The sequence below is a fragment of the Caulobacter sp. P1_D6 genome (assembly GCF_056406095.1).
In genome coordinates this window covers 54955-109586 of record NZ_JBFUAW010000008.1, presented here as the reverse complement: position 1 = coordinate 109586, position 54632 = coordinate 54955, and the positions used below count along the sequence as shown (strand labels likewise).

At 68.7% G+C, this 54632-nt stretch carries 56 protein-coding genes and 1 pseudogene (2 of these 57 only partly in view); 24 read left to right on the top strand and 33 right to left on the bottom strand.

The window, feature by feature from the left end:
• The 4 genes from AC1DYP_RS05490 to AC1DYP_RS05475 form a co-directional block, all read left to right on the top strand.
• Positions 1 to 541, top strand: partial view of a hypothetical protein gene (locus AC1DYP_RS05490; RefSeq protein WP_477045472.1) — the end only. 677 nt of this gene lie to the left of the window's left edge; the window shows 541 of its 1218 coding nt (coding positions 678-1218); its start codon lies off the left edge, out of view; its stop codon occupies positions 539 to 541.
• A 139-nt stretch (positions 542 to 680) separates the two neighbouring features.
• The gene (locus AC1DYP_RS05485) at positions 681 to 1451 is read left to right on the top strand and encodes a DUF4908 domain-containing protein (RefSeq protein ID WP_477045471.1); all 771 of its coding nucleotides are present in this window, start codon (positions 681 to 683) and stop codon (positions 1449 to 1451) included.
• 132 nt (positions 1452 to 1583) lie between these two features.
• On the top strand, positions 1584 to 3083 hold the full coding sequence (locus tag AC1DYP_RS05480; protein ID WP_477045470.1) for an adenosine deaminase family protein: 1500 nt from the start codon (positions 1584 to 1586) through the stop codon (positions 3081 to 3083).
• A 4-nt stretch (positions 3084 to 3087) separates the two neighbouring features.
• The gene (locus AC1DYP_RS05475) at positions 3088 to 3309 is read left to right on the top strand and encodes a hypothetical protein (protein WP_477045469.1); all 222 of its coding nucleotides are present in this window, start codon (positions 3088 to 3090) and stop codon (positions 3307 to 3309) included.
• Here AC1DYP_RS05475 and AC1DYP_RS05470 read toward each other — a convergent pair.
• The 3 genes from AC1DYP_RS05470 to AC1DYP_RS05460 all read right to left on the bottom strand — a co-directional run bounded on the left by AC1DYP_RS05470 (position 3304) and on the right by AC1DYP_RS05460 (position 7624).
• Positions 3304 to 4167, bottom strand: a complete 864-nt coding sequence (locus AC1DYP_RS05470; protein ID WP_477045468.1) for an NmrA family NAD(P)-binding protein — start codon at positions 4165 to 4167, stop codon at positions 3304 to 3306. The genes AC1DYP_RS05475 and AC1DYP_RS05470 overlap by 6 nt on opposite strands.
• 4 nt (positions 4168 to 4171) lie before the next feature.
• A complete protein-coding gene (locus AC1DYP_RS05465) occupies positions 4172 to 4600 on the bottom strand; it encodes a VOC family protein (protein ID WP_477045467.1) in 429 nt (142 codons plus the stop codon).
• A gap of 126 nt (positions 4601 to 4726) precedes the next feature.
• The gene (locus AC1DYP_RS05460) at positions 4727 to 7624 is read right to left on the bottom strand and encodes a TonB-dependent receptor (protein WP_477045466.1); all 2898 of its coding nucleotides are present in this window, start codon (positions 7622 to 7624) and stop codon (positions 4727 to 4729) included.
• Positions 7625 to 8141: 517 nt separating this feature from the next.
• Here AC1DYP_RS05460 and AC1DYP_RS05455 point away from each other — a divergent pair.
• A complete protein-coding gene (locus AC1DYP_RS05455) occupies positions 8142 to 9308 on the top strand; it encodes a hypothetical protein (RefSeq protein ID WP_477045465.1) in 1167 nt (388 codons plus the stop codon).
• A 115-nt stretch (positions 9309 to 9423) separates the two neighbouring features.
• Here the strand turns inward: AC1DYP_RS05455 and mutL are convergent, their stop codons facing one another.
• Complete coding sequence (mutL, locus tag AC1DYP_RS05450) at positions 9424 to 11355, bottom strand: DNA mismatch repair endonuclease MutL (protein ID WP_477045464.1); 1932 nt, start codon at positions 11353 to 11355, stop codon at positions 9424 to 9426.
• A gap of 309 nt (positions 11356 to 11664) precedes the next feature.
• On the opposite strand from mutL, the gene AC1DYP_RS05445 reads away from it, so the two are divergent.
• Positions 11665 to 12618, top strand: a complete 954-nt coding sequence (locus AC1DYP_RS05445; protein WP_477045463.1) for a TraB/GumN family protein — start codon at positions 11665 to 11667, stop codon at positions 12616 to 12618.
• 118 nt (positions 12619 to 12736) lie between these two features.
• Positions 12737 to 13675: a TraB/GumN family protein gene (locus tag AC1DYP_RS05440; RefSeq protein ID WP_477045462.1), complete on the top strand. Its 939-nt coding sequence runs from the start codon at positions 12737 to 12739 to the stop codon at positions 13673 to 13675.
• A gap of 90 nt (positions 13676 to 13765) precedes the next feature.
• Here AC1DYP_RS05440 and AC1DYP_RS05435 read toward each other — a convergent pair whose 3' ends face one another.
• The 11 genes and pseudogenes from AC1DYP_RS05435 to AC1DYP_RS05385 all read right to left on the bottom strand — a co-directional run bounded on the left by AC1DYP_RS05435 (position 13766) and on the right by AC1DYP_RS05385 (position 23926).
• Positions 13766 to 14332, bottom strand: a complete 567-nt coding sequence (locus AC1DYP_RS05435) for a DUF3035 domain-containing protein (RefSeq protein WP_477031715.1) — start codon at positions 14330 to 14332, stop codon at positions 13766 to 13768.
• 115 nt (positions 14333 to 14447) lie between these two features.
• A complete protein-coding gene (lspA, locus tag AC1DYP_RS05430) occupies positions 14448 to 14954 on the bottom strand; it encodes a signal peptidase II (RefSeq protein ID WP_477045461.1) in 507 nt (168 codons plus the stop codon).
• 15 nt (positions 14955 to 14969) lie between these two features.
• A pseudogene (locus AC1DYP_RS05425) lies at positions 14970 to 15098 on the bottom strand (hypothetical protein); the annotation flags it as partial.
• Between the two features lie 3 nt (positions 15099 to 15101).
• Positions 15102 to 18125 (bottom strand): isoleucine--tRNA ligase, encoded by a 3024-nt coding sequence (gene ileS, locus AC1DYP_RS05420; protein ID WP_477045460.1) that lies wholly within the window; start codon positions 18123 to 18125, stop codon positions 15102 to 15104.
• A gap of 327 nt (positions 18126 to 18452) precedes the next feature.
• Entirely contained in the window at positions 18453 to 18704 is a 252-nt protein-coding gene (locus AC1DYP_RS05415; RefSeq protein WP_477045459.1) for a hypothetical protein, read from the bottom strand.
• Between the two features lie 134 nt (positions 18705 to 18838).
• Complete coding sequence (locus AC1DYP_RS05410) at positions 18839 to 19930, bottom strand: S1C family serine protease (protein ID WP_477045458.1); 1092 nt, start codon at positions 19928 to 19930, stop codon at positions 18839 to 18841.
• A 63-nt stretch (positions 19931 to 19993) separates the two neighbouring features.
• On the bottom strand, positions 19994 to 20194 hold the full coding sequence (locus AC1DYP_RS05405) for a hypothetical protein (protein WP_056443136.1): 201 nt from the start codon (positions 20192 to 20194) through the stop codon (positions 19994 to 19996).
• 43 nt (positions 20195 to 20237) lie between these two features.
• On the bottom strand, positions 20238 to 21179 hold the full coding sequence (locus tag AC1DYP_RS05400; protein ID WP_477045457.1) for a bifunctional riboflavin kinase/FAD synthetase: 942 nt from the start codon (positions 21177 to 21179) through the stop codon (positions 20238 to 20240).
• Positions 21180 to 21189: 10 nt separating this feature from the next.
• Positions 21190 to 21615: a MaoC family dehydratase gene (locus AC1DYP_RS05395; protein WP_477045456.1), complete on the bottom strand. Its 426-nt coding sequence runs from the start codon at positions 21613 to 21615 to the stop codon at positions 21190 to 21192.
• A gap of 56 nt (positions 21616 to 21671) precedes the next feature.
• Entirely contained in the window at positions 21672 to 22535 is an 864-nt protein-coding gene (locus AC1DYP_RS05390) for a TIGR01459 family HAD-type hydrolase (protein ID WP_477045455.1), read from the bottom strand.
• Positions 22536 to 22657: 122 nt separating this feature from the next.
• Positions 22658 to 23926 (bottom strand): hypothetical protein, encoded by a 1269-nt coding sequence (locus AC1DYP_RS05385; RefSeq protein ID WP_477045454.1) that lies wholly within the window; start codon positions 23924 to 23926, stop codon positions 22658 to 22660.
• A gap of 698 nt (positions 23927 to 24624) precedes the next feature.
• Between AC1DYP_RS05385 and AC1DYP_RS05380 the strand changes: the two genes are divergently transcribed.
• Positions 24625 to 24993 carry a hypothetical protein gene (locus AC1DYP_RS05380; protein ID WP_477045453.1) on the top strand — a complete coding sequence of 123 codons (369 nt, stop codon included), beginning with the start codon at positions 24625 to 24627 and terminating at the stop codon, positions 24991 to 24993.
• A 195-nt stretch (positions 24994 to 25188) separates the two neighbouring features.
• Here the strand turns inward: AC1DYP_RS05380 and AC1DYP_RS05375 are convergent, their stop codons facing one another.
• From AC1DYP_RS05375 to AC1DYP_RS05360, 4 genes are all read right to left on the bottom strand, one after another.
• Positions 25189 to 25455, bottom strand: a complete 267-nt coding sequence (locus tag AC1DYP_RS05375; protein WP_477045452.1) for a hypothetical protein — start codon at positions 25453 to 25455, stop codon at positions 25189 to 25191.
• Between the two features lie 93 nt (positions 25456 to 25548).
• Positions 25549 to 25818: a hypothetical protein gene (locus AC1DYP_RS05370; RefSeq protein WP_477045451.1), complete on the bottom strand. Its 270-nt coding sequence runs from the start codon at positions 25816 to 25818 to the stop codon at positions 25549 to 25551.
• Between the two features lie 20 nt (positions 25819 to 25838).
• On the bottom strand, positions 25839 to 27353 hold the full coding sequence (locus tag AC1DYP_RS05365; RefSeq protein ID WP_477045450.1) for a hypothetical protein: 1515 nt from the start codon (positions 27351 to 27353) through the stop codon (positions 25839 to 25841).
• 25 nt (positions 27354 to 27378) lie between these two features.
• Entirely contained in the window at positions 27379 to 28212 is an 834-nt protein-coding gene (locus AC1DYP_RS05360; protein ID WP_477045449.1) for a trypsin-like serine peptidase, read from the bottom strand.
• Positions 28213 to 28423: 211 nt separating this feature from the next.
• Between AC1DYP_RS05360 and AC1DYP_RS05355 the strand changes: the two genes are divergently transcribed.
• Positions 28424 to 28891, top strand: a complete 468-nt coding sequence (locus AC1DYP_RS05355; RefSeq protein WP_477045448.1) for a hypothetical protein — start codon at positions 28424 to 28426, stop codon at positions 28889 to 28891.
• A gap of 119 nt (positions 28892 to 29010) precedes the next feature.
• Here the strand turns inward: AC1DYP_RS05355 and AC1DYP_RS05350 are convergent, their stop codons facing one another.
• From AC1DYP_RS05350 to AC1DYP_RS05340, 3 genes are read right to left on the bottom strand one after another with little or no spacing between them, the layout of a single operon-like run.
• A complete protein-coding gene (locus AC1DYP_RS05350) occupies positions 29011 to 29697 on the bottom strand; it encodes a 2OG-Fe(II) oxygenase (RefSeq protein WP_477045447.1) in 687 nt (228 codons plus the stop codon).
• Positions 29694 to 30419, bottom strand: coding sequence for a methylated-DNA--[protein]-cysteine S-methyltransferase (locus AC1DYP_RS05345; protein WP_477045446.1), 726 nt, complete (start codon positions 30417 to 30419; stop codon positions 29694 to 29696). The genes AC1DYP_RS05350 and AC1DYP_RS05345 overlap by 4 nt, the downstream gene beginning before the upstream one ends.
• Before the next feature lie 50 nt (positions 30420 to 30469).
• Complete coding sequence (locus AC1DYP_RS05340) at positions 30470 to 31126, bottom strand: TetR/AcrR family transcriptional regulator (protein WP_477045445.1); 657 nt, start codon at positions 31124 to 31126, stop codon at positions 30470 to 30472.
• 105 nt (positions 31127 to 31231) lie between these two features.
• Between AC1DYP_RS05340 and AC1DYP_RS05335 the strand changes: the two genes are divergently transcribed.
• A complete protein-coding gene (locus AC1DYP_RS05335) occupies positions 31232 to 31855 on the top strand; it encodes a glutathione S-transferase C-terminal domain-containing protein (RefSeq protein WP_477045444.1) in 624 nt (207 codons plus the stop codon).
• Positions 31856 to 31954: 99 nt separating this feature from the next.
• Positions 31955 to 32299, top strand: coding sequence for a DUF8200 family protein (locus AC1DYP_RS05330; protein ID WP_477045443.1), 345 nt, complete (start codon positions 31955 to 31957; stop codon positions 32297 to 32299).
• Between the two features lie 254 nt (positions 32300 to 32553).
• On the opposite strand, the gene AC1DYP_RS05325 is transcribed toward AC1DYP_RS05330, so the two are convergent.
• From AC1DYP_RS05325 to tipF, 3 genes are all read right to left on the bottom strand, one after another.
• Positions 32554 to 33021: a GNAT family N-acetyltransferase gene (locus AC1DYP_RS05325; protein WP_477045442.1), complete on the bottom strand. Its 468-nt coding sequence runs from the start codon at positions 33019 to 33021 to the stop codon at positions 32554 to 32556.
• Positions 33022 to 33082: 61 nt separating this feature from the next.
• A complete protein-coding gene (locus AC1DYP_RS05320; protein WP_477045441.1) occupies positions 33083 to 33610 on the bottom strand; it encodes a hypothetical protein in 528 nt (175 codons plus the stop codon).
• Positions 33611 to 33899: 289 nt separating this feature from the next.
• Entirely contained in the window at positions 33900 to 35159 is a 1260-nt protein-coding gene (gene tipF / locus AC1DYP_RS05315; protein WP_477045440.1) for a flagella assembly cyclic-di-GMP phosphodiesterase TipF, read from the bottom strand.
• 397 nt (positions 35160 to 35556) lie between these two features.
• On the opposite strand from tipF, the gene AC1DYP_RS05310 reads away from it, so the two are divergent.
• Entirely contained in the window at positions 35557 to 37635 is a 2079-nt protein-coding gene (locus tag AC1DYP_RS05310) for a TonB-dependent siderophore receptor (protein ID WP_477045439.1), read from the top strand.
• A gap of 66 nt (positions 37636 to 37701) precedes the next feature.
• On the opposite strand, the gene AC1DYP_RS05305 is transcribed toward AC1DYP_RS05310, so the two are convergent.
• Entirely contained in the window at positions 37702 to 38394 is a 693-nt protein-coding gene (locus tag AC1DYP_RS05305; protein WP_477045438.1) for a hypothetical protein, read from the bottom strand.
• A 155-nt stretch (positions 38395 to 38549) separates the two neighbouring features.
• Between AC1DYP_RS05305 and AC1DYP_RS05300 the strand changes: the two genes are divergently transcribed.
• Genes AC1DYP_RS05300 through AC1DYP_RS05285 form a run of 4 tightly spaced genes read left to right on the top strand, consistent with a single transcriptional unit; the run spans position 38550 to position 41450 of the window.
• The gene (locus AC1DYP_RS05300) at positions 38550 to 38885 is read left to right on the top strand and encodes a FeoA family protein (RefSeq protein ID WP_477045437.1); all 336 of its coding nucleotides are present in this window, start codon (positions 38550 to 38552) and stop codon (positions 38883 to 38885) included.
• Between the two features lie 4 nt (positions 38886 to 38889).
• Positions 38890 to 40767 (top strand): ferrous iron transport protein B, encoded by a 1878-nt coding sequence (gene feoB, locus AC1DYP_RS05295; protein WP_477045436.1) that lies wholly within the window; start codon positions 38890 to 38892, stop codon positions 40765 to 40767.
• 39 nt (positions 40768 to 40806) lie between these two features.
• Positions 40807 to 41073: a type II toxin-antitoxin system Phd/YefM family antitoxin gene (locus AC1DYP_RS05290; protein ID WP_477031740.1), complete on the top strand. Its 267-nt coding sequence runs from the start codon at positions 40807 to 40809 to the stop codon at positions 41071 to 41073.
• Positions 41070 to 41450, top strand: a complete 381-nt coding sequence (locus tag AC1DYP_RS05285) for a type II toxin-antitoxin system VapC family toxin (protein ID WP_477045435.1) — start codon at positions 41070 to 41072, stop codon at positions 41448 to 41450. Before AC1DYP_RS05290 ends, AC1DYP_RS05285 begins: the two co-directional genes overlap by 4 nt.
• Here the strand turns inward: AC1DYP_RS05285 and AC1DYP_RS05280 are convergent, their stop codons facing one another.
• Complete coding sequence (locus AC1DYP_RS05280) at positions 41451 to 42329, bottom strand: 3-hydroxybutyryl-CoA dehydrogenase (protein ID WP_477031742.1); 879 nt, start codon at positions 42327 to 42329, stop codon at positions 41451 to 41453.
• Positions 42330 to 42513: 184 nt separating this feature from the next.
• Between AC1DYP_RS05280 and AC1DYP_RS05275 the strand changes: the two genes are divergently transcribed.
• The gene (locus AC1DYP_RS05275) at positions 42514 to 43902 is read left to right on the top strand and encodes a glycoside hydrolase family 47 protein (RefSeq protein ID WP_477045434.1); all 1389 of its coding nucleotides are present in this window, start codon (positions 42514 to 42516) and stop codon (positions 43900 to 43902) included.
• Positions 43902 to 44192, top strand: a complete 291-nt coding sequence (locus AC1DYP_RS05270; protein ID WP_477045433.1) for a DUF1330 domain-containing protein — start codon at positions 43902 to 43904, stop codon at positions 44190 to 44192. The genes AC1DYP_RS05275 and AC1DYP_RS05270 overlap by 1 nt, the downstream gene beginning before the upstream one ends.
• Before the next feature lie 10 nt (positions 44193 to 44202).
• Here the strand turns inward: AC1DYP_RS05270 and AC1DYP_RS05265 are convergent, their stop codons facing one another.
• The gene (locus tag AC1DYP_RS05265; RefSeq protein ID WP_477045432.1) at positions 44203 to 45354 is read right to left on the bottom strand and encodes a serine hydrolase domain-containing protein; all 1152 of its coding nucleotides are present in this window, start codon (positions 45352 to 45354) and stop codon (positions 44203 to 44205) included.
• Positions 45355 to 45443: 89 nt separating this feature from the next.
• Here AC1DYP_RS05265 and AC1DYP_RS05260 point away from each other — a divergent pair, with 89 nt between their 5' ends.
• On the top strand, positions 45444 to 47168 hold the full coding sequence (locus AC1DYP_RS05260; protein ID WP_477045431.1) for a glycoside hydrolase family 9 protein: 1725 nt from the start codon (positions 45444 to 45446) through the stop codon (positions 47166 to 47168).
• 18 nt (positions 47169 to 47186) lie between these two features.
• Here the strand turns inward: AC1DYP_RS05260 and AC1DYP_RS05255 are convergent, their stop codons facing one another.
• Positions 47187 to 48728 (bottom strand): FAD-dependent oxidoreductase, encoded by a 1542-nt coding sequence (locus tag AC1DYP_RS05255; protein WP_477045430.1) that lies wholly within the window; start codon positions 48726 to 48728, stop codon positions 47187 to 47189.
• An 84-nt stretch (positions 48729 to 48812) separates the two neighbouring features.
• Here AC1DYP_RS05255 and AC1DYP_RS05250 point away from each other — a divergent pair, with 84 nt between their 5' ends.
• Positions 48813 to 49265, top strand: coding sequence for a MarR family winged helix-turn-helix transcriptional regulator (locus AC1DYP_RS05250; RefSeq protein WP_477045429.1), 453 nt, complete (start codon positions 48813 to 48815; stop codon positions 49263 to 49265).
• A 36-nt stretch (positions 49266 to 49301) separates the two neighbouring features.
• Here the strand turns inward: AC1DYP_RS05250 and AC1DYP_RS05245 are convergent, their stop codons facing one another.
• Positions 49302 to 50180 carry a LysR substrate-binding domain-containing protein gene (locus AC1DYP_RS05245; RefSeq protein ID WP_477031749.1) on the bottom strand — a complete coding sequence of 293 codons (879 nt, stop codon included), beginning with the start codon at positions 50178 to 50180 and terminating at the stop codon, positions 49302 to 49304.
• 128 nt (positions 50181 to 50308) lie between these two features.
• Here AC1DYP_RS05245 and AC1DYP_RS05240 point away from each other — a divergent pair, with 128 nt between their 5' ends.
• The gene (locus tag AC1DYP_RS05240; protein WP_477031750.1) at positions 50309 to 50440 is read left to right on the top strand and encodes a hypothetical protein; all 132 of its coding nucleotides are present in this window, start codon (positions 50309 to 50311) and stop codon (positions 50438 to 50440) included.
• 110 nt (positions 50441 to 50550) lie between these two features.
• A complete protein-coding gene (locus AC1DYP_RS05235) occupies positions 50551 to 50766 on the top strand; it encodes a hypothetical protein (RefSeq protein ID WP_477045428.1) in 216 nt (71 codons plus the stop codon).
• Between the two features lie 71 nt (positions 50767 to 50837).
• On the opposite strand, the gene AC1DYP_RS05230 is transcribed toward AC1DYP_RS05235, so the two are convergent.
• From AC1DYP_RS05230 to AC1DYP_RS05220, 3 genes are all read right to left on the bottom strand, one after another.
• Positions 50838 to 51779, bottom strand: a complete 942-nt coding sequence (locus AC1DYP_RS05230; protein ID WP_477045427.1) for an electron transfer flavoprotein subunit alpha/FixB family protein — start codon at positions 51777 to 51779, stop codon at positions 50838 to 50840.
• Positions 51779 to 52525 (bottom strand): electron transfer flavoprotein subunit beta/FixA family protein, encoded by a 747-nt coding sequence (locus AC1DYP_RS05225; protein WP_477045426.1) that lies wholly within the window; start codon positions 52523 to 52525, stop codon positions 51779 to 51781. The genes AC1DYP_RS05230 and AC1DYP_RS05225 overlap by 1 nt, the downstream gene beginning before the upstream one ends.
• A gap of 206 nt (positions 52526 to 52731) precedes the next feature.
• Entirely contained in the window at positions 52732 to 53274 is a 543-nt protein-coding gene (locus tag AC1DYP_RS05220) for a SecDF P1 head subdomain-containing protein (protein ID WP_477045425.1), read from the bottom strand.
• 176 nt (positions 53275 to 53450) lie between these two features.
• Here AC1DYP_RS05220 and AC1DYP_RS05215 point away from each other — a divergent pair, with 176 nt between their 5' ends.
• Together AC1DYP_RS05215 and AC1DYP_RS05210 are read left to right on the top strand one after the other, a co-directional pair.
• Positions 53451 to 53726, top strand: coding sequence for a hypothetical protein (locus AC1DYP_RS05215; RefSeq protein WP_477045424.1), 276 nt, complete (start codon positions 53451 to 53453; stop codon positions 53724 to 53726).
• A gap of 74 nt (positions 53727 to 53800) precedes the next feature.
• Positions 53801 to 54632 carry the 5' end (the start) of a VIT domain-containing protein gene (locus tag AC1DYP_RS05210; RefSeq protein WP_477045423.1) on the top strand. 2126 nt of this gene lie beyond the right edge of the window, so 832 of the gene's 2958 nt are visible here — the first part of the coding sequence; it begins with the start codon at positions 53801 to 53803; its stop codon lies off the right edge, out of view.

Sequence of the window (54632 nt, the reverse complement as noted above, 5' to 3'; positions counted from 1 at the left end):
GATCAGCTTCTCGACCATCGTCAAGCCCGGGGCCCGGGCCGCGCTGCTGCCGCATCTGGAGGCCCTGCCCCGAGGCTCGCGCGCCCGCCTGGCCGCCGCCATCTACGACACGCCGCGCGCCCCGTCCTTCTCGGCCCTGTCTCAGGTCAAGCGGGCGCTCGATCCGTTCTTCTCCCGCCTGGACCTGCGCGTCACCGATCCGGCCTTCCAGGTCGAGGAGCTGCCCGGCGACCTGGCCAGCAGCGTCACCCTGGTCTTGCCCCAGGGGGACGAGCCGACCCGGCTGGCGGCGGTGAACCGCTTCATGCGCGACGCGCCGATCTATCGCCGCAAGCAGGTCTGGCAGGGGATCACCGACGTGCGCACGCGCCGCGAGCTGAACCACTGCATCGAGCAGCAAGCGCCGTTCGTCACCGGCCAGGCGGTCACCGACCTGCTGGAAAAGCCGGTCGGCGCCACCCAGCTGCCCTGGCTGAACCTGCCGCTGCACGACTGGTCGGTGGCCCCCGAGACCGGCGCGGCGGTGTCGTCCGTGGCCTGAGCGGAGCTCCGGCCACACCCGATCTAAGCGTGACATTCTTTCGCCGCGAGGAAGCGCCAAGCTTGGCCCTTCGAGGTTGACGGGCAATCTCATGACGCCTTGGGCTTTCCGGGGCGCGGTTCGTGGGACAGCGTTCACGATGACGTCTCGGCGCTCAGGCCGCCACCAGGCTTGGTGGATCGCGGCGTCGATGCTGCTGCTGGCGTCGGGGTCGGCGTCGCCGAGCGCGGCCGAGACCCTGAAAGAGCGGCTGGAGGCCCAGGTCGGCCTGCGCGCCAAGCCGATGTTCGCGCCCAGCGGACGCTTCCGGACCGAGGGCGGCGACAGCTTCGTCCTGGACCGCACGGGTCCCAAGGCCCTGCTCAGGTTCCAGAACCGTGACGAGGTCTGGCTGCTGGAAGGCCATCCCGCGCCGCGCGGCGACACGGTGTTCAAGAACGACGTTGGCGACACCGTGCTGAGGGCCAGCAAGCTGGGCGGCCTCACCCTGTTCACCCGCCAGGCGCCGGACGGCCAGGCCGTGATGCTGGCCGGACCGGGCGAGCCGCTTTCGGGCCGGCGCACCCTGTCGTTCGTGGCGCTGTTCCGGGCGCTGGTCGTGTCGGGCCACCGCGCCACCCGGGCCGCCCAGCATCCGATGAACGTGACCCTGGTCGACACCGCGACCGCCGAGACGGCCGGGCCGATCGCCGACGCGGCCGCCGTCGTGGCCGAGGCGTTCGAGGACATGGACCGATCGGGCCGGCGCGACCTGCTGGCCCGCTGGAAGCGCGTGAACCTGACGCTGGGCGACAAGGCTGACGTCAAGGTCGACGGCGAAATCCTGGTGATCGTCCTGAACCCCAAGAAGGGCGTCGCGGGCCGGCCGTCGTCGGCCAGGATCGGGCGGGCGCTGAAGCGCGGACGGTGAGCCCGGCGGACAATCCGCGCCATGACCATCTTGAGGGCTGGATTTGCAGGGCGATGCCGATCACCCTGGGGTAGTGGAATACATGGGCGGGGCGAGACGATGATCGGCGTGAAACGACTGGCGGGCGCTGCCTTGGGCGCTCTGCTTATGACCGCGGGCGCGGCGTCCGCCCAACCGGCCCAGAAGGCCGCGCCGTCGCCCGAGGCGCGCACGGCCGCCCGCTTCGACGCCATCGTCAAGGACCGCGCCCAGCTGCGGCTGTTCCTGCGGGGCATGCCCAAGGGGGGCGACCTGCACAACCATTTGTCCGGCGCGGCCTATGCCGAGGACTTCCTGGCCTGGGCGGGCGAGGGCGGGCTGTGCGTCACCACCGGCCCGCTGCCGGCCATCGCCCCCGGCCCCTGCGACGCCCCGGGCAAGGTCCCGGCCCAGGGCCTGGGCAAGACCAATCCGGCGCTCTACGGCCGGGCGATCAACTCGCTGTCGATGCGGAACTACAATCCCGGCGCCGACGGAGCCCTGCCGTCCGGCCACGACCAGTTCTTCTCGACCTTCGGCCGGTTCGGAACGGCGACCGACGGCAACCTGCCGGCCCTGCTGGCGGTGGCCCGCGACTACGCGGCCGGCGACAACGTCAGCTATGTCGAGACCTCGGTGAACCCGTCGGCGATGTACGACCTGGTCAACCTGGCGCGGAACACGCCCTGGGACGGCGACATGGCCAAGGCCTATGCCGTTCTGGAGCCCGCCATCCCGGCCATGACCGCCAAGGCCGGCCAGGAGTTCGACGCCGCCGAAGCCGAGGCCGACCGCCGCCAGGGCTGCCTGCATCAGAAGCCGCGCACCGGCCCCTGCGCCGTGGTGCTGGGCTACCAGGCGTTCGGCACGCGCATCCAGTCGCCGTCGGTGGTGTTCGCCCAGCTGGTGGCCGCCTTCGCCCTGGCCAAGGCCGACCCGCGCTTCGTCGGCGTCAACATCGTCGCGCCCGAGGACGATCCGACCTCGCTGGCCGACTACGCCCTGCACATGCGGATGTTCCAGTTCCTGAAGGCCAGGTATCCGGACGTGAAGCTGTCGCTGCACGCCGGCGAGCTGACCCTGGGCCTGGTCACGCCGCGCGACCTGCGCTTCCACGTCCGCGAGGCGGTCGAGGTCGCCGGCGCCAGCCGCATCGGCCACGGCGTCGACATCGCCTACGAGGACGGCGCCCAGGCGCTGCTGGCCCGCATGGCCCGCGAGCGGATCGCGGTCGAGATCAACCTGACCAGCAACGACGTCATCCTGGGCGTGAAGGGCGCGGACCACCCGCTGGCCCTCTACCGCAAGGCCGGGGTGCCGTTCGTGCTGTCCACCGACGACGAGGGCGTCTCGCGCATCGACCTGACCAACGAGTACCTGCGCGCCGTCACCGAGCAGGGGCTGGGCTATGCCGACCTCAAGGCCGCCGCCCGCGCCAGCCTGGAATACGCCTTCCTGTCCGGCGCCAGCCTGTGGGCCTCGCCGCGCACGCCGGTGGCCGCCTGCGCCAAGGCCGGCCCGGCCTGCGACAGGTTCCTGGCGGCCAGCCGCAAGGCCACGGCCCAGTGGCGGCTGGAGCGCGAGTTCGAGGCGTTCGAGGCGGCGGGACGCTAGGGCCGTGACGGAGTCGGGCCTGATCGCCGCGTGTCTGTTTCTGATGATCGGCGGCCTTGGCCGGCTGGTGTTCGCCATGGCCATGAACAAGGCCCTGGTCGGCCTCTGGGAGCGCGCCGATCGTCGGGACGATCCGCTGTTCTTCTGGCTGTCGTGCCTGTGCGACATCATGCTGATCGTCGCCGGCGCGGCGGTCCTCCTGGGATGGCGCCCCTTCGGCCTATGAGCCGCCGGCGCCGTTGACCAGGTCGTGGATGTACCGCTCCAGCGTCACCTCGCCGCGACGCGCATCTTCAGGTTCGAAGACGCTGTCGGTGGTCACCTGGGTCATGCGGGCGTAGGACGCGGCGGCCGGTTGCGAGAAGCCCAGCGCGCCATAGGCCGCCTCCCACTGGTCGCGCGGCGTGACCTTGGGTTCGACCGGCCGCCCCACCGCCCTGGCGAAGGCGGCGGCCACGTCGGCGGGGGAATAGCGCGCCGGTCCCTCCACGTAGCGGACGCCCTCCCGGCCGACCGGTTCGCGCAGGAAATCGGCCGCCGCGCGGCCCAAGTCGATCGGGGCGACCATCGGCAAGGCCAGATCGGCCGGCAACATCGTCGGCAGCACGCCCTGCCGGGCCTGGTCGAGCACCGCGTCCCAGTTGCTCATGTAATAGGCCGCGCGCTGCACGGTGACCGGGATGGGCTGGGCCGCGAGCGCCTGCTCGAAGTCGTAGAGGACGTTCAGGTCGCCGCATCGCTGGCCGGGCTGGGCGCCGTAGGTCGACTCGACCACCACCTTCTCCAGGCCCGAGCCGTCCAGCGCCTTCACGATCCCGGCGAGGGTGCGATGCTCCTCGACGTCGGTGTCGGTCGACGGGGCGGCGGGCGGGTTCAGCAGGAAGGCGCGGGTCCCCCGGCGGAAGACCGCGCGCAGGCCGTCCGGATCGAGGACGTCGGCGACCGCGGCCTCGGCGCCCTTGCCGCGCCAGGCGGCGGCCTTGTCTTCATGGTGGACGACGACGGTGACCGGCTCGCCGGCGTCGAGCAGGGCGTCCGCCACGGCCGAGCCGACGTGGCCGCCGGCGCCCAGGATGACGAACATGGCGCTATTCCTCCGGCCCGTCGTCCCAGGTGATCACCACGCTGTCGGCCGACTTGTCGGCCGGGCCGTGGAACACCGCCTCGATGTTGTTGCCGTCCGGGTCGTAGGCGAAGGCGGCGTAATAGCCGGGGTGGTATTCGCGAAAGCCCGGCGCGCCGTTGTCGCGCCCGCCGTTGGCCAGGGCCGCCGCATGGAAGCGGTCGACGGTCTGCTGGTCCCAGGCCTGGAAGGCCAGGTGCACGTGGGTGGCCGGTTCGCCGACATCGACCCACAGCTCGTCGGCGAAGAAGTAGTCGCCGCCGGCGGGGTGGCTGCCCTCGACGACGGGCACGCCGACCGCCTCGAGCACGGCCTTGTAGAACCGCTTCATGGCCGGAAGGTCTTGGGTGCGCAGGTGGATGTGGTCGACCAAGCGACCGCGATGAAGTTGCATGGGGACGGCTCCGGGACGATTGTTCCGGGATCAACGTAGCGGCGTCCGGCCCAGTTTCCGGCAGCAGCGCGCGCGGCCGAACGTGGACGGACCCGGAGCGCGGTCGTGCGCTCCGGGTCTCCCAGCCTAGAACTTGTACTGCAGGCCCAGATTCCACTGCCGCCCGGTGTGGGTGTAGACGAACGTGCTGTCGCGGTCGGAGTCGATGAACTGCCGATTGAAGCGATCCAGGATGTTCAGCCCCTCCAGCGACAGCTTGAACTTCTCGTTGATCTGGTAGGAGGCCGCCAGGTCGAACGTCAGGTTCTCGTCATAGCCTTCCAGGTCCTGCAGCGGGTTGTTGGCCGGCAGGGCGACGATCGACTTGTCGCGGTACGAGGCCGAGACCCGGGCGCTGAACTTTTCGTCTTCGTAGAAGAGCGTGGCGTTGTAGGCGTTCTTGGACAGGCCCACGAGGTCGTTGGTGGTGACCCCGCCCGCCGCCAGGAAGTAGTCGATCTGGGAATCGACGTAGGTGTAGTTGATCAGCGCGCCGGTGTGGCGCAGCAGGCCGGGCAGGAACGTGAAGTTCTGCTGGTAGTTGATCTCGAAGCCCTTGAGCGGGCCGCCCGGGGTGTTCAGCGGCCGGGTCACGGTGATCGGCGTGTTGTCCGGATCCACGCCCGACGAACCCAGCAGCGACAGCGGCAGGCCCGTCTGGCGGAAGCTCATCTGCTGGGACTGGTTCTGAACGTAGGTCTCGATGTCCTTGTAGAAGACGCCGACGCCCAGCAGCGCACCCGGGGCGAAGTACCACTCCGCGCCCAGGTCGACCGTCGTCGCCCGGATGGGTTCCAGGTCCGGATTGCCCGAGGTGATCGACGGCGTCCCGGTCAGGTTCAGGCTGCCGCCGGGGGTCAGGAAGCCGAGGTCCGGCCGCGAGACGACCTTGGCCGCCGAGAAGCGCAGGATCAGGTTTTCCGTGGCGTCGACCGCGACGTTAAACGACGGCAGGACGTCGTGGTACTTGTTGGAGGCGGTCACCTGGGCCGGCGTCGCGCCGATCTGGTAGCCGCGCGAGTCCAGCTCGGTCTGGGCGATGCGGAAGCCGATGTCGCCGCGCACCGGCAGGCCGCCGATCACGGTCTTCAGGTCGGCCTGCAGATAGGCCGAGGCCACCTTCTCGTCGACGCGCCGGATGCCGCCGTAGTTGGGGACCAGGGCGTACATCCCGGTCTCGCTGTAGAGGTTCTGGCTGGCGACGAACTTGTCGTAGTCGATGGTCGACCAGGCGGTCGGGAAGACGCCGTCGTCGATGCCGTGGCCGCCGAAGCCGGACGCCACCTTGGTGACCGCCTTCAGTTCGGCGGCGCTCAGGGTCGGGACCAGGAAGTTGTTCGCCCGCTGCTTGGCCGAGGTGTCGAACGAGAACTCGTCATAGTGCCCGCCGACCTTGATCGTCAGGGCGTCGTCATAGGCCCAGGCCAGGTTCAGCTCGGCGGTCTTGTAGATGTTGGTGGTGTAGATCTGGCTCAGCCGGACCTCGGCGTTCGGCGCGGCGAAGCTGTAGAGCGACGAGTCGGTGACGTCGAAGTCGTGCTTGATGATCGGCTGGTCGCGGTTCTGGCGGAAGTCGATGGTCATGCCGGCGTTCGGGCGCTGGTACATGATCGTGGTGGTCATCGGCTGGTCGTAGTCGGACTTGGAATAGCCCAGCAGCCCCGTGACCTTCAGGCGGTCGGTCAGCTCGTGCGTGCCCGCCAGGGTGTACTGCTGGAAGACGTTCTCGAACTCGTCGTGCTGGGTGTCGGAGCGGATGTCGACGCCGTCGAAGCGGGCGTAGTCGACGTCGTAGACCGTCTGGCCCATGTTGACGCCGGCGGTGTGGCTGGTCCCGGCGTTGCGCAGGACCAGCTCGCGCACGGCGGTTTGCGGCTTGCCGTTCTGGCWGATGGCGCGGGCGAACGAGAAGCCCTCCAGCCAGTTCTCCTCGCGCTTGACGTCGTAGTCCGAATACAGCGCGTCGAAGCTGAACGAGGTGCGCTCGCTGGGCTTCCACTGCAGGGCCAGGGTGGCGCCGGTGCGCTCCTGGTCGTGGTGGAAGCGGCCGTAGCGCGGCAGGCGCGGGAAGAACACGGTCGAGCGGTTGGCCTGGGCGTAGACGGGGTCGCCCGCCGCCGGCCGGGGCACGCCGGTGGCGCAGTTGGCGGCGTCGGTGCCGTTGGCGGGGGTGGTGGCCGGATTCTGCGGGGCGACGCCGACGGGCGTGCAGAAGCCGCCGTCGACCGTGGCCGGGTTCCAGCCGCCCGAGCCCCACTGGTCCTCGATGAACTTGCGCTTGCTGTAGGCCAGCGAGGCCTGGGCCCCGAACTCGCCCCAGGCGGTGTCCCAGCTGTTGCCGACCACGGCCGTGAACTTGGGATCGACGTTCTTGGACAGGTCGTTGTAGCCGGCCGAGGCGCCCAGCACCAAGGTCAGGCCCTTGTGGTCCAAGGGCTTGGCGGTCTCCAGGTCGACGGTGGCGCCCAGCGAGCCCTCGATGACCTCGGCCTGGGCGGTCTTGCGCACCGTGATGCCGCTGAACAGCTCCGAGGCGAAGGTGTTGAAGTCGAAGCCCCGGCCCAGGTTCGCGCCGCGGTCGCTGGTGGTGGCGCCGCTGGTCGACTGGGCCTCCATGCCGTTGATGCGCACGCGGGTGAAGGTGGGCGGCAGGCCGCGCACGGTGATCGTGCGCCCTTCGCCGGCCACCCGGGTGATCGACACGCCGGGCACCCGCTGGATCGATTCCGCCAGGTTGGCGTCGGGGAAGTCGGCGATGTCCTCGGCCTTGATGGCGTCGACGACGCCGGACGACTGGCGCTTGACGTTCAGCGCGCTGCGCAGGCTTTCGCGGAAGCCGGTGACGATGACCTCCTCGACGGTGTTGTCGGGCGCGGGCGGCGGCGACGCGGTCTGGGCGTGGACGGCGGTCGCGCTCAGGGCGCCCGCGAGGGTCAACGCCGCGATCGAGCAGCCCGAACGCAAGCCGTGCTTGGATGACGACATGAGACCCTCCTGACGGGCGGCCGCGCCGCCCTATGTTTCCAACCCGAGGCGCCGGATTTTCCGGTCTGCCCTAGCTATAGATTCCCACATAATGGGAAGCTATATTACTATATAGAAACAATATGTCGTACAAATCAAAACTCGCAAGCCTCAACTTGCGAGGGGGTTGGGTCGGCGGACCGTCTCCCGAACACAAACCGCTCGACACCCTCTCCCAGAGGGAGAGGTCGGGCCCCTCCCTCTCTCTAAGAGTCAAGGACGGCGCGCCGCGCCGCCGCGACGCGGCCGCCGGAGGCGGTCCTTGACTCGGTCAGTCCCCAGAGCTCCGATCCACCAAGGCTTTAAGGCGTGGCCGCATCCGGCTAGGCGGATGGGGGCGATGAGTCACACAACTCGCCCGTCCAGCAGGAAAGCGTACCAAGAGAAGTGCTCCGGACATTGACAGCCTAGCCTGTTCACCGCCCCCTGACGGTTCGCCCTACGGCGGTCACCTCGATGCTCCAGCTGGGCACGCCCGATGATCCTTGAACAATACGTCGCCCATCTCAACAGTCTGGCTTTCTGGAAGGAATTTACTTTCGCACAGAATACGTTCGCGCCCCGGCCGGGCGCAGAACTTGAACTGGCTGACAACCTAGTTTGGCTTGAGGACCACGCGTTTGTGCTCCAACTCAAGGAGCGCAAAAACGAAACGGCGGATCCAAACATTGAGCGGGCTTGGTTCGCCAATAAGGTTCTGAAGAAGGCGGTCCGGCAGGTTCGCGACAGCCTCAGCTTTTTGGAGCAACATCAGGAAATCCGGGTAACCAACGAGCGAGGCCACTCGTTCGACATCAAGCCGGGTCAGATCGCCGATATCACCAAAATTATCGTCTATCTTGGTGGGAGGTCCCTACCAGAGGATTGTTGGGCGACACGACACTATGTCAGCCAAACGGCTGGATTTATTCATGTGGTCGCGTCGCATGATTATCTCGGAATTTTGGAAAAGCTGCGAGTTCCCGAGGATATTCGGCGCTACTTCGCCTATCGCCAAGAGGTTCTTCCCAAGCTCCACGAGGCCGGCATCGTCGTCGAAGAAGCCGACGTCATGGGCGGCTTCTTAAATGAGGAAGATCTTCCATTTCCGGGGTCTCAGGAAGTCCTGCGGCGCTTCGTGCAGGACCATGAGGCCTATGATCTTTCGGGCCTTATCGGCAGTCTACATGACCATATCGAACGGACCGATCAGCCATATGACTACTACGCGATCATGCTGGAGTTTGCCCGTGTTCCACGGTCGGTTTGGCGCGAAATCAAGCTGCGATTTATGAAATCCTTGGAGGCCGTAGAAAATAAGGCCTTCACCCGCCCGTTTCGCCTGACGTTTCCTGAAACGGGATGCACCTTCATGATCATGCCAATGGATCCGGACGTCCCAGCGACGGGGCAGGACGGCGAACAAAACCGAATCCGAGGTTTGACGAACTTGACGTACGCAGCGATGTACGACGCCAAAATGTCAAAGGGTGTGGGAGTCCTGATCTCCAAGACTGGAGATTATTTTCAGATAGACTGGAGCAAAATGGACGTGCCGTGGGCTCAGGATTTAGAGGTGGAAGCTTGGCTCGCGGAATCTAATCCCTTTCGTGTAGCTAAAGAGAAAATGATTGACGCCTTCTTCTTCTGCGCGCCTGAGAAGTAAATTACCATTCTATTGTTGTATTATTAATTTTGTAGGTGCAGCCATCCGGAATTCGAGATGTAGCAGAGTCATGTTTTAAGAGTTGCTTCATTACACCACTTCAGTGGGCTCCCCCCTACCGCCTCCCAAACAACCGCTCGATATCCGCCAACTTCAGCTCCACATACGTCGGCCGGCCATGGTTGCACTGGCCCGAGTGCGGCGTCGCCTCCATCTCGCGCAGCAGGGCGTTCATCTCCGCCCCGTTGAGCCGGCGCCCGGCCCGCACGCTGCCGTGGCAGGCCATGGTGGAGCAGACCTCTTCCAGGCGCTCCTTCAGGGCCAGGGCCTGGCCGTTCTCGGCCAGGTCGTCGGCGATGTCGCGGACCAGGCCGGCGGCGTCGGTCTTGCCCAGCAGGGCGGGGGTCTCGCGGACCAGCACCGCGCCGGGGCCGAAGCTTTCGAGGACCAGGCCCAGGGCCGCCAGCTCGTCGGCGCGGGCGACGACGCGCTCGGCCTCGGCGGGGTCCAGCTCGACCACCTCGGGCAGCAGCAGGGCCTGGCGGGCGACGCCGCCGGCCGCCATCTCGCCCTTCATCCGCTCGTAGACCAGGCGCTCGTGGGCGGCGTGCTGGTCGACGATGACCACGCCGTCGCGGGTCTGGGCGACGATGTAGGTCTCGTGCACCTGGGCCCGGGCCGCGCCCAGCGGGAAGTCGACCGGGTCGAACACCGGGGCGGGGCTTTCGCTCACGCCGCCGGGATAGGCGATGCTGGGCGGGGCGTCGTAGTCGCCATAGGCCGCCTCGCGCACCGCCTCGGCCACGCCGTAGTCGCCGTATCCGCCCGAGCCCGGCTCGACCCGGGCCGAGACGTCCGACAGGCCCGGCAGCACCTGGGGCGAGGGCCGCGTCCAGCCGCCCGACTGCCAGGCGGAGAAGCCGGCGGGCGAGGGGCCGGGCTGATAGCCGCTGTAGGAACCCGGCGCGGCCATGTTCTGTGCCCGGATGGCGTCCAGCGCCGACGCCGCCGTGGTGGTCGAGGCCCGGTGGCCGGCCCCGGCCAGGGCGTGGCGCAGGGCTCCGACGATCAGGCCGCGCACCAGGGCCGGGTCGCGGAACCGCACCTCGGCCTTGGCCGGGTGGACGTTGACGTCGACCTCGGCGGTGTCGAGGCTGATGTAGAGGGCCGCCGTCGGGTGGCGGTCGCGCGCCAGGAAGTCGGCATAGGCCGCGCGCAAGGCCCCCTGCAGCAGCCGGTCACGCACCGGGCGGCCGTTGACGAACAGGTACTGGTGGGCGGCGTTGCCCCGGTTGTAGGTCGGCAGGCCCGCGAATCCGGTCAGGCGCACGCCGTCGCGGGTCTGGTCGATCTCGATGGCGTTGTCCTGGAAATCGCGGCCCAGCACGGCCGACAGGCGGGCCAGACGCCCCTGCGGTCCCGGATGCTCGGGCGGCAGGCGGATGACGCGGCGGCCGTCGATGTCCAGCGAGAAGCCGACGCTCTCGTTGGCCATGGCCTGGCGCTTGATCTCCTCCGTGATCGCCAGGGCCTCGGCGCGCTCGGACTTCATGAACTTGAGGCGCGCGGGGGTGGCGTAGAACAGGTCGCGCACCTCGATCCGCGCCCCGTGGTCGCCGGCGAAGGCGGCGGGGGCCACGTCGCCGACGCTGCCGCCCTCGACCAGGATCGCGAAGGCGTCCTTGGAGCCCTTGGCGCGCGAGGAGATGGACAGCCGCGCCACCGAGCCGATCGACGGCAGGGCCTCGCCCCGGAAGCCCATGGTGTGGATGCGCAGCAGGTCCCACAGGCCGTCGGCGTCGGGGGCCAGCTTGGAGGTGGCGTGGCGCTCGATGGCCACCGGCAGCTCGTCGGCGGAGAGGCCGCAGCCGTCGTCGGCCACCAGGATGCGGGTCAGGCCGCCGCCGTGGGCCTCGACCTCGATCCGCGTGGCGCCGGCGTCGATGGCGTTGTCGACCAGCTCCTTGATGGCGCTGGCGGGACGTTCCACCACCTCGCCGGCGGCGATGCGGTTGACGGTCTCGGGCGGCAGGCGGCGGATCGGCATCGGGGCGGGCTTTCGGGCGCGCGGCCTCTGAGCGGGAGCCGCCCAGGGGCTGCATTGCAGCATGGTAATTTGACCGGCCCAGCTTGGGCCCTTCCAACTATGGAAGACCGATCATCCTAGATCGATTCCGCTTGGTCTGGAGGATCACAGATAGTGACGCGCGTTCGTTTCGCAGGAGTTCGCCTCCCTTCCGTTGTCATCCCGGACGAAGCGCGCAGCGCGAAGATCCGGGACCGACGCCTGAGCGCCGCGCTTCCGGCGGTCCCGGCTCTCCGCTTCGCTGCGGCCGGGATGACAGCCTTGGGGTTGATGCTGCTTGGGTCCTCCGCCCTGGCCCAGCAGGCCGTCGACGCCTCCGGTCCCATCAGCCTGCGCGTGGTCGACCCCGAGGCCAACCTGGTCGAGGAACTGGTGGTCAACGCCCGGCTGCCGGGTCCGGCCTGGTGGAAGGTCAGCGACGCCGACACCACCGTCTACGTGCTGGGCGTGCCGGCCGTGGTCCCCAAGGACCTGGAGGTCGACGATTCGGTGCTCAAGCGCCGGCTGGACGGGGCCAATGTGCTGATCATGGGCCAGGAGGCCACGATCAATCCGCTGCGCGTCGTCGGCCTGGTGATGGGAGGCAAGCGCTACTTCCTCAGCGAGCAGCCGATGCGCCAGACCCTGCCGCCGGCGCTGCGCGCCCGGTACGAGGCCCGGCTGGCGCTGATGAAGAAGAAGCCCGACGACATGGACGAGGTGAAGCCCGCCTTCGCCGGGTTCATCGTCGCCAACTCCCAGCAGGACGGCAACCTCACGATCACCCTGGGCGACCTGACCGGCAAGATCCGCGACATGGCCAAGGACAAGGACCTGGCCAAGCGCCCCCATATCCAGGACCTGTCCGACTACAGCCTGATCGACGCCGTCAAGAGCCTGGGCTCGGCCCCGCAGCCGCTGCAGGAGCTGTGCCTGGACGCCGGCCTGCGCCAGGCCGAGAACGGCCAGGGCGGGGTGAGGGTCACGGCCGAGCGCTGGGCGCGCGGCGAGGTGCGCCAGGTGGTCTCGGCCGACCGCGGCTTCTCGCGCTGCCTGGCGTCGACCCCGTCGATCGCCCGCGAGCTGCGCGACGGCCAGACCGACGCGGTCAAGGCCATCGCCTCGGCCCTGAAGACCCCCGGCAAGGCGGTGGCGGTGATCGAGCTGCGCTCGCTGCTGGCCGAGGGCGGGGTGCTGGAGCAGCTGCGCGCCAAGGGGTTCACGGTGACGACGCCGGGGGAGTAGGGAACGCCGCTACGTCCCAACTTGGCAATCGTCATCCCGGGCCTCGKGCCCGGGATGACGGTTGAACTAAAGCGGCCGGAGGGTGCTCATGGAGGGTATCGTTTTTCGGAGACCTCACATGCGGCGATCAATGCTGGGCTTCATCGCCGCCCTCGCCCTGGCCGGTCCCACCGCCCACGCCCAGGTGATCGACGATCCCGAGGCCAATGTCGTCGACGAGCTGGTGGTCGCCGCCAAGCTGCCCGGGCCGGCCTGGTGGAAGATCACGGACGGCGACACCACGATCTACCTGCTGGGCACGCTGCACTCGCTGCCCGAGAACCAGCCGTGGGATCGGTCGGTGCTGGAGCGGCGCATGAACGGCGCCTTCGCCCTGATCCTGCCGCCGGAGGGCAAGGCGGGGATCGGCGACATCCCGGCGCTGCTGGCCCTGCGCGGCAAGCTGAAGGCCAGCCAGCCGCTGGACGCCGCCGTGCCCGACCTGGCGCCCAAGCTGGAGAAGGTCCGCGTGCAGCTGGGCAAGAAGCCCGACGCCTATCGGGAATGGAACCCGCTGGGCGCGGGGATCATGATCGCCAACGACTACCGCAAGCGCGCCAAGCTGGACCCGGCCGAGCCCGAGCGGACGGTCGCGCGGCTGGCGCGCAAGCATCGGGTGAAGGCGCGGCCGGTGGCCAGCTACAAGCTGATGCCGCTGGCCAAGGCGGCGGTGCGCGGCCATTCGCAAGACGCCGGCCGGGTCTGCCTGGAGGGCGTGTTGGACGAGGCCGCCGGCGGGGCCGGCCCGGCGCGGGTCGCGGCCCAGGCCTGGGCGCGCGGCGACGTGCGCGGAGCGATCAGCGGTCCGCGCAACTTCCAGCGTTGCATGCTCTCCCTGCCGGGCGTCGCCGACCTGGAGCGGCGCGGCGCCCAGGCCGAGATCGACGCCCTGGCCGCGGCGATGAACACGCCGGGGCACGCGGTGGCGCTGTTCCCGATCCGCGGGCTGGTGGCCCGGGGCGGGGTGCTGGACCAGATGCAGGCGCGAGGGTTCGAGGTGTCGACGCCGGACGAGTAGAAGTCCCTCCCCCACGGGGGAGGGACTAAAGAAAAAGGCCCGGAAGTTTCCCTCCGGGCCTTTCGAAACTTCAGCGGATCAAATCCTGCCCTACAGCCCCGGAAGCTTGATCTTGCTTTCCTTCTCGCGGGTGATGACGATCGTGCCGTTGCCGGTCAGTTCCTTGAGGCGGGCCTCTTCCGTCGCGGCGTCGACCGGGGCGGCGACGTTGGCGCCGGTCTCGGACGCGGTCGGGGCGGCGTTCTTGTCGCCCTTCTTCCAGAACATGACCTTCTGCGAGAAGCTCTCGTCCTTGTGGGCCAGGTCGCCGTTCTCGTCGTCGACGACGAAGCGGATCAGCGGGTCGGCCTTGTCGACGCCGGCCTTGGCGACCAGCAGCTTTTCGCCTTCCGAGCGGGTGGCGGCGTTGCTCTGGCCGACCAGGGCCATGCGCGCGGCGCTTTCGGGCTGCAGTTCCTGCGGACGCGGCTCGCCGGGGGCCGGCGGGCGCAGGCTGTAGTCGGGCGGCACGACCAGCGGCGCCTTGGTGACGACGCGGAATTCGTCAGGAACGACCTTGCTCATGCCCAACGCCTTCGACGTGGACTGGCATCCGGCGAGGCCCATGGCGGCCACGGAGGCCAAAACGCCCAGGGTCGCGACCCGATAGAAACTCATGAAACCTGCTCCACCGGCCCCCCGGGCCGTAAATTCGGACGCTCTCGATACGACATCCGAGGCCGGGCGCCAATCTTCCTTGAGATCGTGGCTGTGTTGAGGCCGTTCTGTTGCGCTACAGCCCGTGTCCGTCGGGATTGGCCAGCTTTTTTTCCTCCGACAGGAAGCTGTCCAGCAGGAGCAGGCAGACCCCGACGGTGATGGCCGAGTCGGCGACGTTGAACACCCACGGGAAGTGCAGGCGCGAGACGTCGATGAAGTCGACGACATAGCCGAAGCGGATGCGGTCGATCAGGTTGTTGCCGAACGCCCCGCCGATGATGAAGCCGATTCCCGCGCCCATCAGCGGCTTGGCCGCCTTGCGCGCCCAGATCGCCAGGCCCACCACGACGGCGGCCGAGAAGATCGTCAGCATCCAGCGGCTGAACTCCGAGCCGCGGAACAGGCCAAAGCTCATGCCGTAGTTATGGACCAGGGTCAGGTAGAACGGCCCGGCCACCTGTTGGCTGGCGCCGGGCAAGGTGCCCAGGGCGGCCAGGATCCAGGCCTTGCTGATCTGGTCCAGCACGATCGTGACGATCGCGATGGCGTAGGCGGTCCAGCCGAGGCGGGTGATTTTCATTTCAGTCTCTGATCTTCCTTCTCCCCTTGCGGGAGAAGGTGGCCTGCGAAGCAGGTCGGATGAGGGGTTTCACCGGTCGCGCAGTACGACCCCTCATCCGTCGCTGCGCGACACCTTCTCCCGCAAGGGGAGAAGGAAACAAATACTTTAAGCGTGCTGGCTATCCCACCACGCCACCGCTTCGGCGTCGCGCAGGCTAAGCTCGGGATAGCGCGGATCGGTTCCCACCTCCGGCAGGATGCGCCACGAGCGGGCGCACTTCTTGCCCTGAGCTTTTGTAATCACCACACCGACGCTTGGCACGGCGTGCAGGATAGCATCGGAGGGCGGCGCTTCACGCACGAAGGACGCGCTGCTGGTTATGAAAGTCTCTGCAGCAAACTGCTCGGGGGTTACGCCAGCCGTTGTGAAGCGCTCGATGAGCTTGTCCGCACCGTCGGGTGGATTGCTCAGGCCCCATCGAGGATCAATGTAGATGGTTGGGTGAGCCTCGAGCGCAGAGCCGATGAGCTTTTCATTTCGCGCCTTCTCCAGCGCTAGATTGACCAGATCCCGCACATTGATGATCTCCTGCCAGCGCTCGGCCTCGGCGTCGTTGCGCCAGGCGGCCGGGGTTTCCGGCATGACCCGCAGCACGTTGCTGCCGGCGTCGGGGAAGCGCGTCGTCCAGGCCTCTTCCATCGTGAAGCTGGTCAGGGGCGACAGCCACACCGTCAGGCGTTCGAACACATGGTCCAGCACCGTGCGATAGGCCCGGCGGCGGACGGCCGTGGGCGCGTCGCAATAGAGGCTGTCCTTGCGGATGTCGAAGAACAGGCTCGACAGGTCGCCCTGGCAGAAGTCGATCAGCGGCCGGATCACGTCGCTGAAGCGGTAGGCCTCGTAGGCGGCCTTCACCTGGCCATCCAGCTCCCACAGGCGGTGCAGGATGTACTTCTCCAGCGGCGGGAAGTCGGCGTAGTCGGTGACCCGTTCGGCCTCGTCGAAGCCGGCCAGGGCGCCCAGCAGGTAGCGGGTGGTGTTGCGCAGCTTGCGATAGGCGTCGGTGGTGGTGGCCAGGATCGTCTTGCCGATCCGCTGGTCTTCCGAATAGTCGACCATCGCCGCCCACAGCCGCAGGATCTCGGCGCCGCTTTCCTTGGTGATGGTCTGGGGCTCGACGGTGTTGCCCTTGGACTTGGACATCTTCTCGCCGTTCTCGTCCTGGGTGAACCCGTGGGTCAGGACGCCCTTGTACGGCGCGCGGCCGCGCGTGCCGCAGCTCTCCAGCAGCGAGGACTGGAACCAGCCGCGGTGCTGGTCGGAGCCTTCGAGGTAGAGGTCGGCCGGCGAGCGGCTGTCGTTGCGGCCTTCCAGGGTGAAGGCGTGCGTCGAGCCGCTGTCGAACCAGACGTCGAGGATGTCGACGACCTTCTCGTACTGGGCCGGGTCGCGATCGCCCAGGAAGTGGCTGTCGGGCAGCTCGAACCAGGCGTCGCTGCCGCCGTCCTGGATGGCGTCGAGGATGCGGCGGTTGACCGCATCGTCCATCAGCGGGACGCCCGTCTCCTTGTCGACGAACATGGCCAGGGGCGTGCCCCAGGCGCGTTGGCGGCTGATCAGCCAGTCGGGACGCGTCTCGACCATCGAGCCGATGCGGTTGCGGCCGGCGTCGGGGTGGAAGGCGGTCTCGGCGATGGCCTTGACGGCCACTTCGCGCAGGGTCTTGCCGCCCAGGGTCGGGACGGGCTGGTCCATGCGGATGAACCACTGCGGGGTGTTGCGGAAGATCACCGGGGCCTTGGAGCGCCAGCTGTGGGGATAGCTGTGCTCGACGCGGCCGCGCGCCAGCAGGTTTCCGGCCTCGATCAGCTTGTCCATGACCGCGCCGTTGGCGGCCCCGAACTTGCCGGCCTTCTTGCCCTCGGTCTCGATGACCTTCAGGCCCGCGAACAGCGGCACGTGCGGGAAATAGGCGCCGTCGGGGTCGACGGTGTCGGGGATGGAGTCCAGGGCGTAGCCGCTCTTCAGCCAGACCAGATAGTCGTCGGCGCCGTGGCCCGGGGCGGTGTGGACGAAGCCGGTGCCGGCGTCGTCGGTCACGTGGTCGCCGGCCAGAAGGGGGACGTCGAAGCCGTAGCCTTCATCGAAGCTTGCCAGCGGGTGGGCGCAGATCAGGCCCGTCGGATCGACCGGCTCGGCGCGGCGCCACTTCGCGACCTTGGCGGCCTTGCGGACGTCCTCGGCCAGCTTGTCGGCGACGATCAGACGATCGCCGACCTTCGACCACGGGGCGAACTCCAGGTTCTCCTCCATGGCCTCGACCTCGTAGAGGCCATACTCGACCTTGGGGCCGAACGAGATCGCCCGGTTGGCCGGGATGGTCCACGGGGTGGTCGTCCAGATCACGACGCTGGCGTCGTTGGGCGGCAGGCGGAAGACGTTGTCGCCGGCCTCATTGCCCGACAGGGCGTAGCGGTCCTCGTCATAGGCCTTGACCGGGAACTTTACCCAGACGGTCGGCGAGACGTGGTCGTGGTACTCGATCTCCGCATCCGCCAGGGCCGTGCGCTCGACCGGGCTCCACATCACCGGCTTGGAGCCACGATAGAGCTGGCCGCTGGTGGCGAACTTGTGGAACTCGGCGACGATGGTCGCTTCCGAGCTGTAGTCCATGGTGGCGTAGCGGTTCCACCAGTCGCCCAGCACGCCCAGGCGCTGGAACTCGACCTTCTGGGCCTCGATCCAGCCGGCGGCGTATTCGCGGCAGCGCTTGCGGAACTCGGCGGCGGGCACCTCGTCCTTGCGGCGGCCCTTGGCGCGGAACTCTTCCTCGATCTTCCACTCGATGGGCAGGCCGTGGCAGTCCCAGCCGGGCACGTAGTCGACGTCGTAGCCGAGGGCGAAGCGGCTGCGGACCACGAAGTCCTTCAGCGTCTTGTTCAGGGCGTGGCCGATGTGGATCGCGCCGTTGGCGTAGGGCGGGCCGTCGTGCAGCACGAACAGCGGGGCTCCGGCGGCCTGGCGCGCGGCGCGAACGGCGCCGTACAGGCCCTTGTCCGACAGGGCCGCCCAGCCCTCCAGGATCTCGGGCTCCTTCTTGGGCAGGCCGCCGCGCATCGGGAACGGGGTGTCGGGAAGGAAGACGGTTTCGCGGTAGTCGCGGGCGGTCGTCGTGGCGTCGTCGGCCATGGGAGAGCTATCCAGCTTGGAATGTTCGGGAAAAAATCGCGGGGAAACCCGGCGCGCGCTGGATCAGTCGTCCGGCGGCGTCACGCCGGGCGGTTAATTCGCGGAGCTTTCCGAACGAAAGACATGGGCGGGGGATAGCAGAGGCGAGGGAGAGGGGCAAACGAGCTGTCACCATCTGCCTCGCGTCAACAAGTCTGTCATCCCGGACAAGGCCCGTAGGGCCGCCGATCCGGGACCGCCGGAAGCGCCTGCGTTCACGCGTCGGTCCCGGATCTTCGCGCTGCGCGCTCGTCCGGGATGACAACGAAATAATGCTCTGGATCGAACCTACCGCCGCGCCAGCCCGTCCGCCATCCATAGGGCCGCGAGGGTGCCGAACAGGACGGCCAGGGCCGAGAGCAGAAACATCCGCAGGCCTTGAGCCAGGGCGACGCTGAGGGTGGTGATGGCCGCCAGGGCCCAGGCGGAGGCCAGGATCTTGCCTTCCAGCGAGGTCAGGATCGGTTTGGGAGGCAGGAGGAAACGAGCCGCGCGCCAAGTCTTCCGCCACAGACGTCGTACTCGAACCTCGGACCGCACGTGAAATTCCCTCCACTGACGCCAAAAGTGTAGGAGGGGGCGCTGGTTGCGTCCATGGGCAAAAACAACGTTATCCGTGTTTTCTCAAACCTGCGACACGGCCTTGCCCGCGCCTGTCGGGCATCGGGCGACGATCAACCGCGCTTGCGGGCCCGGGGGGTAATCGTCACCGTCATCAATTTCCCTTGCCGGATCAGCTCGAACGGGGCGGGCTTGTCGATGCTGTGGTGGTCCAGGGCGCGCAGAAGGTCGTCCAGGCCGGTCAGCGGCAGACCGCCGGCGCTGATCAGCAGGTCGCCCTCGCGCACCCCGGCCTTGGCGGCGGGACCGCCGGCGTCGACCTGGGCGACGAACACCGCATAGCCCTGCATCACGCCCGTCGCCCGGGCCAGGCCGGGCGGGATCGGAGCCTGCTGGGCGACCAGGCCGATCGAGCCGCGCCGCACATGGCCGTGGGCGACCAGCTCGGCCACCACGAAGCTGGCGGTGTTGGAGGCCACGGCGAAGCACAGGCCCTGGTAGCCGGCGATCACGGCGGTGGCGATGCCCACCACCTCGCCGGACGAGCTGACCAGCGGGCCGCCGCTGTTGCCGGGATTGAGGGCGGCGTCGGTCTGGATCAGGTCCTCGATCAGCCGGCCGCGCTCGCCGCGCAGGGACCGGCCCATGGCCGAGACCACGCCGGTGGTCACCGTCGCCTCGAAGCCCAGCGGAGCGCCGATGGCGATCACCAACTGGCCGCGCCGCAGGGCCTTGGAGTTGCCCAGCTTGGCGACCGGCACGTCCAGCCGCTGGTCCAGCTGCAGCAGGGCCAGGTCGGTGTCGGGATCGTCGCCGACGCAGCGCGCCGTGACGCTGCGGCCCTCGGCGGTGATCACCACGAAGCGGTTGGCGCCCTGGACCACGTGGCTGTTGGTCAGGACCAGGCCGTTGGGGGCGATGGCGAAGCCCGAGCCGACGCCCTGGATGCGCGGGTCCTCCATCATCGGGTGGATGCGCACGACGCTGGGGCCCACCACCTCGACGGCACGGACCACGGCGTTGGAATAGGCGTCCAGCAGGCCGTCGTCGGACGGCGGGATCACGCAGAACGGGGGCGGCTCGCCGGAATCCAGCACGAAAACCGCTTCGGCCTCGTGCTCGGGATAGGCCAGAATCTCGTGGCCCCGCGCCGGCTTGGGCCGCCGGGCCTTGGCGAACATCTCGTACTTGCGCGCTTTCAACATCCGGCCCCCGCCCCGTCGCAAGGCAAAGGTTAACGGCAAGAACGCGGGTTGGCGAGTCGGTGTCTAGGCGTCGTCTCGCGCGTCGACCACGGCCTGCATGTGGGTGCGGAAGCCGGGCTCCTCGCGCGTCATCTGCAGGAAGGCCTCGGCCAGTTCGGCCCGGGCCGTATCGAGATTGTAGACGCCCTCCGAATAGCGCAGGAGCACGCAATCGAAATAGCGGTCCATGAGGAGGCGGTCGTCAGCGTTCAGGTGCGTTGCCATGCGCGACCCTAGACCTCGCCGGGCCGCCGCGCCATGCGCCAGATCAGAACGCCGGCGCGACGATCGCCCGGGCCGCCTGCTCGTCGCGCAGCACCTGCTCGACCAGCAGTTCGATGCTGTCGAACTTCAGCTCCGGGCGCAGGAAGGCGATCAGGTCGGTTTCGATGACCTGGCCGTAGAGGTCCTCGTCGAAGTCGAACAGCCAGGTCTCCAGCCGGGTCTCGACCTCGCCGGTGGTCGGGTTGTTGCCGAGGTTGGCCACGCCGGGCACTTCGCGGCCGTCGGGCAGGCGGGTGCGGGTGGCGTAGACGCCGAGCTTCGGCACCACATAGTCCTCGACCTCGACATTGGCCGTCGGGAAGCCCAGCTGGCGGCCCAGCTGCTGGCCGCGCCGGACCACGCCCTCGATGGCGAACGGCCGGCCCAGGATGCGGGCGGCGCCTTCGGGGTGGCCGTCGCGCAGGGCGTCGCGCACGCCGGTCGACGAGAACTTCTCGCCCTCGCGGTTGGCGACCGGCTCGGCCACCGAGACCGAGAAGCCGTACTCCTGGCCATAGGTCTTCATCAGGTCGGCGCTGCCGGTGCGGCCGCGACCGAACGAGATGTCGAAGCCGACGGCCACGTGCTTCACGGAGAGGCCGCCGACGAGCACCTTCTCGACGAACTCGCGGTCGTTGAAGCTGGCCATCTCGAAGTCGAACGGCAGCAGGTACAGCAGGTCCACGCCCAGGGCCTCCAGGGCGCGGGCCTGCTGGGGATGGGTCATCAGCTTGAAGGCCGGCTCGGTGGGGCGGAACAGCCGGCGCGGGTGCGGATCGAAGGTGACCACGCCCAGCGGCCGCTTGTCGGCCAGCGACGCCTTGGCGGCCTGGGCGATCACCTGCTGGTGGCCGCGATGCACGCCGTCGAAATTGCCCAGGGCCACGCAGGCGCCCCGCTCGCCTTCGGGCAAGTCCTTCCAGCCGTGGATCGTCTTCAGGCGCATGCGGACTTCCTTACGCGGCGGCTTTACGCGGGACCATGACCACGGCTTCGCCGCCGACCACGGCCTTGCCGCCCACCAGGCAGGTGGTGTCCAGGGTGACGCGGCCCTTGACGTCGTCGATCGCCGTCACGGTGACCCGGGCGGTGACCTCCGCGCCGATCTTCACCGGACGCTTGAAGGCCAGGGACTGCGACAGGTAGATCGCGCCGGGACCGGGCAGGGTGGTGCCCAGCACGGCGGAGATGTAGCCGGCCGACAGCATGCCGTGGGCGATGCGCTCGCCGAAGCTGGTGCCGGCGGCGTAGTCGGCGTCCAGGTGCACGGGATTGTTGTCGCCGGTCACCTCGGCGAAGGCGACGATGTCGGCCTCGGCCACGGTGCGGACCAGCTCGGCCGACTGGCCGACGCTCAGATCCTCGAGAAACAATCCCTGCATAGCGCCCCTCATACTCTTTTTGTGCGTTGCACCAATCTTAGCGATCAGCGCCCGCTCTACCAGACCAGATCGGCCATGGCGTGGGTCGCGCCCACCCGCTCGGCGGCCAGCAGGCCTTCGACCTTGGTCGGGTCCAGCCTGCCGTCGGGGCCGACGGCGGCCTCGCCGTGGATGCCCTTGGCGATGAACAGGCAGGCCAGGCCCTCGTCGTGGGCGCCCTTGACGTCGGTGATCACGCCGTCGCCGATGCACAGCACCCGCGAGCGGTCGACGGGACCGCCCTTCAGGGCCTCGGCCTCGGCCAGGGCCAGGTCGTAGATCGGCTTGTAGGGCTTGCCGGCCATCAGCATCTGGCCGCCCAGGGTCTCGTAGAGATCGGCCAGGGCGCCGCCGCAATAGATCAGCCGCGAGCCGCGCTGAACCACCCGGTCGGGGTTGGCGCAGATCAGGGTCAGGCCGCGGTCGGCGGCGACGGCCAGGCGGTCGGTGTAGTCGGCGGGGACCTCGTTCTCGTCGTCGTAGAGGCCGCTGCAGCCGATGAAGTCGGCGTCCGCGTTGGAGCCGGTGAGGTCCAGGTCGAAGCCCTCATAGAGCGGCGCGTCGCGCTCGGGGCCGATCCGCCAGACCTTGGCGGGCGCCCGCTCGCGCAGCAGGGCGCGGGTGGCGTCGCCGGAGGTGACGAAGGCGCTCCAGGCCTCGCGCGGCACGCCCAGGCTGTCCAGTTGCTCGACCACCGCCTCGGACGGGCGCGGGGAGTTGGAGATCAGGATCACCGGCCCGTGGTGGGCCCGCCACTCGACCAGGGCCTGGCAGGCCTCCGGAAAGCTCTCGACCCCGTTGTGGATGACGCCCCAGACGTCGCACAGCAGCACGTCGTAGCGGTCGGCGAGGGCGGATAGGCCAGTGGGCAGATCGGTCATGGACAGGGGCGGTACCGGGCGGCGACGAGTGCGTCAACGCTAGCGCATGTAGGGACGCGGGGACGGAAGGGCCAGGCGGTCCGCGTGGCGGGCGATCCGGCGCCCGCGCGCGCCATCGTGCTCTAAGGGGCGTCACGAGCCCCCAGCACGGAGGACGCGGACAGCTCCGGCGCCACGACGGCGAGGTCGTAGCCGCGGATGAGCGCGCGCCATTCAGGCGTCAGGGCTTCCAGATCTGCGCCGCGCAAAGGGCGCAGATCCACCAGGAACCAGTCGCCCGGCGGCGTGCCCGACGGGCGGGCCAGCATCACGTCCTTGGACCAGTCGCTGTCCTTGCCCATGGTCGCATCGAACTTGTGCACGGCCACCTGGCGGCCGACCCCGTTGTATCCGCCGAGCGCGCCTCTCGCGCCGGCGACGACGATATGGAGGGACTTCACGCCCTCTCCGTCGGCACGTTCAGCGACGAAATTGCCCAGGTCGCGCTGGCCGAGTGGATTGTAGCCCTTGTAGACATGGTAGGCGCCGAACTTCATCAGTAGGCGCGCCCGCGGCGCCTCGGCGAAATGCGTCACCAGCGTCCGCTTCATCAGCCGCGCCCTGCGCCCGTTCGAATCGCCGCTGCGGGACTGCGAGCCCTGATAGATGGCCCGTGTTTCGCGCAAGGCGGCGAACAGCGCCTTGGCCCGGTCGCCGCCGTCCTGGTCGATGGCTGTCCCCGCCTGATCCAGCGCCGCGTCGGTGGCCTTGAGCAGGAACAGGTCCATGGGTGACCCGGATTTGAGCGCGGCCTGCGTCGCCGTCCGCTCCTGCCCGGCCAGCGCTTCGATCTGGGCGCGGGCGAGCGGTCCTGGACCGGCCGCCAGCATCTGTTCGAACAAATAGCCGCTCGCGCCGAGGAACTCCTGGTCCAGCCCCCACAGCTTGAAGTCCGGCCCTGCGGCGCCCGCGCAATCGGCCGCCGTCCGACCCTCGTCGCGGCCGTTGAGGAAGGCCATGGCGTCGGGATGGGAGCGCATGAAGTCAGAAATCTGCTGCTCCCGGTTCGGCGCTCTCAGCCGTGCGTTGACCGCTCCGGCGGCCTCCGGTCCGATCTCGACGACCATGGCCGTCAGGCCGCCGGGCGCCATCAATCGACAGACGTTCGTGGTGAAGGCGGGGATCTCGCGCGAATGATGGCTCTCGCCGATCAGGACGTAGCGGCTGGCGGCTATAGCCTCCGATAGGATCGCGGCTCCCGGACCCGAGAAGCCCTCCGGCCGGACGGTCAGCGGCGACCCTGCCTGCGCCAGCCGGTCCGCGAACGAGAGCGACGCAACGGCCTGGGCGTGGGCGGAAGCCGCGCACAGGGTCGCGAGCGCCAACGCGGCCGCAATCGATTTCAGCTTCATATCAATCACCCCTGCTATGTGAAGCGTCCTTGGGGTGATCTCTGAAAACCACAAAGTTAAATCGTGGTCACAAGTCTCCTCGTGGCCTGAAATCGGGCGTGCCGAATGAAGGCGAGGGGCGGGAAGCTCCCCAGAGGGGAGCATCTGACGTCCGCTCAGGGGCGAAAACAGAATCCGCGCCGACTGCCGACGTTGCGCTCGCCGCTCAGAACCGGACTATCCCGGCGTCTGCAAGGGGTGGAAAACAGACCTACCCCCGCACCTTCACCTAGGGCTGAAGGGCTTGTGACTTTTCCTCAGCCGAGCCGGTCACAACAGCTCGGCGTGTGAAAGTCGGGGGTGGGGCGAGCCCCAGCAAATGGCGACGGATCAGGCGCAGTTCGCGAGCGATGCTGAACAACGCCACGATGGCGGCCAGCGCGAGCAGCTCACCCACTAAATCCATGATCGCAACCCCACTATAGGACATCTCCAATTTGAGCCGATGCGGCCAGGACCGCAATGGGTCGGGTGCGGAAACGAGGTCCGCGCCTAGAACCGGCCCTTTATCGCCATGCCGGACAGCGGACGCGGCAAAGGTCTGTTCGGGGTGGATGGCAGACTTTAGGCGCGGTACGGTCGGGCGGTTTTAGTTACGCGAGACGCGCATGCGATTGGTCTTACTTGGAAAAATCCTAGACGCGGAGCAGGCTAGATTCGTGTTGAAGTGGATCGGCGGAATGTTGATCGCCCTAACGGTGGTCGCCATCGCTATTGGTATTCTAGTATTCCACCAAATATGGCTCTTGAGTTTGGTCGTCTTTGGGCTCCCAGGGCTCGGCCTTTATCAAGGCGAAGTTAGTCGCTCCGGTATCCGAACGATCATTCTCGCGCCTAGTGTTTTGTTGCTGGCGGCTGTTCCCATACTGATCCAGGCATGGACTCCAGGCAGCCGATTTTCGGACAATCGCGTTCCTGCATCGCTAGGACTGTTCTTGGTATTGGCCGTGCTGGCTCTAGGCTTGAGAGCACGTCAGGCAGCTAAGATCATCCAGCCGCCCCCCAATGCCCCTTGGTGGCTGCCGTAGAATAGCAACCGGCAACTATCCTTCCGCGATCGATGTGCGCCGAGCCCTGCGCGCTAGGCTACGGACCTTCCGAACTTCCGCAATGGGTCGGGTCCGGAATCTAGGACCCAGCCCGTAACCGGACATTGCGCGTCATGCCGGAAAGCGGACTAGGTGAAGTCCGGCTAAGGGTGGAAGGTGTGCGTTATGCCGAGACTAGTTGCGTCGATGCTGACGCAGCCAAGATGCATGGCGGGCGACCATACGCACGCCGAACCTCAAAATTTGCAGGCTCAGTCCGATCAGAATGATGCCCTGCACCATCTCCGTCGACGTCATCTCATGCCTCCCTGCGATCACATCCCGCCAATGGGTCGTGAAATGCCATAGCGAGAAGGTCGGGAACGCGGCACCAAGCAACGTAATCATCGTGCCGTTGAGCAATCCGGCCCAAGCGTCTTCTATCGTGTCAGGGTCTTCCATAGCTCAACCATACCGTCGCTCCGATGGTCTGCAATGGGTCGATAGCGGGAATAGGATCCTGCGCCGGCAGCCGACTCTGGACCGCGGCGCCCCCTACGGCCCGAACCCCCCGTACATCCACTGTTGATACAGCCCCACCTGGTCATCGCTCCAGTAGGGGCCGCCCATCGGCATGCGGGGGTCGGCGCCGTCCGGCCGGACGAAGTCGAACACCATCCGGCCGTTGGCGTGGTCGGCGTAGCCTTCGCCGGGCGCGGGGTCGGACATCCAGCCGTAGTCGTCCAGCTTCACCCCCTTGCGGCGCATGCAGCCCACGTCGCGGGCGTCGAACAGCGGCTTGATGTCGGCGGTGTAGGAAACCATCGTGTCCTCCCTTTCCAAATTCACCAGTTGAAGTCCTGGTCTTTTCGAGCCGCCGCGATCTGGTCCTGGAACTCCATGCCGAACGACCAGGCGAACTCGGCCGGGAAGTTGGTCCGCCGCAGGGCGCGGCCGTACTGCGGATATTCGGCGGCCATCGAGGCGGTGTAGGTGTCGTTGAAATAGGTCTCGCGGTTTTTCAGTTCGTTCCAGGTCACCGAGTACTGGTGGCAGCCGATGCAGTTGGTGCGGCCGTTGCCGGTGTGGTGCTCCAGGTTGGGGTTGCTGCACCAGGTGGTGACCTTGTCGTAGGGCGCGGGGTTCCGCTGCTCGGTCGTCCCGTCATACGAAGCCTTGATCGCCGCCGCGAGGGCGGGCTGGCCGGCCTCGTAGGGGCCCCAGGGCTTGGGATCGGTCTCGTTGAAGGCGGTGGTGATGCACATCTTGTAGTGCGACCAGACCCCGCCGTTGAACCTGGCCAGCGAGGCCGGGCGGTCCTGGCCGAAGTCCTCGTCAGGCTTGGGGCTCCACCACAGCGAGATCCAGATCCATTCGCGGGTGTCCTTGGTCGAGATGTGCATCGACTTCAGGCCGAAGATCTTCCCGTCGGTGGTCTGCACCGAATAGATGCCGTTGGTGTCCACCGGCTCCAGGGTCGGCTTGGGCCAGGAGCCGCCCTTCAGCACCGCGGTGATCGCGGCGGCGTCGGTGGCGTGGGCGCTGGCCTTGGGATTGGCGCCGTCGATCTGGTCCCAGCTGGTCTTGACCATCACCGCGCTGCGCGGGAACTCGTCGACGCAGGGCGAGAACTGGGTCGCGCTGGGCGGCGGCTGGTTCCAGGGGATCTTGTTCGAGCAGGTCTCGATGCCCTGGGCCTGGGCCAGGACGTGCTCGACGAACGAGGGGCTGAACACGGTGAAGCCGTGGCCCAGCTCGTCCTCGGGCGCGCCGCGGTCGAAGCCCTCGGACTGCTTGAGCACCTGGGTCAGGTTGGCCGAGACCAGGCTGCGGACCAGGTTCTTGTCGGCGCCGCTCTGGGCCATCACCTCGTGGGCGATCTCGGCGCGGGTCTTCTTGCAGGCGGTGTCGGCCTTGCACGCCGCCAACTGGGCGATGAACAGCTTGATCTTCTGCTCGACCTCGGGATTGGCGCTCATGCCTTCGTACCAGGTGTGCCAGAGGGGCACGTCGTAGGTCTTGCCCTCCAGGGTCAGCTTCTGGGGCTCCAGCATGGCCTCGACGATGGCCCAGCCGGTCTTGCGACGGTCGGCCATCGAGGCTTCCAGCCGGTCGAACAGCGCCTTCGGATCCTCGGCGATGGGGGTGTAGTCCTTGCTGCGTCCGATCAGCAGCCGCCCTTGCGGCGAGGCCTCGCCGGCCTGCGGGTTCAGGCCCTTGGCCGACAGGAACTGCACGGGCGCGCCGGCCGCCGGCGGCGGCGGGGCCTCGGCGCCTTGCGGCTGGCAGGCCCCCAGCACGGCGCCGGTCAAGGCGAAGGCGGTCAGCAGGGGAACGAGGCGTCTGGACGCTTGCAACATGGGGCGTTTCCTCGAATGGGGCGGTTCAGCCGCCTTGCCAGGTTTGGATCAGTCGCAGGTGGTCGGGGGTCAGCAGGGCGCCGGAATTGACGCCCGGGCCGACGGCGGCGGGCGTGGCGTCGGCCTCGTAGCCGTGCACGGCCACCACGGTCGGAGCGGCGACGTCGCCGATCCAGACCGGACCGCCGCTCTGGCCATCGGTGGTGTCGATCTCGTAGTAGAGCCGGCCGTCCAGGCTGGTGCGCACCGGGCCCTTGGCCACCAGCAGGTGCTCGTAGCTGCCGGCGTATTCCGGATAGCCCGAGACCACGGCGGCGGCCCGGACCAGGGCGGCGGGATCGACGGCGTCGTACTTCATCCAGCCCACCCGGTCGCCGACCGGATCGTCCAGGTGGATGCAGCCGATGTCGTGGGCGCGGTCGCGGGTCCGCAGCCACGGATCGGCGCAGGACAGGCGGATGGAGACGACGTCGCCGAACGGCCGCTGGTTCCAGCTCTGGCCGGGGATCACCGTGACCTTGCGGGCCCAGCCGCCGCTCCCACCAGACGCGAACGCGTCGTTATGGAGGCAGTGGCCGGCGGTGATCACGGTCGATGGGCCCGCCAGCCATCCGGTGCCGTTGAACACGCCGTTCCCCGTGTCGATCCGCAGGGCGCAGACCATCCGCCAGGGGGCGATCTTGTTGCGCAGCTCGATCCGGCGATGGTCGATCGGACCCAGGATGCTGAACATCCGGGCCGGGCCGCCAGGCGTCCGCGCGGGCCGTTCAGGCGCCAGCAGCGGCGCCAGGGTCCCCTCCGAACCGGCCGTCCGGTCGTTCAGTGCCGCCGGCGTGGAATTGGAACGCGATCCGTTCATGGCGCCCCGCCGTTTCCTGCGTCGAAGCTCAGTCAAAACAGGTATCGCGAAGCAATTCAACTTCCAAGAGCGGTCTATTTTTCTCCGGCCTTGGGTTGAGCGATGCGGCTGCTACAGGCTTGCCCCCAGCGGATCGAGGGAACGCCCCGAGTGCGTCGCTCGGCTGGACGGCGCAATTTGAGGGCCTTGAAGTCTGGTCGAGGTCCAAGTGATGCAGTCCTCCGTTCGCGCCTTCGCGGCGCCTTTCCTGGCCGCCCTCGCCCTGGCGGCCTCGGCGCCCGCCATGGCCGGCGGGCAAGCCAATCCCAACCTCGCCAAGGCGGCGACCGGAACCATCGAGCTGTCGGGCGGCGGCGTGGCGCTGGGCGTCGGCGTCAGCTGGGGCAAGGGCACGCTCACCTATCGCGGCCAGACCTATAAGCTGAAGACCAGCGGCCTGTCGGCGGTCGACATCGGGGCCAGCGGCTACACCGCCAACGGCACGGTGGAGAACCTCAAGCAGCTCTCCGACATCGAGGGCAACTACACCGCCGGCCAGCTGGGCGCGACGGTGGCCGGCGGCGGCGGGATCACGACGATGAAGAACGACAAGGGCGTGGTCATCAAGATGCACGCCACCAGCCGGGGCCTGCAGTTCACCGCCGCGCCGAAGGGCGTGAAGGTCGAGCTGGCGAAGTAGGGCAACGCAGCGGATCAAGACGGGGACACACACTCACCCCACCGCCTTGCCAAAATTGGTGGAGTGTTTGCCGTGAGTGTGTGTCCCCACCTTCCGCACCGCCGCGTGACCGGCGCAACTCACGTCGCGTCGTGGAAGATCACCCCCAGCACGCGCCGGCGGCCCGAGCGCACGGTGCTGACTCCGTGGCGCAGCACGCGGCGGTGGACGCCGCGCGTGCCCGTCGCCGGGCGTTCGCGGACGGCGAAGATCACGCCTTCGCCCTGGTTCAGCGGCACGACCTGGGGCCGCGACTGTTGGCGCGGCCGCTGCTCGACCAGCACGAACTCGCCGCCCTCGAAGTCGCGGCCGGGCTCGTCCAGCAGGAAGGCGGCCTGCAGCGGGAAGACGTGCTCGCCGTAGAGGTCCTGGTGCAGGCAGTTGTAGTCGCCCGGGCCGTAGGTCAGCAGCAGGGGCGTGGGCCGGACCTGGCCCGCCGCGTGGCAGCGGGCCAGCATTTCGTCCAGGTCCTCGGGGAAGCGCCGCGCCTCGCCCAGGACCTCGGACCAGCGGTTGGCGACGGCGGCCAGCGGGCCGTACAGCCCCTGGCGCAGCCGCTGCACCGGGTCGGGCAGGGGATAGCTGAAATACTTGTACTCGCCCTGGCCGAAGCCGTGGCGGGCCATCACCACCCGGCTGCGAAAGCCGGCCTCCTGGTCGTAGAGGCCGGCGATCCGCTGGCAGGTCTCGGGCTTGAGCAACGGCCCGGTCAGGGCCCAGCCCTGGGCGTCGAGGTCGGTGGCGATGCGGGTCCAGTCCAGGCTCATGCGGCTTCTTTCGCCAGCAGAGCCGCCTTGCGCTCGACGCCCCAGCGGTAGCCCGAGAGGCCGCCGTCGGCCCGCACCACCCGGTGGCAGGGGGTGATCACCGCCAGCGGATTGGCCCCGCAGGCCTGGGCCACGGCCCGGGCGGCGGTGGGCCGGCCGATGCGGCGCGCCACTTCGGCGTAGGACGCGGTGGTCCCGGCCGGAATGGCCCGCAGCGCCGCCCAGACGGCCTTCTGCAGGTCCGTGCCCTGGGCGTCCAGCGGCAGGTCCAGCTTGGCGTCGGGGTGGTCGACCTGGGCGGCCACGGCCTTCAGGTCGGCGGCCAGGCCGTCCGGATCGGCCGTCAGCCGGGCCGAGCGGAAGCGGCGCTCCAGGTCGCGGACCAGGGCGTCCCGGTCGTCGCCCAGGGTCACCAGCCGCAGGCCGGCCTCGGAGCGGGCGACCAGGGCCAGGCCCAGGGAGGTCGGCGTGACGGCGAACCGCAGGGTCTCGCGCGGCTGGTCGGGCTTGCAGCGCAGGCACGGCCGGAAGCCGGCGGCGCGGGCGCTTTCCCGGGTGTCGTGGAACTCGACGTTCTTGCGCAGCGGCCGCCCGGCGCAGCTGGCCAGGCAGTAGACGCCGGTGGTGCGCACGGCGATGAAGAAGGCGCCGTCCAGGTCGCGGTCGCGGCGGCGCATGGCCTCCCAGCGCGCGTCGTCGGTCAGGAATTGAGTAGCGGTCATGGGTTGGTCTCCTTTCGTGAAAAGGAGCATGCGCGCCATGACCTAGGACGTCATTCCGATGCTTGCGGTTCCGGATGGGGCGGTCCGCAGATCAGGCCGACCATGACCGGGATCGTGGCCTCCAGCTGCTGCCGCGTCTCGCCGGCCCGGGCGCGGACCGACAGGGCGTTCATCATCATGCTGGCCACCCGGCCCAGGGCGACGGGGTCGACCGTGGCCGGCAGCTCGCCCCTGGCCTGGCGGCGTTGCATCAGCCCTTCGACCCCCCGATCCAGTTCGTGCAGGCCGTCGGCCACGATCTGGCGCACCTCGTGATCGACGACGGCCTGGCCCAGGCCGGCGCTGGCCAGGAAACACCCCCGGCCGCCCATGTCGTCCGACAGGTAGAAGCCCAGGGCCGTGCGGTAGATCCGGGTCAGGACCTCGCGCAGCGAGCCGCCGCCTCGGAAGGCTTCGGTCATCGCGGCGCGCGAGCGGTCCATGTAGGCGTCCAGCGCGGCCTTGAAGAGCGTCTGCTTGTCGCCGAACGCCCCGTAGAGGCTGGGCCGGTTCATGCCGGTGGCGGCGCTGAGGTCGTCCAGCGAGGCGCCGGCGAAGCCCTGGGACCAGAAGGTCTCGGTGGCCCTGGCGAGGGCGACCTCGGGATCGTAGGCGCGGGGGCGGCCCCGGCGCTTCCCCAATGGGCTTGGTTTTGGGGTTTCGGACATCTGACTCTCCTGGTCCGGACTCTTATTTTTGTACCGTTTCGCAGTTTATTCCTTGACCGATGTTATTTTTATGCGAAACAGTACGGAAATGCAATGGAGGGTTCGATGGATCTCTACTTCTCCCCGATGGCTTGCTCGATGGCGACGCGGATCGCGGCCTACGAGGCCGGGGCCGAGATAAGATTCCTGAAGGTCGACACCAAGGCCCGGCCCAAGGTGGTCGAGGACGGGACCGAATTCCTGACCCTCAACGGCATGGGCCAGGTGCCCGTGCTGCGCACCGACGACGGCGAGCTGATCGTCGAGAACGCGGTGATCCTGCAGTACGTCGCCGACCGCTTCCCGGCCTCCGGCCTGATCCCCGCCGACGGGCCCGAGCGCCGCAAGGTCCAGAGCTGGCTCAGCTTCATCGGCACGGAGCTGCACACCGGGGTGTTCATCGCCCTGCTGGCCAAGACCGCGCCCGACGGCGCCAAGGCCTTCGCCCGCGAACTGCTGACCGAGCGCCTGGCCTATCTGGACGCCTGCCTGAAGGGCCGCGAGTTCCTGGCCGGGCGGTTCAGCGTCGCCGACGCCTACCTGTTCGTGATGCTGACCTGGGCCCGCTACCTGTCGATCGACTTCACGTCCTATCCGAACCTGGCGGCCTATCGCGACCGCCTGCAGACCCGGCCCTCGGTGGCCAGGGCCTTCGACGAGGAATTCACCCTGTTCAAGGCCGCGGCCTGACGCCGTGACCTGAGCGGAGACGCGGGCTCGCGCCTCCTCCACCCGGCGGCGGATCTGTTTGTGTCCCGTCGCCTCTCCATCTCCCCAGGAGAATGACCCATGCGTAGTTTCATCATCGCCGTCGCGGCCCTGGCCGCGACGGGCGGCCCCGCCACGGCCGAAACCAAGGCTCAAAACGGCTGGCTGACGCTCAGCACGCCGACCACCCAGGACCACCTGGTGTTCGACGGCACGCTCTGGCGCTGCAAGGCCGACGTCTGCCGCTCGACCAAGGTCAAGTCGCTGCCGCCCCTGCGCAGCTGCAAGCGCCTGGCCCGCGAGTTGGGACCGATCACCGGCTTCGGCTATCGCGGCGTTACCCTGTCGGAGGCGCAGCTGGCCGAGTGCAACCCGGTGCAGGTCGCCAAGACCCCGGCGGCGTCCGAAGTGGCGGCGTCGCGGTAACTCCGACCTCGGAGGAGGAACTTGGGGACGCGCGTCCGCGCGCGTCCCCAGCTTTTCCGATGACCGCCCATGTGATCGCCCCAAACGCCCGTCATCCTCGGACTTGTTCCGAGGACCCCTGCTTCAACCGCGAAAAAGGATGATCCGAGGGGCGGTGAGCTCGCGGACCAACCCAACCGACAAACTGGCGGATAGAGGGGTCCTCGGAACAAGTCCGAGGATGACGGGGGTTGGGGGCGGTAGGGGAAGAGCCCCTAGACCCCAACCGACCAGCAGAACAGCTCGCCGTCCTCCTCGTCGGTCCGTTCGCCGGTGCGCGCGAAGCCGTTGGCCTCCAGCACCCGCTGCGAGGCGGCGTTGTGGATCGAGGTCTCGGCGGTGACGGTGGACACGCGGCGGTCGCCGCGCGCCCAGGCCAGCAGCTCGGCCACGGCCCGCGTGGCGACGCCCCGGCCCCGGCGCGAGGCGGCGACGCCGTAACCGATCATCACCGTGTCGCCGACATAGGGCGTGCGGACCAGCGAGGTCAGGCCCACCACCTCGCCGTCCTCGACGATCAGCCAGGCGTTGGGCTGGAAGCTCTCGCCGACCTCGGCCGACAGGCCGCGCAGCATGGCCAGCACCTCCGGCGTCTCGACCCCGCCGTCGGCGAGGGCCAGGCCGTCTGGAGACTCGCCCGCGATCAGGGCGGCGAAATGGGCGTCGGTGGCTTCGATCAGCATGGGCGGTATCTAGAGGCGCGCGCGACAGGCGACAATGCCGGGCGCCGTTCCCGCCGCCATCCTACGACTTCGGCTTGGTGATCTTGACGCCCGAGGCCAGCAGCTGCGGCTTGACGTTCAGGTCGTAGTCCTCGTCGAACCGGGCCTGGGCGTCGGTCTTGACCGCGGCGATCACCCGGTCGCGCGCCTCGCGGGCGGGGCCGAAGCCGAGGTCGCAGGTGCTGAGCGCCGGGTCCTGGCCCTGCTCGGCCGCGCCGGTCTCGCCCGTGGGCAGCTCTTCGGAGATCGGGTCGGTGCAGCCGAGCAGGCCGCTCATCGACGAAAAGCAGATCGACCGCTGCAGGTAGGCCCGCAGCCGCCAACCGCATTGCACGGTCCGCTGGTCGACGCCGTCCGGTACCTTGCGGTCGACGTCGTAGCGCAGGAACACCTGGTGGCGGACCATGGCGCTCTCCGCCCGCCGGGCCTTGGTCAGGACCAGCCGAGTGTCGCGGGAGACGACCGTCATCGTGGCGCTGGCGCCCTTGACGGTGCTGGGCGCGGCAGGCGCGGCTGCGGGCGGCGAGGCTGGCGGTGGTCCGGCTTGCATGACGATGTCCCCCTTGGTTGTTGAAACAACCTTAGGGTGGCGCGTGGCGAGCGGTCAAATGGTGGAGCTAGCCCAGACTACTCACCGCACTTCTCAATTTCAGCCGTCATTCCCGCCCTTGTGGCGGGAACCTCTCCATCCGTAGCAAGGGCAGGGGTGTGGCGCGCTAGCGCGCCAAAGCGTTGCACCGTCGGCTGAACCAGGGGTTCCCGCCACAAGGGCGGGAATGACGGTTGAAAGAAAGCTCGTGACTGAGCAAACAGCCCGATGCCCTGAACGTCGAGGCGCCCTAGCGCCCCATCCCGCGGCGCAGGGCGCCGCGCATGAAGTCCTGGGGGGGATCGGCTTCGGCGATGATCGAGTCGCGGATGGCGCGGGGCTCGCCGAACAGGTGGCCCTGGCCGTAGCCGATGTCGAGCTCCAGCACGTCGACCACCTGGCGCTCGTGCTCGACCTTCTCGGCGATCACCTCGATGCCGTAGCGGCGGGTCAGGCCGGCGAAGTCCTCGGCGTTCAGGTCGGGCAGCGAGGCGATGACCAGCTTGCCGTCCTGTTCCTCCAGCTGCTCCAGCATCATCTGGGCGCCGATCTTCAGGAACTTGACGTCGGCGCGGGCCAGGTCCTGGAAGTCCAGGTCCAGGTCGGTGACCTTGTCGAGGCTGAAGCGGAAGCCCAGGCTGGCGAGACGCGCCATGTGACGGGCCTCGACCGGGCCGCGGTCGTTGAAGGCGGCCTGGCCCAGTTCGAAGATCAGGGCGCCGTGCAGGTCCTTGTTGACCTGCAGGAACTCCAGGAACTGGGCGAAGAAGGCCTCGTCGGCCAGGCTGGCCAGCGAGATGTTGCAGAAGATCCCGACCTTGCGGTCCTGCTTGGCCAGGCGGCGGACGATCTGCACGCAGCGGAACAGCAGCAGGTTGTCGATCGCGGCGGTCAGGCCCTCGGGCTCGGCCACGGCCAGGTACTCGGCCGGCATCAGGACGCGGCCGGTGTCGTCGCGCAGGCGCGAGAAGCTTTCGTAGAAGACCGTCCGGCGCTGGGGCAGGCTGACGACCGGCTGCAGGTAGAGGTCGACGCGGTTCTCGGCCAGGGCGTCCTGCACCACCTCGATCAGGGCGGTGGACTGGGGCGAGCGGCCGCGCGGCTCGGCGCGGGCGACCTCGACCTGGTAGCTCAGCTGGTGCTCGAGGCGGTCGCTCATCCGCACGACCAGGTCCTCCAGCTGGTGAACCTCGCTGGTCAGTTCGGCGGAGCGGCGCTGGGCGTCGTCGGCGACGGTCTCCAGCAGGCCGGTGATGCGGGCGTCCACCTTCTCGACCTGCTCCAGCAGGATGCCGTGCGCCTCGCGGATGGTCTCGATGTCGACGCGCAGGGCCGCGCCCTGCAGGACGTTGGCGATCACGCCATGGATGGCGAAGCACAGGCCCATGGCGCCGATGAAGGCGGCCAGGCCGACAGCCGGCGCCGCTCCCATCCGCCAGAGGGCGAGGGAGACAACCAAGGCCAGACAGAGATAGGCGCCGGTCAGCAGCGCCAGCATCAGCCTTCGCATTCGGAGTCCCTACGAATCGTCAAGCTCAGTATGCGAGTCGCGCTGGCCGTGAGTCGAACAGATTAACGCCCGTGAGCCATTACGCCGCGCCTTAACCACAAATCAGCTCTTCGTGAACGCGCGGGGAGGGCGGGCGGCGCCGCCCGTCCATTCGCCCGTCCATCCCTCCCGTCGCGCCGCTTCTGATCGCGACTAACATACAACTGCAACTCATTTGCAATTGTATGACCTGGTTGCTATAGCCCCGGCGACCGTCGGCACAGGCGGCTTGGGTTTCTGGCATCGTTCCCGATCCGCGTCGGTCGGCGGGAACCACGCAATTCACGGGATGGGGCTTATGTTCTTGAAGACCACGCTGCTCGCGGGCGGCGCATTTCTGGCGATCGCGTCGCCGGCCATGGCGCAGACAACCCCGTCGCAAGGCGAGACCACGCACGTCGACGAAGTGATCGTCACGGGCTCGTACACGATCAACGGGCGCATCGACACGGCCACCGGCCTGGGCCTGACCCTGCGCGAGACGCCGCAGTCGGTGACCGTGATCACCGCCCAGCGCATCCTCGACCAGAACATGCAGAGCGTGGCCGACATCGTGACCAACACGGTGGGCGTCTCGGGCAACCAGGTCGACGACGTGCGCAACACGTTCAACGCCCGCGGCTTCGAGATCGAGAACTACCAGATCGACGGCGTGCCCACGGGCTGGACCCTGGCCGGCGGGGCCGGCGAGACCATGGCCGACGTCTCGCTCTACGAGCGCGTCGAGATCGTGCGCGGCGCGACCGGCCTGATGACCGGCGCCGGCGATCCCTCGGCCTCGATCAACCTGGTGCGCAAGCACGCCACGGCCACCGAACTGCAGGGCTACGTGTCCGCCAGCCTGGGCAGCTGGAACACCCGCCAGGTCCAGGCCGACGTCGCCGGCCCGCTGACCGCCAGCGGCAAGATCCGCGGCCGCGCCGTCGCCAAGTACGAGAAGGGCGAGAACTTCATCGACTGGTACAAGAACGAGAAGAGCGTCCTGTACGGGGTCATCGACGCCGACCTGACCGAGAACACCCTGCTGCGCGTCGGCGGCAGCCAGCAGAAGGGCGCCCCGAACGCGCCGGCCTGGGGTGCGCTGCCCACCTTCTTCTCGGACGGCACGGTCGCCGTCTGGCCGCGCTCGAAGACCGCGTCGGCCGACTGGAGCTATTGGGACACCACCAACCAGAACATCTTCGCCAACCTGCAGTACAAGTTCGCCAACGGCTGGTCGCTGTCGGTCAACTACAACTGGGCCCGCAACGCCCAGACGACCGAGCTGCTCTACATGTCGGGCCTGATCGACAAGGCCACCGGCAACTGGGAGTTCGCGCCCTTCCCGTACCGGGACGACGGCGAGAGCATCCAGAACAGCGTCGATATCCAGCTGAAGGGCGACTACGACCTGTTCGGCCGCCAGCACGAGTTCGTGGCCGGCGCGCTGCGCAGCAAGCAGCACCTGACCACCGACACCTTCGCGGCGGACTTCTCGACGGTCGCCCCGGCGGGCAGCTTCTATGACTGGACCGCGATCCCGCACCCCACCTTCTCGACGACCCCGTCGCCGACCGTCGACCAGACCATCAAGCAGACCGGCTACTACGCCGCCACGCGCCTGAACGTCACCGACGCCTTCAAGGTGGTGGCCGGCGCGCGCCTGGCCAGCTGGCGTCAGAAGGGCTTCAACTACGGGACCTTCGACTTCGGCGACGACAACGTGTTCGTGCCCTATGTGGGCGCGCTCTACGACCTCTCGCCGAACCATCGCCTGTACGCCAGCTACACGGAAATCTTCCAGCCGCAGGACGCCCGCGACTACACCGGCGCCTATCTGGACCCGGTGACCGGCGAAAGCGCCGAGATCGGCCTGAAGAGCGCCTTCTTCGACGAGCGGCTGCAGACCACCGTGGCCGTCTTCCGGATCGTGCAGGACAACCTGGCCCAGGTCGATCCCGACGCCACCCACATCATCCCCGGCTCGTCGCCGCCCACCCGCGCGTCGATCCCCGCCGAGGGCGCGACCAGCGAGGGCTTCGAGCTGGAAGTGATCGGCAAGCCGGCCAAGGACTGGAATGTCAGCTTCGGCTACAGCCAGTTCGAGATGGAGGACGCGGCCGGCGCCAAGGTCAACACCTCGTTCCCGCGCAAGCTGGTCAAGCTGTTCACCACCTACCGCCTGCCCGGCGCGATGCAGGGCTTGGTCGTCGGCGGCGGCGTCAACTGGCAGAGCACGGCCTATTCGGTCAACGCGGGCTCGCCCTTCCGCTTCGAGCAGAAGAGCTACGCCCTGGTCAGCCTGATGGCCCGCTACGAGATCAACCAGCAGCTGTCGCTGCAGGCCAACGTCGAGAACGTGACGGACAAGACCTACTTCGCCCAGACCGGCTTCTACAGCCAGTACCGCTACGGCCAGCCGCGCAACTACACGGTCAGCCTGAAGTACGCGTTCTAGGCGCCACCGACCTGGGCGGGGCGCGTCGGCGCTCCGCCCCATTCGTCGCATGACGGCCCGCTGGGACTATCGGGCGGGAACGCCCTCGCGCGCCGCCTTCTCGCGACAGGCGAAGCTGTAGGCCTCGGCGTAGGGGCGGTCGAAACAGGCGATGAAGCCGTCGACCACATCCAGGTTCGGCGGCCAGGTCGGGCCGGGCTTGCCGTACTTCTTCTCGAAGGCGGCGACGCCCGCGTCGTGCCCCTCGGCCTTCGGCACGGCCGCCAGCTTGGCGCGGTTCTCCAGCAACTGGGCCCTGTCGCGCTTGAGGAAGGCGATCGTGGCGTTGTCGTAGTAGTAGCTTTCCCAGGCCGGACTGCCCCGGCCGGCGCGGCGCAGGGCGATGGCCCGGTCGATCTGGCCGGACGCCGCGGCCAGCTGCGACTCGTGCCGCAACAGGCTGGTGACCCACTCGATCCGCTGGCCGGCGACGGTCCCGCCGTTGCGCAGGCGATAGTCGCGCAACAGGTCGGCGGTGGCCGCCTCGCAGCCCTTGACCGCCCCCAGCGGGCGCCAGCCGCCGTTGATGTCGTGCTCGAAGGCCTCGTAGGGCAGGTTCAGCAGCGCCTCGCGGTCGACGCGGCATTCGGGCGCGGTGATGTCGGTCGGCGCGGCCGTGAGGGCAGGTCGGCCAGGGGCGGGGGAGGGCGCGGGTTCCTGCGCTGAGGCGAAGGGGCCCGCGACCGTCGCGGCCAGCAGCGATCCGACGATCCATCTCATGCGCGCCTCCCTGAATGCTGAAGTTTGGCAGCCGAAGGTTGAGGTCGAATGCGGCTCAACGATGGCCCCCGCCGCCGCGACCATGTCGGCCCCATTCGTGACATGACAGCGTGGCCTTAGACTGATAATCGTTCGCAAGTTTTTCCGGTGCGACCATGTCCGACGTCCTCAACCTAGCTCCCGAAATCGCCGACCTCTCCGCCGCTCCCCAAGGCGCTGGGGGCGCCGAAAGCCCGCTCAGCAAAGCCCGCAAGGGTCAGCGCGGGGTGATCGTGCGGGTCGGCGGCCAGACGGGGCGGTCGGAGTCGATCGATCCAGAGGAGCTGGAGCGCCGTCTGCTGGAGATGGGCTTCGTCGAGGGCGCGCTGTTCGAGGTGCTGCACGAGGGCCTGTTCTTCCGCGATCCGATCGCCGTGCGCATCGACGACATGCGCGTGGCCCTGCGCCGCCGCGAGGCCGCCGCCGTCACCGTCCAGTTCGAAGAGGCCTGACGTCTTGACCGACACCGTCGCTTCCCGGCCCGCGCGTCTGGCGCTGGTCGGCAATCCCAATTCCGGCAAGACCGCCCTGTTCAACGCCCTGACCGGCAGCCGCCAGAAGGTCGCCAACTACGCCGGCGTCACCGTCGAGCGGAAGGAGGGCGTGCTGACCCTGCCCGGCGGCCGCGGCGCCCACGTGCTGGACCTGCCCGGCACCTATAGCCTGCGCGCCCGCAGCCCCGACGAGATCGTCACCCGCGACGCCGTGCTGGGCCGCCTGGCCGGCGAGACCGCGCCGGACGTGCTGATCTGCGTGGCCGACGCCACCAACCTGCGGCTGGTGCTGCGGCTGGTGCTGGAGCTGAAGCAGGTGGGGCGGCCGTTCGTGCTGGCCCTCAACATGTTCGACATCGCCCAGCGCCAGGGCCTGCGCATCGACCTGGAGCGGCTGTCGGCCGAGATCGGCGCGCCGATCGTCACCACCGTGGCCACCCGCAAACGTGGCCTGGAGGAGCTGGTGGCCAAGGCCGACGCCCTGGCGATCAGCCATGAGGGCGCGCACGAGAACGTCTGGCGCGAGCCCACCGCCGCCGAGATCCGCGCCGCCCACCGCGAGGCCCAGCGGATCGTCAAGGAATGCGTCCGCCCGCCCGAGCGCCCGGACACCGTCACCGGCAAGATCGACGAGGTGCTGCTGGACCCGGTCGGCGGCCTGCTGATCCTGTTCGCGATCCTGTTCGTGATGTTCCAGGCCGTGTTCACCTGGGCCGAGCCGCTGATGGGGCTGATCGAGGCGGGCTTCGCGGCGCTGAGCACCGGCGCGGCCGCCGTGCTGCCCGACGGTCTGCTGCAGAGCCTGGTCACCGACGGCCTGATCGCCGGGGTCGGCAGCGTGCTGGTCTTCCTGCCGCAGATCGTGATCCTGTTCTTCTTCATCCTGGTGCTGGAAGACAGCGGCTACATGACCCGCGCGGCCTTCCTGATGGACAAGATCATGGGCGGGGCGGGGCTGCACGGCCGGGCGTTCATCCCGCTGCTCTCAAGCTTCGCCTGCGCCATTCCCGGGATCATGTCGACGCGGGTGATCGACAACAAGCAGGACCGGCTGACCACCATCCTGGTCGCCCCGCTGATGACCTGCTCGGCGCGCATCCCGGTCTACACCCTGATCATCGCCGCCTTCATTCCCCACACCAAGGTCTGGGGCGTGCTCAGCCTGCCGGGCCTGGTGATGTTCGGCCTCTACGCCTCGGGCATCGTCAGCGCCCTGCTGGTGTCGTTCGTGATCCGCAAGATCTTTTGGCGGGGCACGGTCGAGCCGTTCATGATGGAGCTGCCGACCTATCGCTGGCCCGAGCCGCGCAACGTGCTGCTGAACCTGTGGACCCGGGCCCGGATCTTCATCGAGCGCGCCGGCCGCATCATCCTGCCGCTGATGGTGCTGGTCTGGGTGCTGTCGACCTTCCCCTATCCGCCGGAAGGCGCGACGGGGCCGGCCATCGACTACAGCTTCGCGGGCCGGATCGGCCACTTCATCGCGCCGGTCATGCAGCCCATTGGGTTTAACTGGCAAATGACCGTCGCGCTGATCCCGGGCTTCGCGGCCCGCGAGGTCGCCGTGGCCGCCCTGGGCACCGTCTACGCTGTGGGCGGCGACGACGAGGCCGGCACCAACCTGGGTCAGCTGCTGAGCCACCAGTGGTCGCTGGCCACGGCCCTGTCGTTCCTGGCCTGGTACGTGTTCGCCCCGCAGTGCGCGGCGACCCTGGGCGTGGTCAAGCGCGAGACCAACGGCTGGACCTGGCCGACGGTGATGTTCCTGTACATGACCGGCCTGGCCTACCTGGCCTCGTTCGTCACCTACCACGTCGCCGTGGCGATGGGGGCGGGGTAGAGAGTCGTCCGGGTTGTGGCCCTGTGCTAGACTCCAACCATGACGATCCGGTTCGACATCACTGGACAGGCCGCCCTGGCTGAACTTCTCGCTCGCGTCGAAGCGGGTGAAGACGTCGTGTTGACGCGTGACGGCGAGGAAGTCGCGACCCTCAACGCCCTTAAAAAGTCGCCAGCCGAGCGGCCCAAGCGTGTTCCCGGGGTCTGGGCAAAGTACGGCAAGCTGCAAGATCCCGACCTTTTCCTTCGGCCGGACCCCGAGTTGGAAGCGATGATGGACGATCCGATCTTTCCTGATCGTCCGTGAAACTACTCTTGGACACTCATGCGATCGTCTGGTGGCTGTGCGAGCCAGGCATGCTTTCGCGCGCGGCCTATTCGGCCATCGGAGACGACGCCAACGAAGTTCTGGTCAGCGCTGCGTGTGGATRCGAGATCGAAATCAAGCGCCGTCGTGACGTGACGCTCCAAGGCGTCCCCGAACCGCTCCACGAGACCGTGCTGGCCCAAGGGTTCGGATGGCTCTCAATAAGCGCGGAGGACGCGATAGCCGCTGCGCGGTTGCCGCTGCATCATCGAGATCCTTGGGACCGCATTCTGGTTACGCAGGCCGCGCAACAAGGCGCGACTCTGGTGACACGCGATCCGTTCGTCGCCGCCTACGGCCTCCCGACCCTCTGGTAGCTACCGCGTCGGGACCGGGTGCTCGCCGCGGTAGTCGTAGAAGCCGCGGCCGGCCTTCTTGCCCAGCCAGCCGGCCTCGACATACTTCACCAGCAGCGGGCAGGGGCGGTACTTGCTGTCCGCCAGGCCCTCGTGCAGCACGTTCATGATGCTCAGCACGGTGTCCAGGCCGATGAAGTCGCCCAGCTCCAGCGGGCCCATCGGATGGTTGGCGCCCAGCTTCATGGCGGTGTCGATGGCGTCGACCGTGCCGACCCCTTCGTACAGCGTGTAGATCGCCTCGTTGATCATCGGCACCAGCACGCGGTTGACGATGAAGGCCGGGAAGTCCTCGGCGTTCGACGTGATCTTGCCCAGCGACTTGGCGAAGGCCACGGCGCGCTCGTAGGTCGGCACGTCGGTGGCGATGCCGCGGATGATCTCGACCAGCTTCATCAGCGGGACGGGGTTCATGAAGTGCAGGCCGATGAACCGCTCGGGGCGGTCGGTCGACGAGGCCAGGCGGGTGATCGAGATCGACGAGGTGTTCGAGGCCAGCAGGGTGTTGGCGCCCAGGTGGGGCTGCAGGCCGCGGAAGATCGCCTTCTTGACCTCCTCGTTCTCGGTCGCGGCCTCGATCGCCAGGTCGGTGGCGCCGACCAGGGCCAGGTCCTCGGCGGCGGTGATCCGCGCCAGGGCCGCGCTCATCGCCGCCTCGTCGATGATTCCGCGATGCACCTGGCGGGCCATGTTCTTTTCGATCAGGGCCAGGCCGGCGTCGATGCGCTCGCGCGAGACGTCGTGCAGGCGCACGTCATAGCCGCCAAGGGCGACGACATGAGCGATGCCCGACCCCATCTGGCCCGCGCCGATCACGCCGACCGTCTTGATATCCGTCATTCAGGCAAGCCTTGTTAGAGGGCCTTGTTCGAGGCGGGGCAAGGCGTCGCGCGCCCAGCCCGAGTTCATGCCGGCTTTTCTAGCACGACGGACCCCGTCGTCGCCAAGGCTTTGCTGCGACGCAGCGGAAAGCAGAGGCGCAGCGCCCCTAGCGACCATCGCCAAACCCCGCTTAAGTTGCGCGATGACCTCCCTGCGCCCCTCCCGCCGTCACGCCCTGACCCTGATCGCCTCGGCCGCCGCCGCTCCGGCCTTCGCCGCCGACGCCGCACCCGAAGACTGGAAGGCCTTGGCTGCCGACGTCCGGTCCGAGTTCCAGTGGGCCTGGCGGGGCTATGTCGCCAAGGCCTGGGGCAAGGACGAGATCAATCCGGTCAGCGGCACGTCGCAGTCGTTCTTCGTCGAGGGCCACGACCTGGGACTGTCGCTGGTCGAGGCGCTCGATACGCTGTGGATCATGGGGCTGGACGCCGAGTTCCAGGCCGGGGTCGATTGGGTGAAGGCGAACCTCTCCTTCGACGTCGACGGCAACGCCCAGGTCTTCGAGACCAACATCCGCCTGGTCGGCGGCCTGCTGTCGGCCCACCTGGCCTGCGGCGACCCGGTGCTGCTGGCCAAGGCCCGCGACCTGGCCGACCGCCTGGCCAAGGCTTTCGAGGCCTCGCCGCACGGCCTGCCCTGGCGCTATGTGAACCTGCGCACCGGTGCGGTCAGCGACCCCGAGACCAACCTGGCCGAGATCGGGACCTACCTGTCGGAGTTCGGGGTGCTCTCCCAGCTGACCGGCGACCGCAAGTATTTCGACATGGCCAAGCGGGCCATGCGCCACGCCCTGGACCGCCGCTCGAAGATCGGCCTGATGGCCGCCAACATTCATGCGACCACCGGCGAGTTCACCAGCCGCAACGCCAGCATCGACGTCTATGCCGACAGTTTCTACGAGTACCTGTGGGACGCCTGGGAGCTGTTCGGCGACGCCGACTGCAAGCGCTGGGCGGTCGAGTGCGTCGACGCCCAGCTGGCCCACCAGGCCAAGCGCTACGACGGCCGGCTGTGGTTCCCGATGGTCGACTTCGAGACCGGAGCGGTGACCGGCACGGCCCAGAGCGAACTGGCCGCCTACTATGCCGGCCTGCTGGGCCAGGTCGGCCGCAAGGCCCAGGGCGACGACTACCTGGCCTCGTTCACCCACCTGCAGGCGACGTTCGGCGTGATCCCGGAATCGATCGACGTGACGACCGCCCAGCCGCGCCGCAAGGCGACCGGCCTGCGCCCGGAATATCCCGACGCCTGCCTGAACCTGTGGCTGGGCGACCGCGACGTCCGCTACCGCAAGCTGGCCGCCATCCACTATCGCGAGATGAAGGCCACCAGCCGCGCCGCCTTCGGCTACACGGCCCTGAAGGACATCACGACCAGGCCGATGACCCAGGGCGACAACTGCCCCGGCTACTGGTGGTCCGAGCAGATGAAATACTACTACCTGCTGTTCTCCGACACGCCGCGCATCGACTACGGGCAGCTGCAGCTGAGCACCGAGGCCAACGTGCTGCGCGGGTTCAGGAAGGCGTGATGAAGGCGTATCTGGTCCTCGACTTCGCCATTCGCGACCTGCCCGGCTTCATGCCCTACGTGGCCCAAATCCCGGCGTTCATCGCCAAGCACGGCGGTCGCTACGTCGTCCAGGGCGCCGAGCCCGCCGTCATGGAAGGCGATTGGGCGCCCGAGCGGCTGGTCATCCTGGAGTTCCCCTCGCGCGCCGACGCCAAGGCGTTCCTGGACGATCCCGACGCGCAAGGCCTGTTCGCCCTGCGCCACCGGACGACGGACGGCAGGCTGGTGTTGGTCGACGGCTGCGAGTGACCTTGCCGGCCTAGATCGTCACGCGGGCGCTGATGAACTTGCCCAGCTTCCCCGCCAGGAAGGGCGGCGCGACATTGGCCAGGACCGCGACCGTCACTTGGCCGTCGCCGAGGATGCGCAGGTCGCCGCTCATGCCGTCGGTGATGCCGTTGTGTCCGATCATCGGCGGGACGGCGCCGGGATAGACCGCGAAGCCGTAGCCGAACAGCATGCCCGACACCCCCTCGACACGACCCTCCGTCATCGTCCGGCGGTGGCCGGCGTCCAGCAGGCGTCCATCGTAGAGGGCCGTGACGAAGCGGTGGAAGTCCTCGACGGTGGCGTAGCCGCCGCCGGCCGGGGTGCCGCGCCAGGGCAATCCCTCCGCCGGGACGACGGCGCCGGCGTCGGTCCTGGCGTAGGCCGTGGGGCGGTCGGGGACGACCGTGCTTTCCGGCTCGAACCCGGCCCCGGTCATGCCGGCGGGGACGAAGACGTGGTCGCGCACGTGGTCGTAATAGTCGCGGCCCGAGACCGCCTCGATGATCCGTCCCAGCAGGATGTAGCCGTAGTTGGAATACTCCCACCGCGTCCCCGGCGGGAATTCGGCCGGTCGCGCGCCGAACAGGGCCACGTAGTCGGCCAGGGTGCGCAGGCTGTCGCGGCGGGCGTCGAATTCGGGACCGAAGATATCGCCGGCGCCGCCGGTGTGGGTCAGCAGATGGTGCGGCGTGACCGTCCGCGCGACCGCGGCGTTCGGATAGTCCGGCAACCAGGTCGCCAGCGGCGCGTGGAGGTCCAGCCGCCCCGCCTGGACCAGCTGCATGATCGCCAGGCCGGTGAACATCTTGTCCATCGAGCCGACGCGAAAGCGGGTCGCCAGGCGGTTGGGGCGGCCATGCTCGCGGTCGGCGAGGCCTCGGACGGCGGCCAGGATCACGCGGTCGCGGCGGGCCACCAGCACGGCGCCGGAGAAGTCCTGGCCCGCGTCGGCCAGCCAGCCGTCGATCGCGTCGGCCAGGGCCGCGTCGCCAAGGCGCTCGGGCGGCGGTGTCTGCGCGCGCGCCAGGCCTGGGACGACCGAAACCGGGGCGACAAGCGCGGCCGCCAGTCCGCCGACGACGGTCCGGCGAGAGATCGCGTCGGGGGCCTCGTCGAGGCGGCGCTGGGTGACGAAGGGCATGGCGGCTCCAGCCAAGGAAGAGGCGCAAGCATCCGTGCTGTACTCGCCACCCAGGATTGTTGTCTGATCGACCCTGGACGGGTCAAGCCATGGCCAAGCTGCTGGCTGGCCAAAAGGGGGAGGCGGCGATGTCGGGCCGACGGAAATCGATCACGCGGCGGAGCCTGATGGCGGCCGCCCCGGGTGTCGTGGCGGCGGGGCGGGCCTGGGCCGAGGGGCCGGCGGCTGTCGGTCCCCGGCTCAACCAGCTCGGTTTCCTGCCCAAGGCGTCGAAGCGGTTCGTTCTGCCGGTCGCGGCCGGCGACGCCGCGGCGCGCGCCTTCACGGTCGAGACCCTGGCGGGCAAGCCTGTGTTCACCGGCCGGCTGGACGACAAGGTGCACGACATCACCGTCACGGCGGGCGAGCATGTGCGCACGGGCGACTTCTCGCCCCTGACCACGCCCGGCCGGTATCGTGTCAAGGTGGGCATGGCGGTGTCCCATCCGTTCGGCGTCGCCGAGGGCCTCTACGGGCCGCTGGTCCACGACGCCGCCCGGGCCTTCTTCCTGATCCGCGCCAATGTCGCGCTGGACGACCCGGTGACCGGGATCCGGCTCGCGGCCGGCCATCTCAGCGAGGCGTCCCTGGTCGTCGACGGCGCAACCCGCGACCTGACCGGCGGCTGGTACAACGCCGGCGACTTCGGCAAATGGACCCACATGGCGGCGATCAGCGTCAGCCAGATGATGTGGCTGTACGCCCTGCGGCAAGCCCCGGCCGCGCGGCTGAAGCTGGACGTCGCCCAGACCTGGCCGGGCCTGCCTGACCTGCTGCAGCAGGCCCGCTGGGGTCTGGAATGGCTGCTGAAGATGCAGAACCCCGACGGCTCGGTGCTGCACAAGGTCGACTCCAAGGGGCTCTACGCCTGGGGCCAGCCGCCGGAGCGGGATCCGCATCCCCGCGTCGCCCAGGGCGCGTCCAGCCTGGACGCGGGCGTGTTCGTCGGCGCCATGCTGCAGGCCGCCCGGGTGTTCGCCCCGCTCGATCCGGCTTTCGCGGCCCGCTGCAAGGCCGCCGCCTTGAAGGCCTGGGACTGGCTGGAGGCCCACCCCAAGATCCTGCACGACGACTACGCCTATACCGACCCCGATCCGCGCCAGGAGATCCTGTGGGCGACCTGCGAGATGGCCGTCCTGACCGGCGACCCGGCCCTGGCCGCGCGGGCGGACGCCGCGATCCAGGACCTGGGCGTCTTCCCGTTCTTCTGGCCGGGCCCGCAGCTGCTGGGCGTGATGAGCCTGGCGCGGGCGGAGGGCAAGGCGGGCGCCGTCGCGCGTGCCGCCATCGTCGAGACGGCCAAGGCGATCGCGGCCCATGTCGCCGAGGACCCCTACGGCTTCACGATCCGGCCCGAGGCCTACACCTGGGGCTCGGTCGAGGTGGCGCTGAACACCGCCGTGATCTGCCTGTTCGCCGCCGAACTGGGCGAGGCTGGCGGTCGCGACACCGCCCAGCGCCTGGTCGACTACGTCCTGGGCTGCAACGCCCTGGACCACGGCTTTGTCACCGGCCACGGCGAGCGCGCCACTCGGCGGCCCTATCACTGGACCTGCCGGGTCTGGGGGATCGTCATGCCGGGCTGGGCCAGCGGCGGCCCCAACGCGGGCCTGACGGGCGCCGATCCCCGATTGAAGGCGCTGATCGAGGCCGGGACCCCGCCGGCCAAATGCTTCGTCGACGCCTGCGAGAACGACGGCTCCTGGGCGTCCAACGAAGGCCAGACCAGCGAGAACGCGGCCCTGCTGCTGGCGACGGGGTTGCTGGGGCTGTAGGGCGGCTCTGCCCTAGTCTCAGGCCGCTCGCGCCCGAGCGTCCTGCGTGGCGGCAAGGCCCGCCTCCGCCAGATACGCCTCCAGTCGCGCGCCCTCCGCGGCGGTGACCAGGGCCGCGACGTAGCTGTCGGGGCGGATCAGGACGAGCTCGCCTTCGGCCAGGCCGTAGGTCGCGGCCAGGGCGTCGTCGGGGTCCTGGAGCTCGCCGTTCGCGCCGATCGCGTAGACGCGCAGGCCGGGGCGGGGCGTCGGCAAGAGCGCTCCATCGGCCACGCGGGCCAGCAGGGTCCAGTGCGGACCGGCCAGCAGGTCGAACAGGCGGACGGGGCGTCCGCCCGCGCCGCGCAGCAGGCCGTCCGGCGCGCGCTCGCCCGGCTGGAGGGCCTCTTCCGGCCGGACGGCGTCCAGGGCCAGCGACGAGAACCGGTAGCCCAGGTCCAGCTGGTGCATTTCGCGACCGCGCTTCATGTCGCCTTGCCCGGCCTTGTCCAGCAGGCCGGTGGCCAGGCCCAGCACGCCGGCGGCGATCGGACGGCGTTCCTCCTCATAGGTGTCGAGCAGGGCGTCGGCCGCGCCGGCCAGCACGGCCGCCAGCTTCCAGCCCAGATTGTAGGCGTCCTGGACGCTGGTGTTCAGGCCCTGGCCGCCGGTCGGCGGGTGGATGTGGGCGGCGTCGCCGATCAGCAGCACGCGGCCCACGCGGTAACGATCGGCCAGGCGGGCGCTCATGGTGTAGGCCGAGGCCCAGGCGACCTTGCCGACCGTCAGGCCGCCGGGCGTCCAGCGCTCGTCGACGAAGGCCTGCAGGCCGGCGGTCGACAGGTCGACCTCGCCCTCCAGGGGTATGGGCGCCTGAAGTTGGAACAGGTCGGTGTGGGGCAGGGGGCAGAAGCCGATCTGACGATCCATGTCGCCCTCGCCGGACCGATGCCAGACGTCGCGCGTCAGGCCGTCCAGCTCGATGTCGGCGACGACGGCCCGCACGCCCAGGGTCTTGCCGGGGAAGCCGATGTCCAGCGCGTGGCGCACGAACGAGCGGCCGCCGTCGCCGCCGACCAGCCAGCGGCAGCGGATCGTCTCGACCCCGTCCGGCCCGGCGACCGTGGCCGTGACGCCCTCGGCGTCCTGCTCTAAACCCGTCAGTTCGCGGCCGTACTCCGGCGCCCCGCCCAGTTCGGCCAGGCGTTCGCGCAGCACCGCCTCGGTCCGGAACTGGGGGACCATCAGGGGCATGCGGTAGGGCTCTTGCGGCGTCCGCGCGGCGAGCGCGACCTCCTGGGTGTCGACCGTGGTTCCGTCGGCCCGGTGCATTCGTTGCGGCGGGTAGGGCCCGCCGACGGCCGCCAGGCGGTCGACGACGCCCAGGTCCTCGAACACCTCCAGGGTGCGGGGCTGGATACCCTTGCCGCGCGAACCGGCGAACGGAGCGGGCAGCTTGTCGATCAGCCGCAGCGACACGCCGCGTCGAGCCAGGTCGATCGCCAGGGTCAGACCGGCCGCGCCGGCGCCGCAGATCAGGACTTCGGTGGAAGCCTGGGGGGTGGAAGCTTGCTTGTTCATGGCCGCCTCGATATGTGTGTATTTAGCACACATATTTCGACGCCAGGATCCATGTCAACAAAAACCGTGCAAAATACACATATCTTGCGATCCCTGCCCGAGCTGCACCGGTCGCTGGTCGACATCGCCAGCACGATGAACCGGCCCGAGAACGACGCCGCCATGCTGGAGGCGGCGGGGCTGGCGCTGGAGCGCGCCCTGTTCCCGCTGCTGGTGCTGGTCGAGCGGCTGGGGCCGATCGGGGTGGTCGACCTGGCCGGACGGGTGGGGCGCGACCACACCACGGTCAGCCGCCAGGTGGCGCGGCTGGAGGAACTGGGCCTGGTCGAACGCCGAGCCGGCCAGGTCGACCGCCGGGTCCGCGAGGCGGTGATCACCCCCAAGGGCAAGACCGCCACCGACGCCGTCGACGCGGCGCGCGGGCGCATGGCGCTGGCGCTGTTCGGTGGTTGGAGCCCGGACGACTTCGACGACTTGGTGCGGCTGATGCGGAAGTTCGCCGACGGGATGAGCGAGATGACCGAGGGGAGGGGGTAGCCTAGTCCCTCCCCCACGGGGGGGGCTGTGTCCGGTCTACCCCCTAAGTTCCGCCGTCTCGGCCAGGAACCAGTCGCGCAGCTTCAGGATCCGCGCCAGCTTCGGACTATCGGCCCGCCAGACGAAGTGATTGCCGGTCTCGACGCCGACCTCCCCGACAAAGGGCCGGACCAGCCGGCCTTCGCGCAGGTCGCGTTCGGCCAAGCCGCTGCGGGCCAGGGCCACGCCCACCCCGTGGGCGGCGGTGTCCAGCATCAGGGCGGTGTCCTCGAAGCCCAGGCCCTGCTGGCGCGGCGGCTCGTCGACGCCCATGGCCGTCAGCCACATCGCCCACGGCAGGCCCACGTGGCGCAGCAGCGGCACGTCCAGCAGGTCGCGCGGCTCCTTGATCGGATGGCGGACCAAAAAGTCGGGGCTGCAGACCGGGAAGATCCGCTCGATCATCAGGGTGGCGGCCTCGACGCCGGGCCATTCGCCCAGGCCGAACCGCAGGGCGATGTCGACGCCGTCCGTGGCCAGGTCGGCGACGCGGTCCTCGGCGCGGACGATCAGGTCGGGCTCGTCGGTCTCGCGCGCCAGCCGCTCCAGGCGGGTGACCAGCCAGCGACTGGCGAAGGCGGCGCCGCTGCTGATCACCAGCGGCCCGCGCGCCGCCAGCCGGGCGTCGTCGACCCCGGCGTGCAGGGTGGCCAGAGCACTCGTCACCTGGTCGGCCAGGCGCTGGCCGGTGGCGGTGGGGACCATGGCGTTGCCCTGGCGCACGAACAGCTTGGTCCCCAGCTCGTCCTCCAGCTTGCGGATCTGCTGGCTGACCGCGCCGTGGGTCACGAACAGCTCGCGGGCCGCGCGGCTGTAGCTGCGATGCCGGGCGGCGGCCTCCAGGGCGGTCAGGGTCAGAAACGGCGGCAGGCGCATTACGCTTCCAGCTTGTTAGTCAGGCTGACAAGTTCGCTTAGATACCATCGTTCGTAAAGGCCGTCTGATAGGGCCATTTTACCTGTGCAAGGCCGCTGAGGCCGAAACCAACGCTCACAGGTGCTCCGATGAAACTGCTTCTGATCTCCGGCGTCGCCGTGCTGACCTTCCTGTTCGCCTCGATCGACAAGCTGTCGGCCCCGCTGCCCAACCTTGAGGAGCCGTGGTCGGCCAGCGCGCCGATCCACAGCCCGCGGTAGGGAAGGCGGAACGCACGATTGGGGACAGGCGCATGCGCCTGTCCCCCGCCCTGGAACGGAACGCCTCGACGGCTCCCGCGCTTTTTCCGGCGAGGCTTGTCGGAGGCGTCATGAAGGCCGCGTTCTATCTGTGCTGGGCGATCTGGTGGATCGGCGGGGTGATCAGCCACTATGCGGGCTGGCGCGAGGTCCACGAGGTCTGCGTGAACCTGTTCGGGCCCCTGACGCTGTTGATCGCCTTCGTCTGGGCCAGCCGCTGGATCTGGCGCAAGGCGAAGACGGCAGCGAGGCGGCGGGAGAGCACGGACGCTTCTCCCCACCCGTAAATGGGCGAGGCGACAAAGAAAAAGGCCCGGGATCGCTCCCGGGCCTTCTCTGTTCGCAAACCGCGAAAGCCTTACTTACCGGCCGCCGTCAGGGCGTCCATCAGTTCCGGCACGGCGGACTTGTAGTCGGCCACCAGGCCGTAGTCGGCGATCTGGAAGATCGGGGCGTCGGCGTCCTTGTTGATCGCGACGATGATCTTGCTGTCCTTCATGCCGGCCAGGTGCTGGATGGCGCCCGAGATGCCGATGGCGATGTAGAGCGCCGGGGCGACGACCTTGCCGGTCTGGCCGACCTGGTAGTCGTTGGGGGCGTAGCCCGCGTCGACCGCCGCGCGCGAGGCGCCGACGGCGGCGCCCAGCTTGTCGGCCAGGGGCTCGATCACCTTCTGGAACTCCTCGGCCGAGCCCATGGCGCGGCCGCCCGAGACGACGATCTTGGCCGCGGCCAGTTCCGGACGGTCCGACTTGACCATCTCTTCGCTGACGAAGCGGGTCTTGGCCGCGTCGGCGCCGCCGACGGTCTCGACCGGAGCCGAGCCGCCTTCGCCCGCCGCCGCGAAGGCGGTCGGACGCACGGTGATCACCTTCTTGGCGTCCGAGGTCTGGACGGTTTCGAGGGCGTTGCCGGCATAGATCGGGCGAACGAAGGTGTCGGCCGAGACGACTTCCACGATCTCGCTGATCGGGGCGACGTCCAGCTTGGCGGCGACGCGGGGGGCGAAGTTCTTGCCGCCCGAGGTGGCCGGAACCAGGATCGCGTCGTAATTGCCGGCCAGGGCCAGCACCGCGTCGGCTTCCGCCTCGGCGATCCCGTGACCGAGCGCGTCGCTCTCGGAGACCAGCACCTTGCGGACGCCGGCGATCTTGGCGGCTTCGGCGGCGACGCCGGCCACGCCCTTGCCCAGGACCAGCACGTCCACGTCGCCCGACAGCTTCAGGGCGGCGGTGACGGTCTTGTGGGTGCCATCGCGCAGGTGCGCGTTGTCGTTATCGGCGACGACGAGAACGGCCATTAGAGCACCCCCGCGGTTTTGAGCTTGGAGACCAGGTCGGCGGCGGTTTCAACCTTGACGCCGGCCGAGCGCTTGGCGGGCTCGGCGACCTTGACGACCTTGAGGCGCGGGGTGATGTCGACGCCGTAGTCGGCGACGGCCTTCTGCGCGATCTCTTTCTTCTTGGCCTTCATGATGTTGGGCAGCGACGCGTAGCGCGGCTCGTTCAGGCGCAGGTCGGCGGTGACGATGGCCGGCAGGTCGACGTCCAGGGTCTGGAGGCCGCCGTCGACTTCGCGGGTGACCTTGGCGGTCGCGCCCGAGACTTCGATCGCCGAGGCGTAGGTGGCTTGCGGCCAGCCCAGCAGGGCCGACAGCATCTGGCCCACGGCGTTGTTGTCGCCGTCGATCGCCTGCTTGCCCATCAGGACCAGCTGGGGCGCTTCTTCAGCGACCACGGCGGCCAGCAGCTTGGCCACGGCCAGCGGCTCGGGATCGGCGTCGGTAGTGATCAGGATGCCGCGATCGCCGCCCATGGCCAGCGCCGTGCGGATGGTTTCCTGCGCCTGTTGCGGACCGATCGAGACGATGACGACTTCCGTCGCGACGCCCTTTTCCTTGAGCCGAACGGCTTCCTCGACCGCGATCTCGCAGAAGGGATTCATCGACATCTTGACGTTCGCCAGGTCGACGCCGGTCTGATCGGGCTTCACCCGGACCTTCACGTTGTAATCAATAACCCGTTTGACCGGGACCAGAACCTTCATCGGTCTACGCCGCCTCCTGGCTAGTTTTTCCTGCCTGCGCCGACGGGATTAGCGTGTCCGCACAGGTTTGCAAGTTTCCCCTGACGTAAGCGTAACGTATAAACGTCCGCCACGTTCAAACGCTTGTACGATACTTGATCGCCCACGTCTGCTGCGCTGCACACTTAAAGCCGTCGATGCGACGCCGTCTCGGCCCGACGACAGGCTCAGGATTTCGGCGGCGTGTTGGTCGGCGCCACGCAGTCCGGCAAGGCCGCCTTGATCCGTTCCGCCAGCACCTCCGCCTCCCGCGGCAGGACAGCCATCGTGATCTCGATGGCGTCGCCGGTGACCGGCGTCTTGAACGACGCCGCCGAGAGGACCGTTCCGTCGAACACCAGCGCGAGCCGGCCGCCTCCGGGGACGCTCGTGGTCTTGGCCAGTTGCGCGGCGCCCTCGTCGTCGAACCTCACGGCCAGGCCCGGCTTGGTCTCGACGAAGGTGGTGGCGATCCTGACGATGTCCCGGCCCGAGATCGCGATCTTTCGCTGGACCGTCAGCGGCCGGCCTTGCAGGTCCTGGAGAATGTCCGCGCCGGGATAGGGATCGGTGCTCTCGCGCTCGACGACCATGCGGAAATTGACGCGCGAGGTCGCGGCGGGGTCGGCGCAAGCCGGCAGCTCGACCCGTTCGCTGGCCGGGCCGCACGCGGTCGACAGGGCGGCCAGCGCCAGGCAGGGCGCGAGCCGGGCGAGCATCGGCGTCTTCATCGTTCTTCCCCCGGGCGAGCCTTGCGGCGGCGTATCGTCCAAGGTGAAGCTTAGCGGGATTTCCGTCGGGCGGGCCAGCGGATTGACGAGCCGGCGGATTGGCGCGGCGCGGCGCAAGGGCGCGGCGGCGCAGAACCCTCTGGCCAGCTTCGCGGCGGACCAGTATGAGGCGCCTCATGAAGAGCAACATCAAGCGCCTGCAGCTGATCTTCCTGGGCCTGTTCCTGATCGGGGCGCTCGGCGTGTTCACCTATCACTACGTCTGGGTCTGGCCGAAGGCGCGCTGCGAGGCCAAGGGCGCCGACCACGCCTGGGCCGGCAAGTGGCTGAAGTGCGCGACCATCACGCCGCTCAACATCATCACCATGCGGCCCGATCCCAAGCTGCCGCCGATCAACACCGATCCCAGCCGGATGGAAGGCCCCCGGGCCCAGCACGCACCGAAGAAGTAGGCGTCTGCCGCCACCTCTTGTCTACACGTGTAATACCGGCCTAAGCTTCACCCGATAAGGGGAGGCGAAAAGCCATGAAGCTCGTCTTGGTCGCGGCCGTTCTGGCCTTGTCCGGCGTCGGCGCGTGGGCGGCCGAGCCCGCCAATCCGGTGCTGATCGCCCGGCCTCGCGGCGTCGAGACGGGTCAGGTCCAGGACAAGGCCCTGCGGATCGCCAAGCTCGACGTCACCACGACCCTGGCGGGCGGCCTGGCCCAGACCACGATCGAGGCCCGCTTCGAAAACACGACCCCGCAGATCATGGAAGGCGACTTCACCCTGGCCCTGCCGGCCGGGGCGGTGGTCAACGGCTACGCCCTCGACGTCGGCGGCCGCATGGTCGACGGGGTGCTGACCGGCAAGCGCCAGGCGCGGCTGGTCTATGAGAGCCGCGTGCGCGCCGGGATCGACCCCGGCCTGGCCGAGGTGACCGCCGACAACAACTTCCACACCCAGGTCTATCCGATCCTGCCGGGGCAGGGCCGCACGATCCGGCTCAGCTATGTCAGCCCCCTGGCCGCCGACGGGAGCTTCGCCCTGCCGCTGTCCAGCGAGGCGGCGGTGGGCGCCTACAGGGCGTCGGTGACCGTGCTGGGCGCCGCCGCGCCGCCGGTCGTCACGGCGCCCGGCTTCCCGCAGGCCTGGTCCAAGGCGGCCGAAGGTTCGGGCGACGGCGTGACCGCGTCGATGGAGGCCAAGGACGTCACCCTGTCCGAGGGGCTGAAGATCGGCCCGTGGCGCGCGGCCAGTCCGCTGGCGCTGAGCCGCCACGCCAACGGCGAGCGCTTCTTCGAGCTGCGGCTGCCATACGACGTCCACGCGGTGACGACGGGCCGGCTGCGCGTCTACTGGGACCGTTCGCGCTCGC

Coding starts and splice junctions, on each gene's coding strand:
- AC1DYP_RS05485 (WP_477045471.1), top strand. CDS start 681: ATGACGTCTCGGCGCTCAGGCCGCCACCAGGCTTGGTGGATCGCGGCG.
- AC1DYP_RS05470 (WP_477045468.1), bottom strand. CDS start 4,167: ATGTTCGTCATCCTGGGCGCCGGCGGCCACGTCGGCTCGGCCGTGGCG.
- AC1DYP_RS05465 (WP_477045467.1), bottom strand. CDS start 4,600: ATGCAACTTCATCGCGGTCGCTTGGTCGACCACATCCACCTGCGCACC.
- AC1DYP_RS05455 (WP_477045465.1), top strand. CDS start 8,142: ATGATCCTTGAACAATACGTCGCCCATCTCAACAGTCTGGCTTTCTGG.
- mutL (WP_477045464.1), bottom strand. CDS start 11,355: ATGCCGATCCGCCGCCTGCCGCCCGAGACCGTCAACCGCATCGCCGCC.
- AC1DYP_RS05445 (WP_477045463.1), top strand. CDS start 11,665: ATGCTGCTTGGGTCCTCCGCCCTGGCCCAGCAGGCCGTCGACGCCTCC.
- AC1DYP_RS05440 (WP_477045462.1), top strand. CDS start 12,737: ATGCGGCGATCAATGCTGGGCTTCATCGCCGCCCTCGCCCTGGCCGGT.
- AC1DYP_RS05435 (WP_477031715.1), bottom strand. CDS start 14,332: ATGAGTTTCTATCGGGTCGCGACCCTGGGCGTTTTGGCCTCCGTGGCC.
- lspA (WP_477045461.1), bottom strand. CDS start 14,954: ATGAAAATCACCCGCCTCGGCTGGACCGCCTACGCCATCGCGATCGTC.
- ileS (WP_477045460.1), bottom strand. CDS start 18,125: ATGGCCGACGACGCCACGACGACCGCCCGCGACTACCGCGAAACCGTC.
- AC1DYP_RS05410 (WP_477045458.1), bottom strand. CDS start 19,930: ATGTTGAAAGCGCGCAAGTACGAGATGTTCGCCAAGGCCCGGCGGCCC.
- AC1DYP_RS05405 (WP_056443136.1), bottom strand. CDS start 20,194: ATGGCAACGCACCTGAACGCTGACGACCGCCTCCTCATGGACCGCTAT.
- AC1DYP_RS05400 (WP_477045457.1), bottom strand. CDS start 21,179: ATGCGCCTGAAGACGATCCACGGCTGGAAGGACTTGCCCGAAGGCGAG.
- AC1DYP_RS05395 (WP_477045456.1), bottom strand. CDS start 21,615: ATGCAGGGATTGTTTCTCGAGGATCTGAGCGTCGGCCAGTCGGCCGAG.
- AC1DYP_RS05390 (WP_477045455.1), bottom strand. CDS start 22,535: ATGACCGATCTGCCCACTGGCCTATCCGCCCTCGCCGACCGCTACGAC.
- AC1DYP_RS05385 (WP_477045454.1), bottom strand. CDS start 23,926: ATGAAGCTGAAATCGATTGCGGCCGCGTTGGCGCTCGCGACCCTGTGC.
- AC1DYP_RS05375 (WP_477045452.1), bottom strand. CDS start 25,455: ATGGAAGACCCTGACACGATAGAAGACGCTTGGGCCGGATTGCTCAAC.
- AC1DYP_RS05370 (WP_477045451.1), bottom strand. CDS start 25,818: ATGGTTTCCTACACCGCCGACATCAAGCCGCTGTTCGACGCCCGCGAC.
- AC1DYP_RS05365 (WP_477045450.1), bottom strand. CDS start 27,353: ATGTTGCAAGCGTCCAGACGCCTCGTTCCCCTGCTGACCGCCTTCGCC.
- AC1DYP_RS05360 (WP_477045449.1), bottom strand. CDS start 28,212: ATGAACGGATCGCGTTCCAATTCCACGCCGGCGGCACTGAACGACCGG.
- AC1DYP_RS05355 (WP_477045448.1), top strand. CDS start 28,424: ATGCAGTCCTCCGTTCGCGCCTTCGCGGCGCCTTTCCTGGCCGCCCTC.
- AC1DYP_RS05350 (WP_477045447.1), bottom strand. CDS start 29,697: ATGAGCCTGGACTGGACCCGCATCGCCACCGACCTCGACGCCCAGGGC.
- AC1DYP_RS05345 (WP_477045446.1), bottom strand. CDS start 30,419: ATGACCGCTACTCAATTCCTGACCGACGACGCGCGCTGGGAGGCCATG.
- AC1DYP_RS05340 (WP_477045445.1), bottom strand. CDS start 31,126: ATGTCCGAAACCCCAAAACCAAGCCCATTGGGGAAGCGCCGGGGCCGC.
- AC1DYP_RS05335 (WP_477045444.1), top strand. CDS start 31,232: ATGGATCTCTACTTCTCCCCGATGGCTTGCTCGATGGCGACGCGGATC.
- AC1DYP_RS05330 (WP_477045443.1), top strand. CDS start 31,955: ATGCGTAGTTTCATCATCGCCGTCGCGGCCCTGGCCGCGACGGGCGGC.
- AC1DYP_RS05325 (WP_477045442.1), bottom strand. CDS start 33,021: ATGCTGATCGAAGCCACCGACGCCCATTTCGCCGCCCTGATCGCGGGC.
- AC1DYP_RS05320 (WP_477045441.1), bottom strand. CDS start 33,610: ATGCAAGCCGGACCACCGCCAGCCTCGCCGCCCGCAGCCGCGCCTGCC.
- tipF (WP_477045440.1), bottom strand. CDS start 35,159: ATGCGAAGGCTGATGCTGGCGCTGCTGACCGGCGCCTATCTCTGTCTG.
- AC1DYP_RS05310 (WP_477045439.1), top strand. CDS start 35,557: ATGGCGCAGACAACCCCGTCGCAAGGCGAGACCACGCACGTCGACGAA.
- AC1DYP_RS05305 (WP_477045438.1), bottom strand. CDS start 38,394: ATGAGATGGATCGTCGGATCGCTGCTGGCCGCGACGGTCGCGGGCCCC.
- AC1DYP_RS05300 (WP_477045437.1), top strand. CDS start 38,550: ATGTCCGACGTCCTCAACCTAGCTCCCGAAATCGCCGACCTCTCCGCC.
- AC1DYP_RS05290 (WP_477031740.1), top strand. CDS start 40,807: ATGACGATCCGGTTCGACATCACTGGACAGGCCGCCCTGGCTGAACTT.
- AC1DYP_RS05280 (WP_477031742.1), bottom strand. CDS start 42,329: ATGACGGATATCAAGACGGTCGGCGTGATCGGCGCGGGCCAGATGGGG.
- AC1DYP_RS05275 (WP_477045434.1), top strand. CDS start 42,514: ATGACCTCCCTGCGCCCCTCCCGCCGTCACGCCCTGACCCTGATCGCC.
- AC1DYP_RS05270 (WP_477045433.1), top strand. CDS start 43,902: ATGAAGGCGTATCTGGTCCTCGACTTCGCCATTCGCGACCTGCCCGGC.
- AC1DYP_RS05265 (WP_477045432.1), bottom strand. CDS start 45,354: ATGCCCTTCGTCACCCAGCGCCGCCTCGACGAGGCCCCCGACGCGATC.
- AC1DYP_RS05260 (WP_477045431.1), top strand. CDS start 45,444: ATGGCCAAGCTGCTGGCTGGCCAAAAGGGGGAGGCGGCGATGTCGGGC.
- AC1DYP_RS05255 (WP_477045430.1), bottom strand. CDS start 48,728: ATGAACAAGCAAGCTTCCACCCCCCAGGCTTCCACCGAAGTCCTGATC.
- AC1DYP_RS05245 (WP_477031749.1), bottom strand. CDS start 50,180: ATGCGCCTGCCGCCGTTTCTGACCCTGACCGCCCTGGAGGCCGCCGCC.
- AC1DYP_RS05240 (WP_477031750.1), top strand. CDS start 50,309: ATGAAACTGCTTCTGATCTCCGGCGTCGCCGTGCTGACCTTCCTGTTC.
- AC1DYP_RS05235 (WP_477045428.1), top strand. CDS start 50,551: ATGAAGGCCGCGTTCTATCTGTGCTGGGCGATCTGGTGGATCGGCGGG.
- AC1DYP_RS05230 (WP_477045427.1), bottom strand. CDS start 51,779: ATGGCCGTTCTCGTCGTCGCCGATAACGACAACGCGCACCTGCGCGAT.
- AC1DYP_RS05225 (WP_477045426.1), bottom strand. CDS start 52,525: ATGAAGGTTCTGGTCCCGGTCAAACGGGTTATTGATTACAACGTGAAG.
- AC1DYP_RS05220 (WP_477045425.1), bottom strand. CDS start 53,274: ATGAAGACGCCGATGCTCGCCCGGCTCGCGCCCTGCCTGGCGCTGGCC.
- AC1DYP_RS05215 (WP_477045424.1), top strand. CDS start 53,451: ATGAAGAGCAACATCAAGCGCCTGCAGCTGATCTTCCTGGGCCTGTTC.